General features: G+C 68.8%; 51 protein-coding genes and 1 pseudogene. 17 read left to right on the top strand and 35 right to left on the bottom strand.

The genetic code is table 11. From position 1 onward, the window contains the following. Positions 1 to 415: 415 nt before the first annotated feature. Together nagB and GX543_RS05890 are read right to left on the bottom strand one after the other, a co-directional pair. Complete coding sequence (gene nagB, locus GX543_RS05895) at positions 416 to 1,165, bottom strand: glucosamine-6-phosphate deaminase (RefSeq protein WP_290850510.1); 750 nt, start codon at positions 1,163 to 1,165, stop codon at positions 416 to 418. Positions 1,166 to 1,249: 84 nt separating this feature from the next. Next, a complete protein-coding gene (locus GX543_RS05890; protein WP_290850509.1) occupies positions 1,250 to 4,585 on the bottom strand; it encodes an error-prone DNA polymerase in 3,336 nt (1,111 codons plus the stop codon). A gap of 150 nt (positions 4,586 to 4,735) precedes the next feature. Between GX543_RS05890 and GX543_RS05885 the strand changes: the two genes are divergently transcribed. Together GX543_RS05885 and GX543_RS05880 are read left to right on the top strand one after the other, a co-directional pair. Next, positions 4,736 to 6,655 carry an SDR family oxidoreductase gene (locus GX543_RS05885; RefSeq protein ID WP_290850507.1) on the top strand — a complete coding sequence of 640 codons (1,920 nt, stop codon included), beginning with the start codon at positions 4,736 to 4,738 and terminating at the stop codon, positions 6,653 to 6,655. A gap of 26 nt (positions 6,656 to 6,681) precedes the next feature. Further along, positions 6,682 to 7,755, top strand: a complete 1,074-nt coding sequence (locus tag GX543_RS05880; protein WP_290850506.1) for an alanine racemase — start codon at positions 6,682 to 6,684, stop codon at positions 7,753 to 7,755. A 34-nt stretch (positions 7,756 to 7,789) separates the two neighbouring features. On the opposite strand, the gene GX543_RS05875 is transcribed toward GX543_RS05880, so the two are convergent. Together GX543_RS05875 and GX543_RS05870 are read right to left on the bottom strand one after the other, a co-directional pair. After that, positions 7,790 to 9,370 carry a DNA polymerase Y family protein gene (locus GX543_RS05875; RefSeq protein ID WP_290850504.1) on the bottom strand — a complete coding sequence of 527 codons (1,581 nt, stop codon included), beginning with the start codon at positions 9,368 to 9,370 and terminating at the stop codon, positions 7,790 to 7,792. 30 nt (positions 9,371 to 9,400) lie between these two features. Beyond that, positions 9,401 to 10,168, bottom strand: coding sequence for a hypothetical protein (locus tag GX543_RS05870; RefSeq protein ID WP_290850503.1), 768 nt, complete (start codon positions 10,166 to 10,168; stop codon positions 9,401 to 9,403). 220 nt (positions 10,169 to 10,388) lie between these two features. On the opposite strand from GX543_RS05870, the gene GX543_RS05865 reads away from it, so the two are divergent. Continuing rightward, positions 10,389 to 10,898, top strand: a complete 510-nt coding sequence (locus tag GX543_RS05865; protein WP_290850502.1) for a hypothetical protein — start codon at positions 10,389 to 10,391, stop codon at positions 10,896 to 10,898. A gap of 11 nt (positions 10,899 to 10,909) precedes the next feature. On the opposite strand, the gene GX543_RS05860 is transcribed toward GX543_RS05865, so the two are convergent. Then, positions 10,910 to 11,860 carry a sam dependent methyltransferase gene (locus tag GX543_RS05860; RefSeq protein ID WP_290850501.1) on the bottom strand — a complete coding sequence of 317 codons (951 nt, stop codon included), beginning with the start codon at positions 11,858 to 11,860 and terminating at the stop codon, positions 10,910 to 10,912. A 94-nt stretch (positions 11,861 to 11,954) separates the two neighbouring features. Here GX543_RS05860 and GX543_RS05855 point away from each other — a divergent pair, with 94 nt between their 5' ends. Beyond that, positions 11,955 to 13,220 (top strand): serine/threonine-protein kinase, encoded by a 1,266-nt coding sequence (locus GX543_RS05855; RefSeq protein WP_290850500.1) that lies wholly within the window; start codon positions 11,955 to 11,957, stop codon positions 13,218 to 13,220. Between the two features lie 73 nt (positions 13,221 to 13,293). Further along, positions 13,294 to 13,785, top strand: coding sequence for a DUF6194 family protein (locus GX543_RS05850; protein ID WP_290850497.1), 492 nt, complete (start codon positions 13,294 to 13,296; stop codon positions 13,783 to 13,785). Here the strand turns inward: GX543_RS05850 and GX543_RS05845 are convergent. Further along, positions 13,766 to 14,422 (bottom strand): response regulator transcription factor, encoded by a 657-nt coding sequence (locus GX543_RS05845; RefSeq protein ID WP_290850495.1) that lies wholly within the window; start codon positions 14,420 to 14,422, stop codon positions 13,766 to 13,768. The genes GX543_RS05850 and GX543_RS05845 overlap by 20 nt on opposite strands. After that, positions 14,419 to 15,723, bottom strand: a complete 1,305-nt coding sequence (locus tag GX543_RS05840; protein WP_290850494.1) for an ATP-binding protein — start codon at positions 15,721 to 15,723, stop codon at positions 14,419 to 14,421. Before GX543_RS05840 ends, GX543_RS05845 begins: the two co-directional genes overlap by 4 nt. Positions 15,724 to 15,822: 99 nt before the next feature. Between GX543_RS05840 and GX543_RS05835 the strand changes: the two genes are divergently transcribed. After that, positions 15,823 to 17,079 carry a PspC domain-containing protein gene (locus GX543_RS05835; protein WP_290850492.1) on the top strand — a complete coding sequence of 419 codons (1,257 nt, stop codon included), beginning with the start codon at positions 15,823 to 15,825 and terminating at the stop codon, positions 17,077 to 17,079. Next, entirely contained in the window at positions 17,076 to 17,300 is a 225-nt protein-coding gene (locus GX543_RS05830) for a hypothetical protein (RefSeq protein ID WP_290850489.1), read from the top strand. Before GX543_RS05835 ends, GX543_RS05830 begins: the two co-directional genes overlap by 4 nt. Before the next feature lie 7 nt (positions 17,301 to 17,307). Here GX543_RS05830 and guaA read toward each other — a convergent pair whose 3' ends face one another. The 4 genes and pseudogenes from guaA to GX543_RS05815 all read right to left on the bottom strand — a co-directional run bounded on the left by guaA (position 17,308) and on the right by GX543_RS05815 (position 20,527). Then, a complete protein-coding gene (guaA, locus tag GX543_RS05825) occupies positions 17,308 to 18,891 on the bottom strand; it encodes a glutamine-hydrolyzing GMP synthase (RefSeq protein WP_290850488.1) in 1,584 nt (527 codons plus the stop codon). After that, on the bottom strand, positions 18,888 to 19,046 hold the full coding sequence (locus GX543_RS18785) for a hypothetical protein (protein ID WP_366929054.1): 159 nt from the start codon (positions 19,044 to 19,046) through the stop codon (positions 18,888 to 18,890). Before GX543_RS18785 ends, guaA begins: the two co-directional genes overlap by 4 nt. A 107-nt stretch (positions 19,047 to 19,153) precedes the next feature. Continuing rightward, positions 19,154 to 19,573: pseudogene (locus GX543_RS18780) on the bottom strand (DUF3159 domain-containing protein); the annotation flags it as partial. Next, complete coding sequence (locus GX543_RS05815) at positions 19,574 to 20,527, bottom strand: TauD/TfdA family dioxygenase (RefSeq protein ID WP_290850484.1); 954 nt, start codon at positions 20,525 to 20,527, stop codon at positions 19,574 to 19,576. A gap of 74 nt (positions 20,528 to 20,601) precedes the next feature. On the opposite strand from GX543_RS05815, the gene GX543_RS05810 reads away from it, so the two are divergent. The 7 genes from GX543_RS05810 (at position 20,602) to epsC (ending at position 27,246) form a co-directional block, all read left to right on the top strand. Next, positions 20,602 to 21,189: a helix-turn-helix domain-containing protein gene (locus GX543_RS05810; protein ID WP_290850483.1), complete on the top strand. Its 588-nt coding sequence runs from the start codon at positions 20,602 to 20,604 to the stop codon at positions 21,187 to 21,189. 68 nt (positions 21,190 to 21,257) lie between these two features. Then, positions 21,258 to 23,411 (top strand): FAD-dependent oxidoreductase, encoded by a 2,154-nt coding sequence (locus GX543_RS05805; RefSeq protein WP_290850482.1) that lies wholly within the window; start codon positions 21,258 to 21,260, stop codon positions 23,409 to 23,411. A 104-nt stretch (positions 23,412 to 23,515) separates the two neighbouring features. Next, the gene (locus GX543_RS05800) at positions 23,516 to 24,139 is read left to right on the top strand and encodes a biotin transporter BioY (RefSeq protein WP_290850480.1); all 624 of its coding nucleotides are present in this window, start codon (positions 23,516 to 23,518) and stop codon (positions 24,137 to 24,139) included. Further along, complete coding sequence (locus GX543_RS05795) at positions 24,136 to 24,831, top strand: ABC transporter ATP-binding protein (protein WP_290850479.1); 696 nt, start codon at positions 24,136 to 24,138, stop codon at positions 24,829 to 24,831. The genes GX543_RS05800 and GX543_RS05795 overlap by 4 nt, the downstream gene beginning before the upstream one ends. Next, complete coding sequence (locus tag GX543_RS05790) at positions 24,828 to 25,424, top strand: energy-coupling factor transporter transmembrane protein EcfT (RefSeq protein WP_290850477.1); 597 nt, start codon at positions 24,828 to 24,830, stop codon at positions 25,422 to 25,424. The genes GX543_RS05795 and GX543_RS05790 overlap by 4 nt, the downstream gene beginning before the upstream one ends. A 272-nt stretch (positions 25,425 to 25,696) precedes the next feature. Beyond that, complete coding sequence (gene cysK, locus GX543_RS05785) at positions 25,697 to 26,635, top strand: cysteine synthase A (RefSeq protein ID WP_290850476.1); 939 nt, start codon at positions 25,697 to 25,699, stop codon at positions 26,633 to 26,635. After that, a complete protein-coding gene (gene epsC / locus GX543_RS05780) occupies positions 26,635 to 27,246 on the top strand; it encodes a serine O-acetyltransferase EpsC (protein WP_290850474.1) in 612 nt (203 codons plus the stop codon). The genes cysK and epsC overlap by 1 nt, the downstream gene beginning before the upstream one ends. Positions 27,247 to 27,332: 86 nt before the next feature. Here epsC and GX543_RS05775 read toward each other — a convergent pair whose 3' ends face one another. The 5 genes from GX543_RS05775 to guaB form a co-directional block, all read right to left on the bottom strand. Further along, a complete protein-coding gene (locus GX543_RS05775) occupies positions 27,333 to 29,078 on the bottom strand; it encodes a GMC family oxidoreductase (protein ID WP_290850473.1) in 1,746 nt (581 codons plus the stop codon). A 49-nt stretch (positions 29,079 to 29,127) separates the two neighbouring features. Further along, positions 29,128 to 29,673 carry a TetR family transcriptional regulator gene (locus GX543_RS05770; protein WP_290850471.1) on the bottom strand — a complete coding sequence of 182 codons (546 nt, stop codon included), beginning with the start codon at positions 29,671 to 29,673 and terminating at the stop codon, positions 29,128 to 29,130. Then, positions 29,670 to 30,890: a cytochrome P450 gene (locus GX543_RS05765; RefSeq protein WP_290850469.1), complete on the bottom strand. Its 1,221-nt coding sequence runs from the start codon at positions 30,888 to 30,890 to the stop codon at positions 29,670 to 29,672. Before GX543_RS05765 ends, GX543_RS05770 begins: the two co-directional genes overlap by 4 nt. Positions 30,891 to 31,017: 127 nt before the next feature. Beyond that, on the bottom strand, positions 31,018 to 32,184 hold the full coding sequence (locus GX543_RS05760; RefSeq protein ID WP_290850515.1) for a GuaB3 family IMP dehydrogenase-related protein: 1,167 nt from the start codon (positions 32,182 to 32,184) through the stop codon (positions 31,018 to 31,020). A 65-nt stretch (positions 32,185 to 32,249) separates the two neighbouring features. Continuing rightward, complete coding sequence (gene guaB, locus GX543_RS05755) at positions 32,250 to 33,761, bottom strand: IMP dehydrogenase (RefSeq protein ID WP_290850468.1); 1,512 nt, start codon at positions 33,759 to 33,761, stop codon at positions 32,250 to 32,252. Between the two features lie 65 nt (positions 33,762 to 33,826). Between guaB and GX543_RS05750 the strand changes: the two genes are divergently transcribed. After that, the gene (locus tag GX543_RS05750; protein WP_290850466.1) at positions 33,827 to 34,213 is read left to right on the top strand and encodes a DUF5319 domain-containing protein; all 387 of its coding nucleotides are present in this window, start codon (positions 33,827 to 33,829) and stop codon (positions 34,211 to 34,213) included. Between the two features lie 69 nt (positions 34,214 to 34,282). On the opposite strand, the gene GX543_RS05745 is transcribed toward GX543_RS05750, so the two are convergent. The 3 genes from GX543_RS05745 to GX543_RS05735 form a co-directional block, all read right to left on the bottom strand. After that, on the bottom strand, positions 34,283 to 35,125 hold the full coding sequence (locus GX543_RS05745) for an anti-sigma-D factor RsdA (protein WP_290850465.1): 843 nt from the start codon (positions 35,123 to 35,125) through the stop codon (positions 34,283 to 34,285). Further along, entirely contained in the window at positions 35,122 to 35,697 is a 576-nt protein-coding gene (locus GX543_RS05740; protein ID WP_290850513.1) for a sigma-70 family RNA polymerase sigma factor, read from the bottom strand. Before GX543_RS05740 ends, GX543_RS05745 begins: the two co-directional genes overlap by 4 nt. Before the next feature lie 83 nt (positions 35,698 to 35,780). After that, the gene (locus tag GX543_RS05735) at positions 35,781 to 36,581 is read right to left on the bottom strand and encodes a hypothetical protein (protein WP_290850464.1); all 801 of its coding nucleotides are present in this window, start codon (positions 36,579 to 36,581) and stop codon (positions 35,781 to 35,783) included. Between the two features lie 556 nt (positions 36,582 to 37,137). On the opposite strand from GX543_RS05735, the gene GX543_RS05730 reads away from it, so the two are divergent. After that, the gene (locus GX543_RS05730; RefSeq protein WP_290850512.1) at positions 37,138 to 37,377 is read left to right on the top strand and encodes a WhiB family transcriptional regulator; all 240 of its coding nucleotides are present in this window, start codon (positions 37,138 to 37,140) and stop codon (positions 37,375 to 37,377) included. Between the two features lie 101 nt (positions 37,378 to 37,478). Here the strand turns inward: GX543_RS05730 and groES are convergent, their stop codons facing one another. From groES to rplM, 16 genes are all read right to left on the bottom strand, one after another. Next, the gene (gene groES, locus GX543_RS05725) at positions 37,479 to 37,775 is read right to left on the bottom strand and encodes a co-chaperone GroES (RefSeq protein WP_290850511.1); all 297 of its coding nucleotides are present in this window, start codon (positions 37,773 to 37,775) and stop codon (positions 37,479 to 37,481) included. Between the two features lie 163 nt (positions 37,776 to 37,938). Then, positions 37,939 to 38,967: a tRNA (adenosine(37)-N6)-threonylcarbamoyltransferase complex transferase subunit TsaD gene (tsaD, locus tag GX543_RS05720; protein ID WP_290850462.1), complete on the bottom strand. Its 1,029-nt coding sequence runs from the start codon at positions 38,965 to 38,967 to the stop codon at positions 37,939 to 37,941. Then, positions 38,964 to 39,479 carry a ribosomal protein S18-alanine N-acetyltransferase gene (rimI, locus tag GX543_RS05715; RefSeq protein ID WP_290850460.1) on the bottom strand — a complete coding sequence of 172 codons (516 nt, stop codon included), beginning with the start codon at positions 39,477 to 39,479 and terminating at the stop codon, positions 38,964 to 38,966. Before rimI ends, tsaD begins: the two co-directional genes overlap by 4 nt. Next, on the bottom strand, positions 39,472 to 40,194 hold the full coding sequence (tsaB, locus tag GX543_RS05710) for a tRNA (adenosine(37)-N6)-threonylcarbamoyltransferase complex dimerization subunit type 1 TsaB (RefSeq protein WP_290850459.1): 723 nt from the start codon (positions 40,192 to 40,194) through the stop codon (positions 39,472 to 39,474). Before tsaB ends, rimI begins: the two co-directional genes overlap by 8 nt. Continuing rightward, positions 40,191 to 40,655, bottom strand: coding sequence for a tRNA (adenosine(37)-N6)-threonylcarbamoyltransferase complex ATPase subunit type 1 TsaE (gene tsaE, locus GX543_RS05705; protein WP_290850458.1), 465 nt, complete (start codon positions 40,653 to 40,655; stop codon positions 40,191 to 40,193). Before tsaE ends, tsaB begins: the two co-directional genes overlap by 4 nt. Beyond that, positions 40,648 to 41,886, bottom strand: coding sequence for an alpha/beta hydrolase (locus tag GX543_RS05700; RefSeq protein WP_290850456.1), 1,239 nt, complete (start codon positions 41,884 to 41,886; stop codon positions 40,648 to 40,650). The genes tsaE and GX543_RS05700 overlap by 8 nt, the downstream gene beginning before the upstream one ends. Positions 41,887 to 41,888: 2 nt before the next feature. Continuing rightward, complete coding sequence (alr, locus tag GX543_RS05695; RefSeq protein ID WP_290850454.1) at positions 41,889 to 43,040, bottom strand: alanine racemase; 1,152 nt, start codon at positions 43,038 to 43,040, stop codon at positions 41,889 to 41,891. 5 nt (positions 43,041 to 43,045) lie between these two features. Next, positions 43,046 to 44,473, bottom strand: coding sequence for an NAD(P)H-hydrate dehydratase (locus tag GX543_RS05690; protein ID WP_290850452.1), 1,428 nt, complete (start codon positions 44,471 to 44,473; stop codon positions 43,046 to 43,048). A gap of 22 nt (positions 44,474 to 44,495) precedes the next feature. Then, positions 44,496 to 46,358 (bottom strand): glutamine--fructose-6-phosphate transaminase (isomerizing), encoded by a 1,863-nt coding sequence (glmS, locus tag GX543_RS05685; RefSeq protein WP_290850450.1) that lies wholly within the window; start codon positions 46,356 to 46,358, stop codon positions 44,496 to 44,498. Positions 46,359 to 46,374: 16 nt separating this feature from the next. Next, positions 46,375 to 47,277: an alpha/beta hydrolase gene (locus GX543_RS05680; protein ID WP_290850449.1), complete on the bottom strand. Its 903-nt coding sequence runs from the start codon at positions 47,275 to 47,277 to the stop codon at positions 46,375 to 46,377. A gap of 24 nt (positions 47,278 to 47,301) precedes the next feature. Continuing rightward, on the bottom strand, positions 47,302 to 47,544 hold the full coding sequence (locus GX543_RS05675; protein ID WP_290850447.1) for a hypothetical protein: 243 nt from the start codon (positions 47,542 to 47,544) through the stop codon (positions 47,302 to 47,304). Continuing rightward, a complete protein-coding gene (locus GX543_RS05670) occupies positions 47,541 to 48,233 on the bottom strand; it encodes a hypothetical protein (protein ID WP_290850445.1) in 693 nt (230 codons plus the stop codon). The genes GX543_RS05675 and GX543_RS05670 overlap by 4 nt, the downstream gene beginning before the upstream one ends. Further along, on the bottom strand, positions 48,230 to 48,586 hold the full coding sequence (locus GX543_RS05665) for a hypothetical protein (protein ID WP_290850444.1): 357 nt from the start codon (positions 48,584 to 48,586) through the stop codon (positions 48,230 to 48,232). Before GX543_RS05665 ends, GX543_RS05670 begins: the two co-directional genes overlap by 4 nt. 96 nt (positions 48,587 to 48,682) lie before the next feature. Beyond that, complete coding sequence (gene glmM, locus GX543_RS05660) at positions 48,683 to 50,014, bottom strand: phosphoglucosamine mutase (protein WP_290850443.1); 1,332 nt, start codon at positions 50,012 to 50,014, stop codon at positions 48,683 to 48,685. Further along, a complete protein-coding gene (rpsI, locus tag GX543_RS05655) occupies positions 50,015 to 50,542 on the bottom strand; it encodes a 30S ribosomal protein S9 (protein ID WP_290850441.1) in 528 nt (175 codons plus the stop codon). After that, the gene (rplM, locus tag GX543_RS05650) at positions 50,539 to 50,982 is read right to left on the bottom strand and encodes a 50S ribosomal protein L13 (RefSeq protein WP_290850439.1); all 444 of its coding nucleotides are present in this window, start codon (positions 50,980 to 50,982) and stop codon (positions 50,539 to 50,541) included. Before rplM ends, rpsI begins: the two co-directional genes overlap by 4 nt. A gap of 187 nt (positions 50,983 to 51,169) precedes the next feature. Between rplM and GX543_RS05645 the strand changes: the two genes are divergently transcribed. Beyond that, positions 51,170 to 51,718 (top strand): YceI family protein, encoded by a 549-nt coding sequence (locus tag GX543_RS05645; protein WP_290850437.1) that lies wholly within the window; start codon positions 51,170 to 51,172, stop codon positions 51,716 to 51,718. Positions 51,719 to 51,749 lie beyond the last annotated feature (31 nt).

Below are 51,749 nucleotides of genomic sequence, written 5' to 3'. Positions count from 1 at the left end.
CGCTCACTCGCCGACTCGACCAACAGGGGAAGGCGCCTTCAGCGTCGCTCACTCGCCGGCTCGCCCCACGCTGATCGAGTGCCGCTGCGAGCGAAGCACGCATCGGGTTATCGAGATCACCCCCTGCGCGCCGTCGCTCCGGTCTCGATTTTGGGCGGGCTCGCTCCGCTCACTCGCCGACTCGACCAACAAGGGGGAGGCGCACCCGCGGCTTCACGCACTCGCGCCCGACGCTGATCGAGTGCCGCTGCGAGCGAAGCACGCAACGGCGTATCGAGATCGCCTCCTGCGCGCCGTCGCTCCGGTCTCGATTTTGGGCGGGTTCGCTACGCTCACTCGCCGACTCGACCAACAGGGGGGCCGACTCGACCAACAGGAAAGGCGCGTCGCTGCCGCTACGGCGAAGCCCGTCGGCCTACGGCTTGTTCTCGTAGACGTACTTGTAATAGTCGGCGTCTTTGAGTTGGCTCGCCGCAGCATGGTCTACGACCACCGTCGCGTGCGGGTGCCACTGGAGGATCGACGCCGGGCAGGACGCCGACAACGGGCCTTCCACCGCTGCGGCGATCGCCGCAGCCTTTCCCTCTCCGGTCGCGACCAACGCGAGCCGCTTTGCGTCGCAGATGGTTCCGAGTCCCTGCGTGATCACGTGGCGCGGGACCTCGTCGAAGGAGTCGAAGAAGCGCGCATTGTCTTCGCGGGTCTTCTTCGTGAGCGTCTTGATGCGCGTGCGGGAGGTCAGCGACGACGACGGCTCGTTGAAACCGATGTGACCGTTGCTGCCGATGCCCAGGATCTGGACATCGACCGGACCGACGGTACCGATCAGGTGGTCGTAAGCTTGGGCGGCGGCTTTGCTGTCGGGCGCCATGCCGTCGGGCGAATGGACGTCGCCGATGTCGATGTGATCGGTGAAGTTGTCGCGGATGAAGCGCGCGTACGACTCCGGATGGGTGGTCGGGAGCCCGACATACTCGTCGAGCAGCACAGCATTGACGCCGACGAAGGAGAGTCCGTCCTCGTTGTGTCGGCGAATCAGTTCGGTGTACGTGCCCAACGGCGACGAGCCGGTCGCCAGACCGATCGTCGACGCACCGCCTGTCACCGCGTCGGCGATGATGTCGGCCATCACCTGTTCCGGGTGATCAACGATCACGACCTCCATGCGCTCCCCTGCTCCTTCTGGCGTTGTCGAGGAATTCCGTACCCGCGACCCTATCCCGAAAATCTACGCGGTTCGCGGGACTGATCAGCACCAGTCCCGCGACCTGGTTCCGACCTTCAGGTCGAGCTTCTGCAACCGGTCGGCGACCACCGTCACCGCCCCCTCAGCGTTCTGCACCTTGCCTCGAATCAGCAGCGCCGACGACGTCTGCGCCAGCTTCCGATAGCGCGCCCACAACCCCACCGAACACACCACGTTCACCATGCCCGTCTCGTCTTCGAGGTTGACGAAAGTGACGCCCGACGCGGTCGCCGGCCGCTGCCGATGCGTCACCGCTCCCCCGACCAGCACCCGGGTTCCGTCGGCCACCGACAGCAGTCGGTCGGCGGGCACCACGCCCATCGCGTCGAGTCGGGGCCGGAGATATTCGGTGGGATACGACCGCGGCGAGATCCCCGTCGACAGCGCATCGACGGCCGTCAGTTCCACCTCGGACATGCCGGGCAGGGTCGGCGCACCGCGCGGAGCGGTGATCGCCAAATGCTCCTCACGCAGCCCGGCCGTGACTCCGGTCTCCCACAGTGCGGTCCGACGATCCAATCCGAGACTCTCGAAAGCGCCCGCGGTGGCCAACGCCTCCAACTGGCCGGTGGTCGCTTCGACGCGCCGCGACAGATCGGCGACAGAGGTGAAGGGCCCACCTGATCGTCGCGCCTCCACAATCCGCTCAGCGGTCTCGGACGAGAGCCCGCGGACCGCACCCAGACCGATCCGGACGTCGAGCCCGTCGTTCTCCAATCCCGCGTGCGAGAGCGAGAAGTTGACGTCTGGACGGTGCACTTGGACCCCGTGCCGTCGGGCGTCGGCCACCAGCGACTGCGGCGAGTAGAAGCCCATCGGCTGCGCCCGCAGCAGGCCTGCGCAGAACGCCGCCGGATGATGCAGCTTGAACCACGCCGAGTAGAACACGAGCGACGCGAAACTCTGCGAATGGCTCTCGGGGAAGCCGAAATTGGCGAAGGCCGCCAGCTTCTCGTAGATGCGGTCGGCGAGCGGGCCGGTGATGTCGTTGGTCTCCCGCATCCCGTCGTAGAACCGCTTCTTGAGCCGTTCCATCTTCTCCGGCGACCGTTTGGAGCCCATGGCCCGACGCAGTTGGTCGGCTTCTCCGCCGTTGAAGCCCGCGACGTCACGCGCCAGGTTCATCAGTTGCTCCTGGAACAGCGGAATGCCGAGGGTGCGACCGAGGGCCGCCTCCATCGCCGGATGCTCGCACGCCGACGACTCGAGACCGTTGCGGCGGCGGATGTAAGGGTGCACCGAGCCGCCCTGGATGGGTCCCGGTCGGATCAGCGCGACCTCGACGACGAGGTCGTAGAAGTTGCGCGGTTTCAGTCGCGGCAGCGTGGCCATCTGCGCCCGCGACTCCACCTGGAAGACGCCGACCGAGTCCGCGCGACAGAGCATGTCGTAGACAGCGGTCTCGGTGAGGTCGAGGGTGGCGAGATCGACGTGGACGCCCTTGTGCTCGGCGACGAAATCGATCATGTAGTGCAGCGCTGAGAGCATGCCGAGGCCGAGAAGGTCGAACTTCACCAGGCCGACGGCGGCGCAGTCGTCCTTGTCCCACTGGAGCACGCTGCGGCCCGGCATCCGCGCCCATTCCGTGGGGCAGACGTCGGCAATCGGCCGGTCGCAGATCACCATGCCGCCCGAGTGGATGCCGAGATGCCTCGGCAGCGAGGAGATCTGGGCGGCGAGGTCGCGGACGTCGTCGGGTGCCGAGTCGGGGACCTTGCTCCACGCGTCCTGCTGTCCGGGGGCGTAGCCGAGAGCGCGCGCCATGTCGCGCACCGCAGACCGCCCGCGATAGGTGATCACGTTGGCCACCTGTGCGCTGTGGCTGCGGCCGTGCTTGGCGTAGACGTGTTGGATGGCCTCTTCGCGGCGGTCGGACTCGATGTCGACGTCGATGTCGGGCGGGCCGTCGCGCTCGGGCGAGAGAAAGCGTTCGAAGAGCAGGTGGTTGGCCACCGGATCGACGTTGGTGATGCCGAGGGCGTAACAGACCGCGGAGTTGGCCGCGCTGCCGCGCCCCTGGCACAGGATGTCGTTGTTCTTGCAGAACGTGACGATGTCGTGGACCACGAGGAAGTACCCGGGAAAGGTCAGCGTCTCGATGATCGCCAACTCGTGGTCGATCTGCCGGTACGCATCCGGTCGCTGCTCGCGGGTTCCGTAGCGTCCGAGCGCGCCCTGCTCGGTGAGCTGGCGCAACCAGGTGGCCTCGGTGTGACCGGCAGGCACGTCGAAGGGCGGCAGGTTCGGCGCGATCAACCCCAGCGAGAACGCGCACTCCTCGGCGAAGGCGACGGCGTTGTCGATCGCTTCGCGATGGGCGGGCATCAGCCTCAGCATCTCGTCGCCGGTGCGCAGGTGTGCGCCGCCGACCCCCGGCAGCCAGCCGTCGATGGTCGTCATGTCGGTGCGCGCCCGGACCGCGGCCATGGCGGTGGCCAGCCTGCCGTTCTCCGGACCGGCGAAATGCGCACCCGTCGTGGCGACCGTGCGGACCCGGTGCGTCGCCGCCAGCGATGCCAGGATCGCATTGCGTTCGTCGTCGTCGGACCCCGATCCCGGCGTCAGTTCGACGGCGACGTTCCCGGCCCCGAAGCGCTCGATCATCTCGCCGAGCGCGACGTCGGCCGCGCTGGCGCCCCCGCGGTCGAGGGCGCGGCGCACTGCCCCTTTGCGGCAGCCGGTCAGGATCAACCAGTGGCCGGCGGAGGCATGTTCGGTGATCGCGTCGGCGTCGTACCGCAGCAGTCCTTTCTCTCCGCCGCTCATGTGGGCGTCGGCGATCACTCGCGAGAGCCTGCGATAGCCCTCGGCGCGACGAGCCAGGACCAGCAGATGCTCTCCGGGCGGATCGACCGCACCGGCCCGGGCGCTGTCGCGCTGCAACGACAGTTCCGCGCCGAAGATCGTCGGCATGCCGAACTCGCGTGCCGCCTCCGCGAAGCGCACGACGCCGTAGAAGCCGTCGTGGTCGGTCAGGGCCAGTCCCCTCAGTCCCAGCCGCTGCCCTTCCTCGACCATCGCCTCGGGCATCGACGCCCCGTCGAGGAAGCTGTAGGCACTGTGCGCGTGCAGCTCGGCGTACGGCACCGTCGATGCGCCGAAGTCGATGTCGGCGGCCTCGTATGCGCCGCGCTTACGCGACCACGCGGGAGAATCGCCGCCATCCCCTTCGACCTCTGTTCTGCCACCCCCGGCACCCCAACCTCCAGCACCCCCACTCCCAGCACCATTGAACGTCGGCGGGAAGGTCTCCCCTGGTCGGTCGCCGCGAGCCGGCGCCCGTCCCGACAGCACCCGTTCCATCTCCGACCAGGTCGGAGGACCGTTGTTCCAGCCCATCCCCTAATTCTAGAACATATGTTCGACTAGTTCGAGCCGTGGTTTTCCGGACCTCCGCGAGGACGAATCCCGTGCCGACCCGCAGCGCCGACACCGCGCCCCATCTGGAAACACTTCAAGTCTGAACGTATCTGTGAGATTCTTAACCATGTGACGAGCTACTTCGTAACCGGCGGAAGCGGATTCATCGGCCGCCGGGTGGTGCAACGACTACTGGCCCATGACGCCACGGCGCGGGTCCATGTCCTGGTGCGCCCCGGCACGCTTCCGCGATTCGCCACCGCAATGGAGGCCATCGACGGCGGCGACCGCGTGATCACCGTCGTCGGCGACGTCACCCAAGACGGCCTCGGACTGCGCGGCACCGAACTCGGTCCAATCGATCACGTCATCCACCTCGCCGCGCTGCACGACATCGCCGCACCCGAAGAGTCTCAGCACGCAGTCACCGTCGACGGCACTCGTCGAGTCGCTGAGTTCGCGGTCGCGCACCGAGCGATGCTGCACCACGTCTCGTCGATCGCCGTGGCAGGCAACCACGACGGCGAGTTCACCGAGAACGACTTCGATCTGGGCCAGGGCTTCCCGACGGGTTGCCATCGCACCAAGTTCGACGCCGAGCGGATCGTCCGCGGGACCGAAGGCCTGAGCTGGCGCATCTACCGACCGTCCGCGGTGGTCGGCGACTCGGTGACCGGTGTGACCTCCAAGGCCGACGGCCCCTACTACTTCTTCACGCACCTCACGTCGCTGCAACAGGTACCGTCGTTCCTGCCGGTCCCGATTCCCGACATCGGTCACCTCAATCTGGTTCCGGTGGACTTCGTCGCCGACGCGATCGTCGCCCTAGTCGATTCCCAGCCCGGGCACAGCGGCCTGGTGTTCCATCTGGCCGATCCCCAGACACGCAGCAGCACCGACCTCTTGAACGCACTCTCGCCGGCCTTCAACGGCCCCCGCGGCTTCACCGCGGTGCCGTCGATCATCACGCGCCCGATCCTCGCGCTCAGCGGCCGCGGCCCCTTGCGATCGGGACGCAATCTGATGGCCGAGCAAGCGGGGATTCCGTCCGCAGTGCTCGACGCCGCCTCTCTTCCCGTGGTGTTCCGCAGCGATGCGACCATCGCCACGCTCGCCGACCTCGGCGTTCTTCTCCCCGATCTGTTCGAGTACGCCCCGCGTCTGTGGGACTACTGGTACGAGGAACTCGCGCCGTGCAGGCACCGTCGCGACGACCCCCGCGGCCCGCTGGTCGGCAAGAACATCCTGCTCACCGGTGCTTCCTCCGGGATCGGCCGGGCCACCGCGCGTATGTGCGTCCGTCGCGGCGCCAATGTCTTCCTGGTCGCTCGCGATGCCGACCGTCTCGTCGAAACGGCCGCCGAACTGGACGCCGAGGTCCCCAAGCCGGGACTCCCGCTGGGGCGCGCCTACGCCTACCCCGCCGACATCACCGACGAGTCTGCGGTGCAGACCGTCGTGAAGTCGATCCTGACCGAGCACGACCACGTCGACATCCTGGTCAACAACGCGGGTCGGTCCATCCGTCGTGCCTCCGCCAACTCGGTCGCCCGCTCGCACGACTACCACCGCATGATGGCCGTCAACTACTTCGGTGCGGTCTACCTGACTCTCGCCCTGCTGCCGCACATGACCGAGCGTCAGTCCGGACACATCGTCAACGTCTCCTCGATCGAGGTGTTGAGCCGTGCACCGCGCTTCGGCGCCTACGCCGCGTCGAAAGCCGCACTCGAGGCGTTCAGTGACGCGACGGGCGCCGAGACGCTCTCCGATCACGTCACGTTCAGCAACATCCGGATCCCGCTGACGCGCACCCGGATGATCGTGCCGACCAACGCCTACGACGCGGTCCGCGGCATCTGGAGCGTCGACAAGGCTGCGCACCGCGTGCTGCGCGCGATGATCGAGCGCCCGAAACGGGTCAACACCCTGCTCGGCGACCTCGTCGACCTGGGCCATCACGCCGCGCCTCGCCTCACCAACCGACTGCTGCACCAGGACTTCCTGATGAACGAGGAATCAGCCGCCGCGCTGGGCCACACCGGCTGACGCGTCGCTTCGTGCGACGATCGGGTATGCGCCTCTCCCCGGAGACCCCCTATCTGTTCGTCGACACCGATCGTCTCGACCGGAATCTGCGGTCGATGGCGCAGTGGGCGACCGAGCACCACGTTCTGCTGCGCCCGCACGCCAAGACCCACAAGTGCGCGCAGATCGCACAGCGACAGCTCGATGCCGGGGCGGTGGGACTGTCGGTCGCGACCATCGGCGAAGGCGAAGCGTTTGCCGATGCCGGCGTCGACGACCTGTTCATCGCGTATCCGCTCTGGTTGTCGGAGGGCAAGGCGCGACGGCTCCGCGCGCTCGCCGGCCGCGTAACGCTGGCGGTGGGAGTCGATTCCGCCGACGGCGCGCGCCGCTTGGCCGCAGGCCTGGCCGGCGCTCCGGTGCGGGTGCTGGTGGAGGTCGACTCCGGCATGCACCGCAGTGGCGTCTCTGCCGACGGGGCAGCGGAGGTGGCAACAGTCGCTCGCGACGTCGGCCTGGACGTGGTCGGGGTCTTCACCTTTCCCGGCCACGGCTACGGACCGGGCACCGCCCGCACCGATGCCGCCGGTCAGGAGGCCGCCGCGCTGGCCGCGGCCACGGCGGCCCTGCGTGAACGCGGGTTCACTGTCTCCGTGGTCAGCGGCGGCTCCACGCCGACGGTGCGCCTCGCCGATCCCGGCGTCGTCACCGAGCTACGGCCGGGCGTCTATCCGTTCAACGACGCTCAGCAGTTGGAACTCGGCAGCGCCACCGTCGACGATCTCGCACTGTTCGCGATCGCGACCGTGGTCAGCAGATCCGGCGATCGAATCGTGCTCGACGCGGGCAGCAAGATCCTCGGCGCCGATCGACCGGGATGGACCACCGGGTTCGGTCGCCTGCCCGACCATCTCGACGCCCGCATCGTCTCGCTGTCCGAACATCACGCGGTGGTCGAGTTCCCCGCGGGCGCGACCGTTCCCGACCTCGGCGACCTGGTGCGCGCGGTGCCCAATCACGTCTGCACCGCGGTGAACCTCGTCGACGAACTGTTCGCCGGATCGGCGCACAGCGATGTGCTCGAGGTCTGGCCGGTGATCGCGCGCGGCGCGAACTCCTGAGCTGCCCCTTGCGAGTTCCGACACCGCCACCGGCTCACTCGTAGATGCCCTCGACCGTCCAGTTCGATTCCCGGTAGCAGAGCAGCAGAGCGCGCGAATCGTCTAAGAGCACCTGTGCGCGGGCTGCTCCGGCGCCGAACGGCCACGGCCCCGCCCACCAGCGCACCCGACACACCCTGGGGCCCAGCTTCACCGTTGTCGGCTCCGCACTGAAGGCGCCGCGCGCGGTGACCGAGACCAGACGATCGTCGGCCCCCAGCACTTCCGCTCCGGTCTGCGTCAGCAGCGTCGGCGAGGGCCTGGCCAACCGGTCCGGCCAGGCTGCTGCGGGGTCACGCGGCGGTCTGGCGGCATCGCCGAAGGCCACCAACGCCACCTGCTCGGCCGGTCCTCGACCGCCGCTGCCCACCGGGACACGCACAGCCTCCCCGCCCAGCAGTCCCTGCACGCGGACCAGCGCACGGCGCGCGCTGTCACCGAGTCCACCCCCGACGTCGGCGGGCAGGCCCGCCCCGGACAGGGCGTGCTGCAGAGCCCCGGGATCGACCACCTCCACCGGCTCCAACGACAACCGCACGATCGGCGAGTCGGGTGCCTCCCCTCCACTGCCCGCCCGTCCTGTCAGCCACCCTTCCAACTGCCAGCGGACGCGGTCGGCCGTGGCTTCCGGCGTCAGCGGCTCGGCGCACCGCCACGTCCGCGAATGACGCTGCCCGCGTTCGGTGATCGCATGGACCGTGAGCCGGGTGCAGGCCAGTGCCGCCGACGCGAGACGCTCGTGCAGTTCCTGCGCCAACCGTCTCCCCAGAAAGGCCGCGGCGTCGATCCGATCGACCGGCGGATCGCACTCGTGCTCCACCTGCAGGTCCGTCGGAATCGGCGCCCGACTGGGACGACGCCCCGGCAGTCCTCGAGCCAGCCGATGCGCCGTGATCGCATCGGCCGAGAACCGCGCCGCGACGTCGGCGGGATCGAGGTCGGCGAACGCGCCCAGCGTTCGGATGCCCAATCGCCACAGCAGATCCACCAGGTCGTCGCGACCCGGGCCGCTCAACGCCGACTCCACCCGGAGATCGGCCACCGGACGCCGAGACAGGTACTGGGCATCGGATCCCGGCGGTACGGTCTGCCCCGACCGCGCCGCCAGAACAGCAGTGAACAACTCGTCGGCGACTCCCGCGCGTGCCGTCACCCCACCCGGGACCGAAGCGCCCGCCACGACATCCACCAGCCGCTCCGACAACGCGACCTCGCCGCCGAAGAAGCGCGCGGCTCGATCTGCTGCCACCACCAGCAGCCCCGGTCGCAGCACCTCGGTCATCGGAACCGTGGAGGTCACCGCTGCGACCACCGGCTCGAACAACCGTCCGTCTCGTGACTCGTCGGCGTCGTAGACGGCTAACCGCGGACACAACGACTGCGCCTGCCGTTTCCGCATGCCGCGTCGTACCCCGTCGGCTCGCGCCGTGTGCGAGCAGGCCTCCACTCGGCCCGCGCGCAACACCGCAGCGGGTTCGGTCGTCGGCCTTCCCGCCGCCGCAGCCGCTGCCGCCGTGGGCCAGTCCGGACACCACAGCGCCAGCACTCGTCGGCCCTCGGCCATCCCTTCCCCCATCAATTCACCCCCGCTCAATTCGCCCCCCCATCAATTCGCCACCGCCAACGCCGGACGGTCCGTACTGCCCGCGACACGAACCGCTGCCGGCCTCGCCAGATGCATCGCTCCGCCTTCGCCCAGACTCGGCACCATCAGATCGAACTCCTCGCTCACCGGACGTGCGCCAGGCGCCGCGACCTGGACCTCCACCCGAAAGCCGCCGATCCGGCCGTATCCGCTTCGCCGCAACGGCAGGTGGCGGTACTCGCGGACTTCGCCACGCACTCGCGTGGCCGAGTTCGGCCACTCGCCGAGCACCATCAACGTCGACGACTGCTTCCGTGCCCGTCCGCCCAGCACCCGCGCTCTGGCCGGCGTCACCGACATTCCCGTGGCCCCGAGCCGGTCTTCGAAGCCCAGCACCACCAGATCGATTCCGTCCAGCAGCACCCCGGCCACTTCCAAGCGGTCGCTCCCCGGCTCCTCCACCACTGCTATTCGACTCAGATCGGCACCCATCTCGACGGCGGCCGCCAAGTTGAGCCGAGGCAGTCCCACCAAAGCCACCGTCGATCCGGTCCTGCTCGCCTCGGCGATGATCGACATCGGAATCACCGATGCTCCCGCCACTGCGGCCACACCACCCCGCGGCAATCCCCGTCTCGGGAACAGCGGTGCCAGCGCTTCCGGAACCGCGACCACTCCCGACGACATCACTCCGGACGCCTTCCCCGACAGGGCTCCCGTCTCCCCCGACAATCGGCTCAGTCGCCGCCGAAGATCCTCGATCTCGTCGGCCTTCTCCACTGCACTCATGACGCTTCCCCTCGTCGTGCCAGACTCCCGTCCGGCGCCCGTCTGCCTCGCTCGGCAGCGGCAGGGAAGATGCCGCTAATCGAACTTGCGTTCGATACTAGAAGCGCCCTCTGACAATCGTCAACGGACGACTAAACACCCACCTCACAGGTGGTTTTCCACCCCCACAGCCACACTGCTAACACAGGCCGCAAAGAGCCATGCTCTACCATTCGGACCCATGCAGACCCGCGCACTTCCGTACGCCGTTCTCACGGTCGCCATCACCGCTATCGCCGTCACGGCGCTGCCGTGGTTCAACCTCCGTAACGCGGGATTCGACATCTCATGGAACGGGCTCGGGATGGCCAGCGCCGACGCCGACGGATTGGCTCCCCACGGTCGCGGGTGGCTGATCGTCGCCGCCTGCCTGATCGCAGTTCTCGCCGCCCTGACCGCCCTGATGCCCGCGCCGGCCGCCAAGCCGCTCGCTCGACTGCTGTCTGCAATCGCAGCCGTCGGCGCCATCGCCGCGGCCTTCGTTCCCATCGCCGTCTGGATCTGGCCGTCGTGGTACTTCGGCGACTTTGAGTCCGACCTCGGCTTCACCCCCGAGGACGGACTCACCGTCGACAAACTGATCTTGGGCATCCTCGCGGCGGTACTGCTGCTCCTGGCCGCCCTGTCAGCAGCCCTCTTCGTCGATCGCACCGAAGACTCGATCGCCAAGGACGCGATCGCCACCGACTGAACAAGGGCGCCTCAGAACAGGGTCAGCGCGGGGGCCGTATCAGCGGCACGCACCGCGGGCGGCACCGATGCCGTCTCACCATCGAGATTCGCGCGCTCGAGGTCGGAGCCTTCGACCCCCGCAGCGCTGTCCAATCCGTACCGCGCCACCAGCGGCGCCATGCGACCGCGCAGCGACAACGCGTAGTCGGCGGAGACGAACCCGCGTTGGCCGTAGAGCGACCGATACCTCCGCACCAGCGCCGGATGCTCATCCGCGAGCCAACCGAAGAAGTCCGCACCGTCGTCGCCGGTCAACTGCAGCGGAGACACCGACACCCGCGCGGCCCCCGCGTCGGCGAGCGTGGCGAGCAGGTCGTCGAGCTGAGAGGTCCCGTCGGCCAGCAGCGGCGGCAGCGGCGCGATCCGCACATGCGGAGCCAGTCCGGCATCGGCCAACCGCGCGATCATCTCCAACCGAGCACGCGGCGCAGCCGCCGAGGGATCGATACGCGCAGCCAACCCGGCGTCGAGGGTGGCCAACGGCACGGACACGGTGACCGGCACCGACCGTCCGATCAATCGCAGCAACGAGAGATCGCGCAACATCAGCGGAGACGCCGTGTGCAGCGCGATCGGCGTCTGCGACTCCGACAACACCGCCAACACCTGCGGCATCAGCCGATAGTGCCCCTCGATCGGCTGGTACGGATCGTCCACCACCCCGACCGCGACGGTCTCGCACCGCCACGACCGCCGTCGGACCTCCCTGCGCAGAATGGCCGCCGCATTCACCTTGACCTGAAGGACGCCGCCGGACCGCGCGAGCGTCGACGCCGCGAACGAATAGCGATGATTGCGATCGCCGGTGACGGACTCGAGCATCGTGCGCGCCAGCACTTCGTGCACTCGAACACCCGGCGCCTCGGGCATCATCGTCGATCGCACAAGGTCACCGCACACCAGTTCGGGTAGCGCCGTCATGCCATCCATCCGAACACACGTGCGATCCTTGCGTCAAGGAGCCGCCGTATCGACGGGGAACGGAGCCGTCCGCACCGACAGTTATCATCTGGGCATGACCTCCTCCGCCGCTGCGCCCGGCCCGACGTACCTGGTCGCCGGCCGCTATCGCCTGAGCCGCAAGATCGGCCACGGCGGCATGGGCGCGGTCTGGCTGGCGCACGACCAACTCCTCGACCGCGAAGTCGCCGTCAAGCAGGTCCTCGTCAGCAGCGGCATGGACGACTCGATGGCCGAGACGTCCCGCGCCCGCGCCCTCCGCGAGGGGCGACTGGCCGCCCGCCTCTCCCACCGCAACGCGATCTCGATGCACGACGTCGCCCTGCACCTGGACGAGCCGTGGTTGGTGATGGAATATCTGCCCAGTCACAGCGTCGCCGACGTGCTGCGCGACAACGGAACCATCGACCCCGTCGAAGCCGCACAGATCTGTGCGCAGGTGGCCGATGCGATCGCCGAAGCCCACGCCTCGGGAATCATCCACCGCGACATCAAGCCCGCGAACATCTTGATCGCCAACAGCGGGCGCAATGTCGGCCTGGTCAAGATCACCGACTTCGGCATCTCCCGCGCCAAGGGCGACGCCAACATCACCCAGACCGGCATCGTCACCGGGACGCCCGCTTACTTCGCTCCCGAAGTGGCGCGCGGCGAGGACCCCGGCGAGCCGTCCGACGTCTACTCGCTGGGCGCGACCCTCTACACAATGGTCGAAGGGGCGCCTCCGTTCGGCAACGAGGACAACTACATCGCCACGCTGCACCGCGCCGCCCTGGGCAAGATCAACCCGATCACGCGCGCGGGCGCACTCTCGCCGATCCTGCTGCACCTGTTGGAGCCCAGCCCGAACAATCGGCCGACGATGGCGGACGCGCGCGACCAACTCGCGCAGTTCGCTGCCGACACCCTCGGCACCACCGACAACGTGCTGACCGGACTCGTCACGACGAAGCCGCTCCACAACCGACGGGCAGACACCCTTCCGCCCGCGCCCCAGGGACCCCCGACCCCCTCGCCCAGAACGCCATCTCCCAGAACCCCCGCGCCCATGACGGCCGTGTCGATGACCGCCGCACCGGAGTCCACGCCGCCGCACCGTCCGACGCAGGTCGCCGCCAACGGCTACTACGCTCCGCGCACGACTCCCCAACCGCTCGTCCATCAGCAATCCGGACCGTCCCATCCCGTGCACTACACACCGCAGCCGCGGCACCCGGCGCCGCAACAGTCCGGCAACAACGCCGGACTCGCAGCGGCGGTGTTCGCCATCTTCGTCCTACTGACCGCCATCGCCGCGGGAATCATTATTCTGGCTCTGTAGTCAAGTTGGCCCTGTAGTTGTCCGGCCCGTAGTTCACTGGGTTCTGCGGCCAATCCCGCGGCACACTGGACCAATGCTGGAACAGTCCATGATGGAAAAGACCCTGAAACTGCTGCGCAGTTTCGACGGCGTCCTCGAAGTGGCGCCGGTCGAAGGCGACGATGTCCCGCCGATCGCGTGGGGCGACCACTTCTTCTACTACGCGCCCGACGGAATCGCCCCGCGCAGGCAGCCGTACGCCACGATCATCACGAAGAACTATCCCGACGACGTCTCGTCGGACCTCGACCGGCCGGGCCGATGGCGACTCAACATTCACGTCGGACGCGAGCTCGTCGCCGAACTCACGCCAGACGCTTCCGCTGCTGCATCCGACCCCGCAGCACCTGACCCCGCTGCATCGGACACCGCTGCATCCGACACCGTCCTCCCGCACCCGCTGTACGGGCGACAGGGCTGGATCGCCATCGTCGAGCCCGGCCCGGCGACCGCCGACCTCACCGAACGACTCCTCCGTCAGGCGCACGACGACGATCGCCGTCGCGTCACCCGATCTGGCGATTGACCGCCCAGCGGGTCAGCGCGTTGCGGTTGGACTGCTGGGTCTTGCGGAGCACGTTGGACGCGTGCGTCTCGACGGTCTTCACCGAGATGAACAACTCTTCGGCGATCTCTCGATAGGTGTATCCGCGCGCCAGCAGTCGGAGCACCTCCATCTCGCGCCGGGTGAGGGAATCGAGTTCGGGATCGAGTTGCGGCTCCGGCACCGGCGATCGCCCGGTGAAGGAGTCGAGGACGAAACCGGCGAGCCGCGGACTGAACACCGCGTCCCCTTCGGCCACCCGGCGCACGGCGTCGGCCAGTTCCGCGCCGTCGATCGTCTTGGTGACGTACCCGCGCGCACCGGCGCGGATCGTCGCGATCACGTCGGTGGCCGCGTCGGAGACGCTGAGCGCCAAGAACACCGGCGCATCGGACCCGAGCGCGTCGAGCACGCCCCGCAGCACCGCCACCCCGCCGCCCCCGGGCATGTGGACGTCGAGCAGAACCACATCGGGCCGCATCTCGACGATCCCGGCAATCGACTCCGGGACCGTTCCCGCGTCGCCGATCACGTCGAGACCTTCCGCTCCGGCGAGCTCGGCCCGGACTCCGGAACGGAACACCCCGTGGTCGTCGACCAGGAACACTCGGTAGGTCATGTCTGCTCCAGTCCCCGTTGGTGCCGGTCGGGTTGGCGTTGGTCGTGCTCGGGCTGTCGGTGGAGTTGCGCGCGCTGCTGATCCGGATCCAGTATCGACGATGCCCCACCGCTCAATGTGCGCGGCAGCCTCAACGCCACATTGGTTCCGCGCCCGGGCGCCGAGGTGATGCGCGCCGATCCGCCGGCGCGCTCCATGCGGGCGCGGATGGACTTCGAGATCCCCTGCCGATCGTCATCGATGTCGTCGACATCGAAGCCGACACCGCGATCGCGGACAAAGACCTCGACGTGTTCCTCGTCCACCTCGCAGTACACGTCGACCTTCTCCGCGCCGGAATGCTTGGCGGCATTGACCACCGCTTCGCGCGCCGACGCGACCAGCGCCTGGAGACTCTGCGCCACCTTCTCATCGCGCAGTTCCTCCGGTGTCACGTCGCCGACGGTGACGGTCTCGATCTCGAGGCCGTACGCGTCTTCGACCTCGGCCGAGACCGCGGCGACCGCGGCCGCAAGCGACTCGTTGCGCCGGGCCTGATCACCGAACAACCACTGGCGGAGTTCGCGCTCCTGCCGCCGAGCGAGTTGCGCGACCACGTCGGGTTGCGCCGCCCGCTTCTGAATCAGTGCGAGAGTCTGCAGCACCGAGTCGTGCAGGTGCGAGGCGATCTCCTCGCGTTCCTGATTCCGGATTCGCGCTGCTCGCTCCGCGTTGAGCGTCCGCCACATCCGCATCCACAGCGGGATGGTCAGCAGCACCACACCGGCCAGCGTCCCGAACACGGCGAGCAGAGTCGGATTCATCCCGGCGAGCGCCGCATCCGGCGCGGCGACCAGCACGATCAGCCCACCGATCACCAGAAACGCACCGGCCGCCAGGCGCAGCCAGGTGAGGACCCCGCTGCGCGACGACAGTCCGGTGACGTCCACTTCGCGCCACACCAGCGCGGCGCCGCCGAGGACCACGATCAGCGCGAGGAGGCTCGACGCCGGCGCGCTGGACGCGACGAACGCATTGGCGACCAGCACGATCATCCCCAGGACCAGCAACCCGTGCGCCTGTCGGCGTTCGCGAGGCGCCGCCGGTTCGACGTCCGTGCCCGTCGGGCAGAAGAACCACAGCAGACCGTAGGCAGCGACGCCGGCCCCGGCCAAGGCCGACAGCACGACGAACACGACGCGCACGCGGAAGACGTCGACGCCGAGGTGGTCGGCGATCCCGCCGCACACCCCGGCGACGACCTTGCCTCCGCTGCGCCTGCGCAGGCGGTCGATCTCCGGGATCTCGGTGGCGTGTGTCATCACCTCGATATTGGCACGAACGCCCGAGCCCGCACATCAGGGAGCATCTCAGGGTTGTACCCGATTTGCCTGCGACGGCCGAGGGACAAGATGGTCTCCATGGACACCAAGACGCTGTTCGACATGTGGAACACCAGGCCGGTCCGCCAACGCTCCGGCAAGAGCATCGCAGGCGTGTGCACCGGCATCGGCAGGCGCTACAACGTCGATCCGACACTGGTGAAGGTAGCGTTCGTGGTCGCGGCGATGTTCGGCGGCAGCGGCATCTTCCTCTACCTCGCGTGCCTCATCGCAATGCCCGGCCAGCACGCCGTCGCACCTCGCGCGCTGACGCCTGACAGTCACGGTCTCCGCGGCATGCACGAGATCCCCTGGTACTGGATCGCCGCCGCGGTGGTCTGCGTGGTGGCGCTCGGAAACATGGGATCGTCGTCGCCGTTCTGGGGAAGCAGCGGACTGCTCGGCGTGGCCCTGATGCTCGGCGGCTGGTGGCTCCTCTACATGCGCACACCGCAAGCGCCCGCGGGCACCAGCGCCGACCAACTCGGCGCACGCGGAGCAATCGAAACCATTCATCCGCCGGTGAACTCGGAGTATCCGCCGGTCGCCGTGCCGAGCGTCGGTCTGAGCAAGGCCGCCGACCTGAGCAAGCCGGTGCCGCCAACCGGCGACGCCCCTCCCGCGTGGGACCCGTTGGGAACGGCGCGGTTCGCCTGGGACCTCCCGGAGCCGACGCCGCCCCCGACGCCGCCGGCGCCCAAACCGCCCCGGTCTCGGCTGACGTCGATCTTCGCCGGCCTCGCCGTGATCGTGGCGACGGTCTCGACCGCGGCGAACGTCGTCGGTGGGGTCGAATGGTTCACCGTCGGACGCATCGCCGCACTCGCGCTGGCCGTGCTCGGGGTCGGCATGCTGATCGACTCGGTGCAACGACGTCGGGCGGGCACCCGCGCCGCGGGCCTGGTGCCGCTGGCGATGATGGTGGGCGTGGTCGCCGTGATCGCGACCCTGTTCGCCGGCGGTCGTGCCGACCTCCCCGCGGGCGGCGTCGGGGACCGCACGTGGACGCCGCGGACCTCCGAGCAACTCGGTTCCGAGTATCAGCTCTCGGTCGGCACCAGCACTCTCGATCTCCGGAACCTCGCGGGCCTCGACCGCGACCGGACCGTCGTGGTGCGCCAAGGCATCGGCGACGTCACCGTGCTGCTTCCCGACGACATCCGCGTCAAGACCGAATGCCGAATCGCCATCGGAGACCAGGTGTGCCCCGAAAGCACGGTCAACCCCGACGCCAAGACCCCGACGCTCACCGTGAAGGCCGAGCTGTCCATCGGAAACGTGGAGATGAAGAAATGACCGACGAGTTCACCACCCCGACCCAGCCGACTGTCGACGAACCAGCCGGGCACCGCTCTTTCATGATGGCGCTCTCAGCGCTCGTGACGCTCCTGGTGGCGGCGTGGTGCCTGGCCGGCGGCCCCTTCTTCGTTCAAGCAGAGGGGCTGCCGTGGGCGCTTCTCGCGGTCGGCATCGTCGTCGGCGTCGGCCTGATCGCGAGCGGCTTCCGTCGGAAGTAGACGGGCGTCACTCCCACTCGATGGTGCCCGGCGGCTTGCTGGTCACGTCGAGCACGACGCGGTTGACGTCGGGGACCTCGTTGGTGATGCGTGTGGAGATGACTTCGAGCACCTCGTAGGGCAGGCGCGTCCAGTCCGCGGTCATCGCGTCCTCGCTGGAGACCGGGCGCAGGACGATCGGGTGCCCGTAGGTGCGCCCGTCGCCCTGGACCCCGACGCTGCGGACGTCGGCGAGCAGCACCACCGGGCACTGCCAGATCTGACCGTCGAGGCCCGCCGAGGTCAACTCCTCGCGGGCGATCAGGTCGGCCTGACGCAGCAGCTCCAGACGATCCTTGGTGACCTCACCGACGATGCGAATGCCGAGCCCGGGGCCCGGGAACGGCTGCCGTGCGACGATCTCCTCGGGCAGGCCGAGTTCGCGACCGACCGCGCGGACCTCGTCCTTGAACAGCAGACGCAGCGGCTCCACCAGCGAGAACTCCAAGTCCTCCGGCAGTCCGCCGACATTGTGATGGCTCTTGATGTTGGCCGTACCGCTGCCGCCGCCGGACTCGACCACGTCCGGGTACAGCGTTCCCTGCACCAGGAAGTCGACCTTCTTGCCTGCTGCGGCCTGATCGCCGAGCACCTCGCTGACAGCGCCTTCGAACGACCGGATGAACTCGCGGCCGATGATCTTGCGCTTGGTCTCCGGGTCGGACACCCCCGCCAGGTGACCGAGGAAGATGTCCTGCGCATCGACGGTCACCAGGCGGGCGCCGGTCGCGGCGACGAAGTCGGTCTGCACCTGCTCGCGCTCACCCGCGCGCAGCAGACCGTGGTCGACGAACACACAGGTGAGGCGATCACCGATGGCCCGCTGGACCAGTGCCGCCGCCACCGCGGAGTCGACGCCGCCCGAGAGACCGCAGATCGCCAGGCCCTCGTCGCCCACCTGGGCGCGGACGTCGGCGATCAGCGATTCGGCGATGTTGGCCGCCGTCCACGTCGGCTTCAGTCCGGCGATGTCGTACAGGAAGCGCGTCAGCACCTCCTGACCGTGGGGGCTGTGCAGCACCTCCGGGTGGTACTGGACGCCTGCCATCCGACGCTCGACGCACTCGAACGCCGCGACCGGGGCGCCCGGCGTCGACGCGGTGACGGTGAAGCCCTCGGGGGCCTGCGACACGGCATCGTTGTGGCTCATCCACACCGGTTGCGTGCCGGGGAGGTCCCGATGCAGTCGACCCCCGTCGCCGACGGTCAAGGTGGTGCGACCGAACTCGCGGCCGCCGGTGTTCTCGACGACACCGCCGAGCGCCGTGGTCATCTTCTGGAAGCCATAGCAGATGCCGAAGACCGGAATCCCCAGCTCGAACAGCTTCTCGTCGATGCTCGGCGCGCCGTCGGCGTAGACCGAAGCGGGTCCGCCGGAGAGGATCAGCGCGGCCGGATTCTTGGCCGTGATCTCTTCGAGGGTCGCGTCGTGGGCCACTACCTCGGAGTAGATGCGGGCCTCGCGCACACGGCGAGCGATCAGCTGCGCGTACTGGGCTCCGAAGTCGACGACGAGTACGGGACGCGGGTGCTCAGGGGATGTTTCCGTCACGGAGAGTGAGTATATCCGTCCCGCGCGGCCCCGGACCCCGTGCCCGCCCCGAGATCGCGCCGCACCAGCCACCACGTGACGGCGAGCGCGACCACGACCGACGGCTTTCCGAGGAGGAGGGTCGCGACGCCGAGCGCGGCCACCTGATCTGCCATGTACAGCGGGCCCAGAACCGCGACGTGGAGCAGCCACTGGAGCGCCCAGGCACCGTGATCCACCGGTGCAGACGAATCCGTTCCGGAGTCTCCCCTCGGGGTTCGATGCGCAGCCGCTGGCAGATCCGCAGACTGAGCGGTCGACGGAGGACTGTCCCGATGCCGAAGACGACCGTGAGGATCGCGCACCCGACCACCTCGGTGACGAAGAAGTTGCGTCCCTCCCCGGTGCCCAAGACCAGCGCCGAGTAGCCGACGATGCCGAGGATCGAGAGAACGACGACCTTCGGGGAGTCACCGCGTCGCAGCCGCAGGACCGTCAGCGCGATCGCGACGGCCACCGCGGCCCCCACCCCCGCGGACGGTCCGGCCGCCTGGTAACCGATGAGGAACGCCGCGATCGGCGCTCCCGCGTCGACGACATGCCGCCAACCGCCTTTCGCCGCCACCTCGCGCACGGCGAGGAATGCCGATGCCGGAGCATCGGCCGGTGTCTGCCGTTCAGTCCGGCCGCCGTCGAGTGCCATTCAACGCACCGGTCGCGGGCCGATGATGGAGGCGCGCTCCATGATCCGGACGTGGGGCCAATAGTCGCTCGCCGCGTAGTGCTGCACGGCGCGGTTGTCCCAGAACGCGATGGTGTCGGGCTCCCAGTGCAGTCGAACCTGATGCTCGGGAGCGTCTGCGGTGCGGCACAGCCGGTCGATCAGTTCGCGGCCCTCATCGAGGTCGACGCCGTCGATCCGGTCCACGAAGACCCGGTTGACGTACAGGTGCCGACGGCCAGTCGCCGGGTGCGTGCACACCATCGGATGCCTCATCTCGGGATGCTTGCGCTGCATCGCGGCGCGCTGTTCGTCGTCGAGCATGCGGCCGAAGGCCCGAGTGAAATCATGGACCGCATCGAGGTGCTCGATGCGCTCACGCGTCTGCTCGTCAAGTGATTCGTACGCAGCGTACATGTCGGCGAACAGCGTGTCGCCGCCGATCGCGGGGGCCGAGATCGCGTGGAGCACCGCACCCATCGACGGGTGCTCACGCCAGGTGACGTCGTGATGCCAGGCGTTCTCGAATCCGCTGACCTGCGCGCTCTTCTCGAACCTGACGAGTTCGGGCTGCCCGATGTTCGACGGGATGAAGGGGTGCACCTCCAACTCGCCGAACCGGGCGGCGAACGCGACGTGCTGGGCGGCGCTGACCGGCTGATCCCGAAAGAAGAGCACCTTGTACTCGCTCAAGGCCCGGCGGATGTCCGCCACGACCGGCGCAGTGAGTTCCGAGGTCAGATCGACGCCGGAGATCTCGGCACCCAGGGTGGCTCCGACCTGCCGCGCGTCGAAGTGCTCCCACCGCAGTTCACCGAGGCGGTCCCGTTCGCGCGCCAAGTGCGTGAACGGACCCGACATGACCGGGTATCCGGGCAGGTTGACCGGCTTGGTGCCGAGCCCGTCGGCCGGATCCTTGTCGACCATCACCGTCATCTGAAACCTCTTCTCTCGTCCGATTGTCCGCCCTGTAGTCAGTTGACTACAGTGACGGGGATTACCGTAGTCACATGACTACAGAAGACGCAAGGGGTATCGACGAAGCCGAGGAGGACCCCTCGCCCGGCCCCCTCGGTCGTGACGCCGTGGTGGAAGCGGTCCTGATCCACGCGATCGATCTCTTCGCCGAGAAGGGCCCGGCGGCGACGTCGATCCGCATGATCGCCGACCGCGCGGGCGTCAATCACGGGCTGGTGTTCCGTCACCTCGGAGCCAAGGACGAACTCGTCACCGCAGTGCTGAACCGACTGTCTGCGGAGGCGTCGGGACCGGCACCCGACGGGGAGTTCGATTCGCTCGACGACCGCCAGCTGCGCCGCCACTGGATGGTGCTGGCCCGGTGCATCCTGGACGGCTACCCCGTCGGTGACATGCAGAACGACTTCCCGGTCATCGGCCGCATCGGAGCGGTGGCCCGCAGGCATCACGAGACCGAGGAGGAAACGGCGATGGCGACGGCGAACGTGGTCGCCCTCCAGTTGGGCTGGCAGCTCTTCGAGCCCTTCCTGCGATCGGCGACCGGGGTCGGCGACGCCCCGTACGAGCAGATTCGCGAGTCGGTCGACGCGCAGTCCCGACGAATGCTCACGGGAGGCTGACGATGGGCCGCCCACTGAACGGCCCGGAGTGAAGACAGCCCGTCCCCTGCACTCGTAGGGTGGCGGACATGCCACACCATGCCCCCGACCTGACCCCACTCCTCTCCCCCGGCCGCATCGGCCCCGTGCAGTTGGACAACCGCGTCGTCATGTCGGCGATGGACATGAACCTGTCCATCGACGGCGTGATCGAAGAGGAGGACGTCGAGCACTTCGTCTCCCGGGCCAGGGGCGGCACGGGCATGATCATCACCGGGTGCTGCTCGGTGGGCTACCCGGCGGGCAGCACCAGCACCAAGGAGCCGGGGCTCTCGTCCGACCACTTCATCCCCGGCCTCAAGGCGCTGGCGGACGGCGTCCACGCCGGCGGTTCCAAGCTGTGCGTGCAGATGGTGCACCACGGCAAGGTCGCCCGCATCGACACCGTCTCCGACCGTCCGCTTCAGGTCGCCTCCGTGCCCGAGGGCGCGTACGACATGAGCGCACTGGCCGACAACACCCCGACCGAGCTCGGCAAGATGGGCGCGGTGACCGGCGGCAAGAAGCCGACCTATCACGAGGTCACGCACGACGACATCGCCGAGATCACCGGGCAGTACGTGTCAGCGGCCCGTCGCGTGCGCGAGGCCGGAGCCGACGCCGTCGAGATCCACTGCGCACACGGCTACCTGCTCAGCGGGTTCCTGACCCGCGCCGACAACCGCCGCACCGACCGGTACGGCGGATCGCTGGAGAACCGCGCGCGGTTCGCCTGCGAGGTGATCGCCGCGGTGAAGGAAGCGGTGGGCGACGACCTCGCCGTCCTGGTCCGCGTGTCCGGCCGAGAGTTCGGCGAGGAGGGCGGTCTCTCCACGAACGAAGCCGTCCAGGCCGCCCAACTGTTCCAGGCGGCGGGCGCCGACGCGATCGACGTGACCGGCTGGGGCCGTAACCCGTTCCGCAACTTCACCGACGGCCCGCTGCCCGACCGACTCGGAGCGTTCGTCGATCTGGCAGGCGCCGTCAAGGAGGCGGTCCGGATTCCGGTGGTCACCGTCGGACGGGTGCTGCCCGAGATCGGCGCCGCGGCGATCGCCGCGGGCAAAGCCGATTTCGTCGCCATGGGGCGCCAACTCCTGGCCGACCCCGACCTGGTGAACAAGCTGCGCGCGGGCACGCCCGAGCGGGTCCGGCCGTGCATCAACTGCTATGTCTGCGTCCAGGAGAACTTCTGGGACGACGTCCCGGTCTGCGCGGTGAATCCCGCGCTCGGCAACGAGGGCGCGGCCCCGCTGACCCTTGCCAAGGCGCCGGTCTCGAAGAAGGTCGTCGTGGTGGGCGCCGGGCCGTCGGGGCTCGAAGTGGCTCGGATCGCGACCCAGCGCGGTCACCGGGTCACGGTGGTCGACAAGACCGACCGCCTCGGCGGCACGCTGTGGTTCTCCGCCTTGACCACTCCGGCGAACTATCCGCTGCTGGAGTGGCTGCGCACCGAGACCGCCCGACTGGGCGTCGACATCCGGCTGAGCACCGAGGCCACCCCGGCGCTGATCGCCGAACTGGCCCCGGACGCCGTCGTCATCGCCACCGGCGCCGTTCGCGAACGACCCGCGATCCCCGGCGGCGACCTCCCCCATGTGCACACCGGCGACACCATGCGGGCGCTGATGACCGGGGTCGGCGACACCTCCGGGCAGGCCTGGTACCTGCGCCTCGCCGGACGACTGGGCAAGCTGACCGGCCTCACCAAGACGCCCGCGCGGGTCGCCGCACTGACTCGCCGGATCCTGCCCGTCGGCAAGGACGTCGTCGTCATCGGCGGGTCGCTGGTCGGCCTGGAACTCGCCGAGTTCCTGGCCGAACGCGGCCGCAACGTCACCCTGCTGCACGACGAGCAACAGCTCGGGCTGCCGATGGCACTCCCACGCCGGTGGACCGCCGTGCGACATGCCAAGGAGGCCGGCGTCACCATTCACCGGCATGCCCGCGCGGTCCGGATCACCGAGCACGCGGTGGAGTTCGACGAGGCGGTCACCGGCAAACGCGGCGAGGTGCTCGACACCAAGCGGTCCAGCGCACCCGCGTCGATGGTCATCATGGCGGCGGGCGTCTCCCCCGCGGCGCCGCTCGCGCAGCGTTTCGGCGAGATGGTCCCGGAAGTGCACGTGGTCGGCGACGCAGGCAGCGTCGACTACATCCAGGGCGCGATCCACACCGCGTGGAAGGTCGCCTCGGCCTTGTAGGAGGGCTCGGCGCCCGCGCGCGATCGACTCCAGCGGCCCGAGGAAGGCGGCGCGCCCCGGACCGCGACTAGGAGTGTGTCCCCTTCACTGAATACCCTGTTCCCGTGACGAACTTCTCGCAGGACTCCGCGGCCGCGCCGCGCTGGTGGTCGCTGTCCATCGCCGACCTCACCCAGGCCGCCGTCTTCGCCGCTCTCATCGCGGTCCTCGGCCTCCCCGGGCAGATCAACCTGGCCGCGGGCGTGCCGATCACCCTGCAGACGCTCGGTGTGATGCTCGCCGGCGCGGTGCTCGGGCCGAAGAAGGGCTCGCTGGCGGTGGTGATCTTCATGGCGCTGGCGATGGGCCTGCCGCTCCTCGCGGGCGGTCGCACCGGATGGACGGCACTGAGTTCGCCGACCGGCGGCTACTTTCTGGGCTTCCTTCCGGGTGTCATCGTCATCGGGCTGCTGACCGCATGGATGATGCCGCGCTACAACATCATCGTCGGCATCGTGATCAACTTCGTCGGCGGCGCGCTCATCATCTACATCTGCGGCATCTCGTACCAGATGCTCCGCACCGACATCGGCCTGTGGACGCTGATCACCGGCAACGCGCCGTTCCTCATCGGTGACACCATCAAGGCCGTCATCGCCGCACTCGTGGCGGCGCCGGTCCACCGCGGGCGCCCCGGGCTCATTACCCCGCTGCGCGCCCCGTCCTCGAGCCGTCCGAGCGTCGAGTGACCGATTCGCCGACCTCGATCGTCTTCGACGGCGTCGGACACGCCTTCGGCGACCGCGTGGTGCTGCGCGAGGTCAGCCTGACCATCCCGGAGCGACGCGTCGGGATCGTCGGAGCCAACGGCAGCGGCAAGTCGACGCTGGCCCGGATGATCAACGGGCTGGTGCTCCCCGACAGCGGGACGGTGACCGTCAACGGGCTCGACGTCCGCAAAAACAAGCGCAGGGTCCGCCGCGAGGTCGGCTTCATCTTCTCCGACCCCGACCGACAGATCATCATGCCGACGGTCGCCGAGGACATCGAACTGTCGCTCTCGCGCATCGTCGCCGACAAGGCCGAACGTCGGGCGCGCGCCCACGAGGTGCTCGCCGACTTCGGTCTCGCCGGTCACGCCGACCAACCCGCGCACCAGCTCTCCGGCGGCCAGAAGCAACTCCTCGCGCTGGCCGCGGTGATGGTCGTGGGACCGAGCATTCTGGTGGCCGACGAGCCGACCACCATGCTCGATCTGCGCAACTCCCTGATGCTCCGCACCACCTTCGCGGCGTTGTCGGAGCAACTCGTGGTGCTGACCCACGACCTCGAAATGCTCGACGACTTCGAGCGCGTGCTCGTCCTCGACGACGGACGCGTGGTCGCCGACGACGAACCCGCGCCCGCGCTCGCCTACTACCGAGACCTGATGAGCCGATGATCGGCCTCTACGTCCCCGGCGACTCGCTGCTGCACCGGCTGCCCGCAGGCCTGAAGTTCCTCGCGCTGACCGCGTCGATCATCACGATCGCCCTCGTGGTCCGGACGCCGATGAGCGCCGCGATCGCCCTCGCGACCAGCGCCGCCCTGTTCGTCGTCGCCCGAGTGCACCCACGTCACGCGTGGTCGCAGATTCGCGGCGTCCTGTGGATGCTCGCCATTCTGTTCGTCTTCCAGTGGATCATCACCGACGCCGCGCGGGCCTTCGTGGTGTGCGCGATCCTGCTCGCCTCCGTGGCGCTCGCTGCGGTCGTGACGTTGACGACGCGGACCGCCGACATGCTGGACGCGATCGTCAGCGCGCTGCGTCCACTGGAACGTTTCGGCGTCCGCACCGATCTGATCGCGATGACGTTCGCACTCGCCATCCGCAGCATTCCGCTGATCGCCGAGGTCCTCGCCCAGGTGGATCAGGCACGCCGAGCACGCGGATTACGCGCCGGGCCGCGCGTGCTCCTCGCCCCGACCGTGCTCGCCGCGCTGCGGACCGCCGACGGCTTCGCCGAGACGCTCGCCGCGCGCGGCATGGACTGACGGCAGTGCGGGGAATAACCGTCGACTGCCGTCTGTTAACGTTATGAGCAGGCGAATCAGACGACTCAAGGAGGCTGCGGTGGAACCGTTCCCGCACCTGTCGCGCGCCCTTTTCGCACATTCGGTGTACTTCCTCACCGATCACTGTCAGTAGACCCGTCGGACGTCGTCGTCGCACTGGTCTGTCCAGTCGTCGTCGGCATCTGCATTCCAGGCAAACCCGCAACGGGTCTACTTCTGGCCCCGGTGCATTCGATTCGCAAAGGACCCCCATGTCTCCCACCATCTTCGACGACGCCACCGCCCTGATGGGCCGTACGCCGCTGGTTCGCCTCAACCGAATCACCGACGGCGCCGAGGCCACCGTGCTCGCCAAGCTCGAGTACTACAACCCGACCAACTCGGTGAAGGATCGCATCGGCGTCGCGATCGTCGACGCCGCCGAGGCCTCGGGCGACCTCCCCAAGGGCGGCACCATCATCGAGGCCACCAGCGGCAACACCGGCATCGCGCTCGCGATGGTCGGCGCGGCCCGCGGCTACAACGTCGTCCTGACCATGCCGGAGTCGATGTCGAAGGAGCGCCGCGCGCTGCTCCGCGCATTCGGCGCCGAGCTGGTGCTGACCCCGGCGGGCGAGGGCATGGCCGGCGCGGTCAATGCCGCCGAGAAGATCGCCTCGGAGCGTCGCGGCGCCGTGCTCGCTCGTCAGTTCGCCAACGAGGCCAACGCCGAGATCCACCGTCGCACCACCGCCGAGGAGATCTGGGCCGACACCGACGGCGGCGTCGACGCGGTGGTCGCGGGCATCGGCACCGGCGGCACCATCACCGGCATCGGCCAGGTCCTCAAGGAGCGCAAGCCCGAGGTCAAGATCTTCGCCGTGGAACCCGAGGAATCGGCCATCCTCAACGGCGGCGCCCCCGGCCCGCACAAGATCCAGGGCCTCGGCGCCAACTTCGTCCCCGAGGTCCTCGACACCACGGTGTACAACGAGGTCGTCGACATCAACGCCGAGACCGCGCTGAAGTGGGCGCGCCGCGCCGCCACCGAGGAGGGCCTGCTGGTCGGCATCTCGTCGGGCGCCGCCCTGGCCGCCGCGGTGGAGATCGCCAAGCGTCCGGAGCTCAAGGGCAAGACCATCGTCGTGGTGCTTCCGGACTTCGGCGAGCGCTACCTGTCGACGCCGCTGTTCGAGGGACTGGTGGACTGATGTCTGTCGGGAGTGAGTCGCGAACCGAGCGAAGGTCGGATTCGCTCCTGCGCACGCTGCGCGAAGACCTGCGTGCCGCGCAAGATCGGGACCCGGCGGCACGCTCGATGGTCGAGGTCGCGCTGGCCTACCCGGGCGTGCACGCCCTCTGGATCCATCGTGTCTCGCATCGGCTGTGGACCAGCGGCGGCGTCGCCCGGATGCCCGCCCGGCTGCTGTCGCAGTTCGCGCGGTTTCTCACCGGTATCGAGATCCATCCCGGAGCGAAGATCGGTCGTCGGATGTTCATCGACCACGGGATGGGCGTGGTGATCGGTGAGACCGCGGAGATCGGCGAGGACGTGCTGATGTTCCACGGATCCACCCTGGGCGGCGTCAGCATGTCGAAGGGCAAGCGTCACCCGACCGTCGGCGATCGCGTTCTGATCGGCGCGGGCGCCAAGGTCCTCGGTCCCATCACGCTCGGCGACGACGCCAAGATCGGCGCCAACGCCGTGGTGGTCCACGACGTGCCCGCCGGGTTCGTCGCCGTCGGGACGGCCGCTGCCCCGCGACCCACGCATGCGCCGCCCGCCTACGATCCCTACGCGGATCCGGCGCTCTACATCTGAGTCGAGAGAATACTTCCGCCGTTGATCGTTACCCGGAGCGGGTAACGATCAACGGCGGAAGTGTTTTCAGACGTGGTTGCGCGAACTCAGGCGGTCTCGTCGACCTTCGTGTTCACCGGCGTGATCGACAGGCGGAGGGCGCCGGGAGCGCTGGCAGGCACCACCGGTGCGTTCGGCGCCACCGGATCGATCCGCTGGTAGGCCGCACCCTGCGCGGGACGCTGGTCGTCCTCGCCGCGATTGGGCCACAGGGCGACGGCGCGCTCGGCCTGCGCGCAGATCGACAGCGACGGGTTCACACCGAGGTTCGCGGTGATCGCCGCGCCGTCGGTCACGTGCAACGTCGGGTAGTTCCACACGCGATGGTAGGGATCGATGACGCCGGTCTTCGGGTCGTCGGAGATCACGCAGCCGCCGAGGTAGTGCGCGGTGAGCGGCATGTTGATGATGTCGCCCCACGTGCCGCCTGCGATGCCGCCGGGCAGCTTGTCGGCCACGCGTCGGGTGGCCTCGTTGCCCTTCGGAATCCAGGTCGGGTTCGGCTCGCCGTGGCCCTGCTTGCTGGTGACGTACTTGAACGGGCCGCGCTTGCGGACGAACGTGGTGAGCGAATTGTTGCTGGTCTGCATCACCAGCGCGATCACCGTGCGCTGGCTCCACTTACGCACGTACAGCAGGCGGACCAGCAGCAGCGGGTTCTTGACGACCTGCTTCAGGAACTGGCCGAACCGGTTGGCGACGCTGCCGCCGTCGGTCAGCGCGGTCTGCAGGTATGCGATCGCGTTGGAGCCCTTGCCGTAGCGGACCGGCTCCACGTGCGTGTTGCTCTCCGGGTAGAACGATGACGTGATCGCCACGCCCTCGGAGTAGTCGCTGGTCGGGTCGTACTTGCCCGCCATGGCGCCGAGGATCGACTCCGAGTTGGTACGGGTCAGGACGCCCAGCGAATCCGACAGCTTCGGCAGCGTGGAGCCCTTGGCCGCGTGCATGAGCTTCTGCGTGTTGAACGTGCCCGCCGCCATGATCACCTGGCCGGCGCGGAAACTGCGACGACGCGCACCGAACGGGCCCCACGACGACGAGCCGTGCGTCGACACGGTCCAGCTGCCGTCGGCGTTCTCCACCAGACCGTCGACGGTGGTGCGGTCGATGATCGTGGCACCGTTGCGCTCGGCCAGTCCGAGGTAGTTCTTCATCAGGGTGTTCTTGGCGCCGACGCGGCACCCGGTCATGCAGGCGCCGCATTCGGTGCACGCGGTGCGCTCGGGACCGGCTCCACCGAAGTACGGGTCGGCGACGGTCTGCCCCGGGGTGCCCTCGCCGCCGGTCTTCTCACCGAAGAACACGCCGACCGGGGTGGGCCCGAAGGTCTCGCCGACGCCCATCTCCTCGGCGACCTCCTTCATCACCCGGTCGGAGTTGGTGAACGACGGGTTGGTGACGACGCCGAGCATGCGTCGCGCCTGCTCGTAGTGCGGCGTCAGCTCCGCTTCCCAGTCGGTGATGTGATTCCACTGCGGGTCGGTGAAGAACGGCGTGCTCGGCTTGTAGAGCGTGTTGGCGTAGTTCAGGGAACCGCCGCCCACACCGGCGCCCGCGAGGATCATCACGTCTTTCAGCAGGTGCATGCGCTGGATGCCGTACAACCCGAACTTCGGCGCCCACAACCACTTGTGGAGCCGCCAGCTGGTCTTGGCGAACTGGTCGTCCTCGAAGCGTCGACCGGCCTCGATCACACCGACCCGGTAGCCCTTCTCAACGAGGCGGAGGGCACTCACACTTCCGCCGAAACCAGAGCCGATGATGAGGACGTCGAAGTCAGTCTGCGCCATAGCAAAACATACTAATGAGTATTGTTGCGATCCGGATAGTAAGCAGAACCTAAGTCGACGGCTGGTCATGGACGTCGCGGAGCACGCTCGGCGTGACGAACCGGGCGATCAGCGCGCGCTCGGAATCCTCCGAGCCACCCGGGACCACCAGCAGCGAGACGATGACTCGAACCACCCAGGCCATCGCGTCACCCGGAGCGATCGCGGCGATGGCCTCCGACGACAACGCCAACTCGGAGGTGGCGCCCGCACCGCTGGGCGCGAACCACGCGCGCAGCGCCGGATCGGCGCGGACCTCGCGCAAAGCGAGCACAATCGACTCGGTCAATTTGGCCTCGCGGCCCTCCACCGTTCGCAGCGCCGCGCGCACGTCGACGCTGATGCGCTTGGCGACGATCGCGATGTACGCCAACTGCAGCGATCGGCGGCTGTCGAAGTAGCGGTAGAGCGTGGCTCGCGAGCATCCCGCGGCCGCCGCGATGTCGCTCATCGCGGCGTCGGCGCCCTGGACCGCGAAGACCTCGCCGGCCACCTCCAGGATGCGGTCGCGCACCCCGGACCTGCCTGCTTCACGGATTCCGCGCTGTGCGGTCATGCCGTGAAGGGTACCGAAACCGGACGACGCACGTAGTTGCCGGTGGCCCACTCGATGTCGTCGACGTCGACGGTGAAGTCGGGGCACCGCACGAGGAGTTCCTCGAGTGCCACGCGGGCCTGCATGCGTGCGGCCGCCGCACCGAGGCAGTGGTGGGAGCCGTGACTGAAAGTGAGGATGTTCGACGGGTCGCGACGAACGTCCAGTTCCCCGGCCGTCGGCGAGTAGACCGACTCGTCGCGATTGGCCGAGGCGTAACAGAGCAGCACCTTGCGGCCCGCGGGAACAACGACGCCCTCGATCTCGACGTCGACCGTCGCGGTGCGACATAGCCCCTGAACCGGCGAGGTGAGCCGCAAGAGCTCGTTGACTGCCGTCGCCAGCAGTTCCGGTTCGCGCTGCAGGATCTCGCGCTGGTCAGGCCGTTCGGTGAGCAGCGCCACCGAGCCGCCGAGCATGCCGGTCGTGGTGTCGTTGCCTCCGGCGACCATGGTGAACGCAAAAGCCAGCACCGACAGGACTCCGCCCAGGTCCATGTCGTCGGCGACCCCTGCCGCCACCAGGTGCGAGACCGTGTCGTCACCGGGATGGCGTCGGCGGAACTCGATGAGGTCGGAGAAGTAGGCCATCAGCCCCATGACCGCCTCCGAGGCGGTCTGCGCGGCAGCGCCCATGTCGCCGCCGGGGTTGGCGGCGACGATCGCGTCGGTCCACGCGTCGAACTGTCCGCGGTCGGACTCCGGCACCCCGAGGTAGTGGGCCACCACCATGCTGGGCAGCGGCTTGAACAGTTCGACCCCGATGTCGCCGCTCCCCCGCGACGCGAGGTCGTCGAGGCGGTCGGCGACGAACGCGCGGACCAGCGGCTCCAGGGTCGTCACCTGCCGCGGCGTGAAGCCGCGAGCCACCAGTCGCCGAAAGTCGGTATGCCGCGGCGGGTCCTGCATCACCATCGGCGGATTGTCCTGCAGACCGATCTTCTCCAGTTCCCCGTAGGTCACGGTGAGGCCCTGCGCCGACGAGAACGTCTCCCAGTCGCGCGCCGCCGCCATCACGTCGGCATGCCGGGTGAGCACGTAGAAGTCATCGTCCGGCCGCCCCTCCGGAACCACTCGGTGAACCGGATCGTGTTCGCGGAGCGCCGCATACATCGCGAACGGATCCCGCCAGGTAGCTCCGGATCGAAGCGTGTAGCCCATAGACACATCGATGCTCATGTCTCGACAGTGTGACATTTTCCAATAACTGTCAAGCACCCGCGAATGCCCGAAGGGCCCGGTGAATCACCGGGCCCTTCGGGTGTCTGTGGTTGTTCGTACTTGCTCGGGGTGACTTGGCCGGCGCTCACGCGCGGATCGACAGGCCGACCTTCTGGAACTCCTTGAGGTCGGAGTATCCGGCCTTGGCCATCGAGCGACGCAGGCCGCCGACCAGGTTCAGCAGGCCGTCCGGATCGTCCGAGGGGCCGTTGAGGACGGTCTCGAGCGCGGGACGCCCTTCATCGAGTGCCACCTGCAGCATCGCGCCGCGCGGGGTGTCCGGGTGGGCGGCCGCCGACGGCCAGTACCAGCCGTGGCCGGGCGAGGTGTCGGCAGCTGCCAGCGGGGTGCCCAGGACTGCCGCGTCGGCACCGCAGGCGATCGCCTTGGCGAGGTCGCCCGACGTGTGGATGTCGCCGTCGGCGATCACGTGGACGTAGCGTCCGCCGGTCTCGTCGAGGTATTCGCGGCGGGCCGCAGCGGCATCGGCGATGGCGGTCGCCATCGGCACGCCGATGCCCAGGACCTCACCGGTAGTCGTGGAGCCCTCGGTGGAGCCGTAGCCGACGATCACACCGGCCGCACCGGTGCGCATGAGGTGCAGCGCGGTGCGGTGGTCGTGCACGCCGCCCGCGATCACCGGGATGTCGAGGTCGGAGATGAAGGTCTTGAGGTTGAGTGGTTCGGCGACGAGACCGTCTTCCGCACCGCGATCCACCAACACCACGTGCTCGGCAGAGATGATCGTGCCGTGGACCACCAGCAGTTCGGCTCCGGCCTTGATCAGTTCCGGGGTCAGCTCCGGTGCGTGCTGCGGGCTCACCCGCACCGCGGTGGTGACCCCGGCGGCACGGATCGTCGCCACGGCCTGACCGAGCAGGTCCATGTTGATCGGCGCGCGGTGCAGCTCCTGCAGGCGACGAATGGCCGCCGACGGGTCGGGGTTGTTCTCGGCGATCTCCGCGAGCTCGGCGAGCTTCTCCTCCACCTTCTCGTGGCGCGCCCACAGGCCCTCGCCGTTCAGGACGCCCAGCGCACCGGCCTTGCCGAGCGCGATCACCGACTCGGGCGAACCCAGAGCGTCGGTCGGGTGGTTGAGGATCGGAGAGTCGAACCGGTAGGCGTCGATCTGCCACGAGGTCGACACGTCCTTCGAGGACCGCGTCCGTCGGGACGGGACGATCGAGATGTCTTCCAGTTCGTACGTCCGGCGAGCTGTTCGGCCCATGCCGAATTCGACGAGGTCACGCACCATTGCGCCTTTCTAATGAACACGAGGGGCGAGCGAGGACTCAGCGTTGTGCGCTGAAACTCCGCTCAGCGAGCATAGTAGTTGGGTGCCTCAGCGGTGAGGGTGATGTCGTGCGGGTGCGATTCCTTCAGACCCGCGGCGGTGATCTGAACGAACTGCGCGTTCTGCAGTTCCTCGATGGTCTGCGCGCCGGTGTAGCCCATGGCCGCGCGCAGGCCGCCGGTGAGCTGATGAATCACCTGGGACAGCGGGCCGCGGAACGGGACGCGCCCCTCGATGCCCTCGGGCACCAGCTTGTCCTCGGCCAACACGTCGTCTTGGAAGTAGCGGTCCTTGGAGTACGACTTGCCCTGGCCTCGGCCCTGCATCGCCCCGAGCGAGCCCATTCCGCGGTAGCTCTTGAACTGCTTGCCGTTCACCAGGATCAACTCGCCGGGCGACTCCGCGGTGCCTGCGAGCAGCGAGCCGAGCATGGCGGTCGACGCACCGGCGGCCAGCGCCTTGGCGACGTCGCCCGAGTACTGCAGGCCGCCGTCGGCGATGACCGGGACCCCTGCGGCCTTGGCTGCCGCGACCGCTTCGAGGATCGCGGTGATCTGCGGTGCGCCGACACCGGCCACGACGCGGGTGGTGCAGATGGAACCCGGTCCCACACCGACCTTCACGCCGTCCACGCCCGCGTCGATCAGCGCCTGAGCGCCTCCGCGGGTCGCCACGTTGCCGCCGATCAACTGCACCCGGTGGCCGATCTCGGCCTTGAGCTTGGCGATCATCTCGAGAACGCCGCGCGAGTGTCCGTGCGCGCTGTCGACGACCAGGACGTCGACGCCGGCCTCGGCCAGCGCCAGTGCGCGGGTCCATGCCTCGTCGCCCGCACCGACTGCGGCACCGACCAGCAGGCGACCGTCGGCGTCCTTGGTGGCGTACGGGTGCTGTTCGGTCTTGACGAAGTCCTTGACCGTGATGAGCCCGGTGAGCTTGCCGTTGCCGTCGACGATCGGCAGCTTCTCGATCTTGTGTCGACGCAGCAGACCGAGCGCGGCCTCGGCCGAGACGCCCTCGGCCGCGGTGATGAGCGGCGCCACGGTCATGACCTCGGAGACCGGGCGGGAGTCGTCCACCTCGAACTGCATGTCGCGGTTGGTGATGATGCCGACCAGGTCGCCGGCCTCGTCGACCACCGGCAGGCCCGAGATGCGGTAGCGCGCGCAGATCGCGTCGACCTCGGCGAGCGTTGCCGAAGGCAGGCAGGTGACGGGATCGGTGACCATGCCGGCCTCAGAGCGCTTCACCGTGTCGACCGCCGCCGCCTGCGCCTCGATCGACAGATTGCGGTGCAGGACGCCCATGCCGCCCGCGCGTGCCATGGCGATGGCCATGCGCGACTCGGTCACGGTGTCCATCGCCGAACTGACCAACGGAACCCGCAGAGTGATGTCCCGAGTCAGCTTGGACGAGGTGTCCACGGCATTCGGGACGACGTCTGACGCCGCGGGAAGCAGCAGAACGTCATCGAAGGTGAGGCCGAGCATTGCGACCTTGTTTGGATCATCTCCACCAGTGCGAACCTGCGTCATCTGTCTATCGTATCGACTGCGCGACGACTAAGCCCTTGAGGCCGGTATCCGCTACGGTGGAGAGCGTGCATGACCCTTTCGCTGGACTCCCTCCGGATCCGTTCGCCGACGACCCGAACGACCCAGCGTCAGCGCTGGAATCCCTCGACCCGGGAATCCCGCTTGACGAGGCAGAACGTACCGCCGTGGAGGAGGATCTAGCAGACCTCGACGTCTACGAACGACTGCTCGCTCCGCGCGGGGTTCGCGGACTGGTGGTGATGTGCGAGGACTGTCACGAAGATCACTACCACGACTGGGACATGCTGCGATCCAACCTTCGTCAGCTGCTCGTCGACGGCTCCGTGAGCCCTCACGAGCCGGCGATCGATCCGCATCCCGACGACTACGTCACGTGGGACTACTGCCGCGGCTACGCCGACGCCTCACTGCGGTACCACGAGCGCTACTGAGGTAGCGCCAGACACCACGACAGAGGCTCCGCGATCAGACGATCGCGGAGCCTCTGTTGTTGTGCCGTGTCAGCGAACGGTGGTCGACGCCGCCGCCGACGTGGAGGTCACCGTTTCCGCCGACGAGGTGGTCGTCGTGGGGCGCGGCTTCTCGGTGGTGGTCGACGGCTTCGTCGGCACCTCGGTGGTGGAGGTGGGCGGCTTGGGTGGCGTGGTCGGCGACGTGGTCGACGAGCTCGACGGCACCTTCATGACGGTCGGATCCGGCGTCTGCGCAGGCAGCGTCGGCAGTGGCGGCAAGTTCGGCAGCGACGGCAGCTTCGGAATCAGCTGCCCCGGATTCTGCTCCTTGACCTCGTTGATCAACTCGCGAAGGTCGTCGACCTCACCCTTGTTGCGGATCGGGCCGATCTCCTTCTCCGCCTCACTGATCAGCTTGCGAGCGGTGACCGTGTCGCCGGCGGCGAGGGCACGCTTGGCGGCGGCGATGTTCTCCTCGACATTGACGCGAGCCTGGGTCTGCTCGGCCTCCTCGGAGAAGACCACCTGCTTGACGCCCCACAGCGGATCACCCGGCTGCGAGCCTTCCGACAGGACGAGCAGTCCGGCGCCGGCGATGGCGAGGATCGCTGCCGCACCGGAGACGATGCGCAGCCGCCGCGACAATCCGCCACGACGTTCACGCTCGCTGACGCGCGCGATCGCAGCCTCGACATCGGCGACGGTCGGAGTGGTCGGGATCGCTCCAGCGAGCGACTCCGATCGCCATTGTGCGATCAGTCCGGCCAACTCGTACTCGGCGCTGTCGGCGACTTCCGCGGCACGTCCGGCCGCCAAGTCGTCGATAAATGCGTCGTCGCGGCGTACCGCGCCAACGTCGATGGGATCGGTGGACGCACCGTCTTCGCTCATCGACGTTCACCTCCTGCGATCACGGTCTTCTTCAGCTTGGTCAGGGCACGGTGCTGAGCGACGCGAACTGCTCCGGGACTGCTGCCGACGATGTCGGCGGTCTCTTCCGCGGAGAGACCGACCACCAGACGCAGCACGAGGATCTCGCGCTGCTTCTCCGGCAGAGTGCCGAGCAGGTCCCGCATCTGACGCGAAGCGTCGGATGCCAAGGCGGCCTGCTCAGGCCCGTTCGCAAAGTCGAGGGAATCCGGGACCTCGTCAACGGGGTCCGACTTCACTCGAGCGGCCGAACGCATCGCGTCGGCCACCTTGTGCGAGGCGATACCATAGACGAACGCCATAAAGGGACGCCCCTGGTCTTCGTACCGGGGCAGAGCCGTCATAACCGCCATCAACACCTCCTGAGCAACGTCGTCTGCGGAGAACAGATGTCGTTCTCCAGCACCGATTCGTCCTCGGCAGTAGCGCAGGACTGGCTCCCTGACACTTTCGAGAACTGAGGTCAGCGCCGAACGGTCGCCAGCAGCAGCTGCACGGACCGCTTGGCTCAACGCCTCACCTGTAAGATTCATCGTTTCTTCAGTGCCCAAGTGTTACCGAACCGAGTTAGAACTGACCTCAACGTGTCGCACGCCTCCCTGTGATCAGCCATCGGTCAAGGGTACCGAGGCGGGTCGGACGGTCCGGCCAGGGGCGCGAACGCCATGCCCCGCGTCACAAGGACTGCCTGCAGACCGGCAGCGGGTCGCGACGCCGTCACCCCGGGTCGCAGGCCCTCCACCATGGTCTGGGCCGCCCACTCGAGAGGCAGCAGTCCCTCGCCGCGACAGGTCGCCGCAATCCGCTCGGCGGAGTCGGCAGCGACCGCACTCTCGCCGGCTGCCGCATGCGACGCGGCGGCGATCAAGTCGGTCTTGACGCGATGCCGCAGTGACGGCGCATCGGCGGCCAGCTCGACGGCTCGCGCGGCGAACTCCGCCGCCCTCGGGTCGCCCGAGTACAGAGCCAACTCGGCGCGCACCCACGCGATGCGCAGCCGCGGGCGTCCGTCGCACACCCAGCCGACTTCGCCCCAATCGACTTCACCCCCGCCGACTTCGGCCCCCGCGTCCACTGTGACGTCGCCGCCCGCACCGATCTCGACACCGGCCCGCTCGAGCAGTCGCGACGACGCGCCGAAATCACCGATTCCGAGACTGTCGGCGGCGAGCCCGACCAGTGCGTCGACGCGCGCAGCACGGGTCCAGACCGACGCTGCCTGTTCCCCGGCGAACGCGATCCGCGCCGCGCGGCCGTCGTCCGCGCGCGCGACGGCGTGCCGACCGGCCTGCCGCGTCAATGACGCCCGAGTGGCGAACGCGAGCGAGCACACCGCCGCATCGGCGCCGGGATCACCGATCACCTCGTCGAGGACCGCGCGCGCAGCGGCCGCCCGACCCCGTGCACCGAGGTCCACTGCGTGCGCCCAGGTATCAGCACCCGCGGGAAGCGACCCTGCAGGAAGCGAGATGGCCGGCGCTACCCCGAATGCGGCCTGCCATTGACGTCGCATCGTGCAACACACCTCCCGAATCCCCTGCTCTCACGGCGGAGAAACATTTCATTTCGACTAACAAACGATGAGCACAAGGGTCATTAATTGCCGCGCACGACAACTGACGTTCTCCCGAACTTAACCTTAATGCGGTCGCCATCCATGATGACACCGATGGGCGCCCATCACCCATTCGGACGAATCGCACCTCGCGCACCCACATCCGCGCTGGTCATCGCCCATCGCGAGCGTCACAGTTCGCTGCCTGCGCAGAATGAAGGTGGTCTCGATCACGAAACCCGGTGTTAACCCAATTCCTCGCGCGCACCGGAAATCGGCGGAAATGCTGGTTTGACTCTGTTTTCTGCGCCCGCCTACCGTGAGCAGCGTAGGTATAAACGCCTCTCATTCAGGAGCCAGATTGACCACCACAATCGACCGACTGCCCGGCCCGAATTCCGATTTCTGGAATTGGCAGATGGAAGGCAAGTGCCGAGGCCTCGAGTCCTCCGTATTCTTTCATCCGGAAGGCGAGCGCGGTCGGGCCCGTATGCAGCGCGAGCGTCAGGCGAAGCAGGTCTGCGCGGCGTGCCCGGTCCTCATGCAGTGCCGCTCGCACGCACTCGCGGTCGACGAGCCCTACGGCATCTGGGGCGGCCTCACCGAGTCCGAGCGAAACCTCCTGCGTCGTCGCGGCTCACGCCCCCTGGCGAGCTGACGGACCAGCGAGGCCTTCGCCAGAACCCACAGCGATCCGTAGGAACAGAAAACAGCCCCGGTTGAGTTCTCAACCGGGGCTGCTTCGCGTCTTGGGCTGTCTCAGCCGACCACTGCGAGGATGTCGCGTGCCGACAGGATCAGGTACTCCTGGCCTGCGTACTTGACCTCGGTGCCGCCGTACTTGCTGTAGATGACGACGTCGCCTTCCTTGACGTCGACCGGGATACGGTTGCCCTGGTCGGTCACGCGGCCTTCGCCGACTGCGATGACCTTGCCCTCCTGGGGCTTCTCCTTGGCAGTGTCGGGGATGACCAGGCCGGAAGCGGTGGTGGTCTCAGCCTCGACGGCCTGCACGAGGATCTTGTCCTCAAGCGGCTTGATGTTCACGCTCGCCACGATGTCAGTCCTTCTCTTCATGTAACTGATTAAAAGTTCGCGGCCCCGGTCACCTCGCCACGTCGTCGCGGGTGCCGCGGCGCTGTATTCGGAGCCAACTAGCACTCTACCCATGAGAGTGCCAGCACTCAAGGGATGGGGGTGCGAATCGGACGGTGATCGCTCAGAGCTTACTGATCTGCACACTCATTCCGGGGTCGGTCGCGACCGTGAGCGGGGACGGCGGAGCGCCGCCGTCGATGACGTGCGCCCCCAGCGCTGCGACCATCACGCCGTTGTCGGTGCACAACCGCGGCTTCGGCACCCGCAGGTCGATGCCCGCGGCCGTCGTGCGTTCCACCGCCAGCGAGCGGATCCGCGAGTTGGCGGTCGCGCCGCCGCCGAGCACCAGGGTGTCGACGTCGCGTTCCCGGCAGGCCCGCAGCGCCTTCGCCGTCAACACATCCGCGACCGCCTCCTGGAATGACGCCGCGACGTCGGGCACCGAGACACTCTGCCCGGCGCGAACCCGCTGCTCCACGTAGCGCGCCACGGCGGTCTTCAACCCGCTGAACGAGAAGTCGAACGGCGCGTCGCGGGGACCGGTCATCCCGCGCGGGAAGGGAATGGCCGCCGGGTCGCCGTCGCGTGCGGCCTCGTCGAGCGCCGGGCCGCCCGGATACCCGAGGTCCAGGAGTCGCGCCACCTTGTCGAAGGCCTCGCCCGCGGCGTCGTCGACGGTAGTTCCCATCTCGACGATCGGCCGCGAGAGATCCTGCACGCCGAGCAGATGGGTGTGTCCGCCCGACACCAGGAGCGCGACGGCGGGCGGCATCGGTCCGTGTTCGAGGGTGTCGACGGCGATGTGACCGCCGAGGTGATTCACCGCGTACAGCGGCACGTCCCAGGCCAAGGCGTAGGCCTTCGCTGCGGCGACCCCCACCAGCAGCGCGCCGGCCAGGCCCGGACCGATGGTGACGGCGATCGCGTCGGGGCGGTCGATGCCCGCGGCCTCACGGGCGCGTGCCATCGTCGGGACCATGGCCTGCAGATGCGCCCGCGACGCGACCTCCGGCACCACGCCGCCGTAGCGGGCGTGCTCGTCGACGCTCGAAGCCACTTCGTCGGCCAGCAGCGTGGCCTTCTCGCCGTCCCAGTCGACGATGCCGACGCCGGTCTCGTCGCAGGAGCTCTCGATGCCCATCACGATCATGAGTGCTCGTGCCCTTCCGGCCGGTCCGTGCGCGCGGCGCGCACCATGGTGTACGCGTCCGCTCCGGACGGTTGATAGTAGTTGCGTCGAGTTCCGGCGATCTCGAAGCCGTTGCGCTCGTACAGCGCGATGGCCGGATCGTTGTCGGTGCGCACCTCCAGGAATACCGGCGCGTCCACCGAGTCGGCAACCTCGAGCATCTTCGTCAGCAGCGCGCGACCGTATCCGCTCCCCCGGCCGGCCTTGTCGACGGCGATCGTATGGACCTCGCACTCGTGTGCACCGGCCCGGCCGAGGACGCTGATCCCCGCGTAACCGATCACCGGTCCGCCCGCGGCCTGCCGGGCCGCGAAGTAGCTGTTGTGCGGCGCCCGGATCTCGGAGACGAACGCACTCAGCGGCCACGGCGAATCGCCTGCGAACAGTTCCGCTTCGATCTCCGCGCAGCGCACCAGGTCGTCGGGCCTCAGCGCGTCGACGAACGGCAGGATCGCCCCTGCGGGGTCAGTCATTCGTCGCCGCCGGCAGCAGCGATTTGCGCTTCTGATCCTTGAGTTCCACGGCGTCGGGACGACGCAGGTACAGCGGCGCCAGGGGTTCGGTCGGCGCCGAGGAGAGGATCTCGGGCGCGGCCACCGACACCAGCGACGCCGCTGTCGGGGTCACGAGCTCGCTCCCGACGAACCCGAAACGCTCGGTGAAGCGCGTCTCGCCGACGACACCGGTCAGGTCGACGCCCGACAGCTCGGCGACGAGAGCGTCCGGCGCCGACACGTCCGGGCCCGCCGTCCGACGACCGCCGTCGTAGACCGCCCAGTACACCTCGCGGCGTCGCGCATCGGTCAGGACCAGGCGCGCGCCGGGTTCGTCCGTCGGTACCGCGGCGTCGATCGCGTCGAGCGTGCAGACCCCGTAGGCCGGGATGCCGAGGGCGTCGGCATAGGCAGATCCGGTGGCCATGCCGACCCGCAGGCCGGTGAACGGGCCGGGGCCGCAGCCAACGACGACCGCGTCCAGTTCGGTACCCGTGATGCCGGCCTCGGCCAGAGCGTCGCGCATCAGGGCGGTGAGGACCTCGGCGTGGCGTCGCTGGTCGGTGACGATGCGCTCGGCCAGGCTCGTCGTGTCTCCGCCACCGGTCAGTTCCACCACCCCGGTCACGACCGCGGAGGTCGCGGTATCGATCGCCAGGACACGCCGCGTTCGCGACGGAGTCTGTTCGCTCATCGGTTCACCCACTCCCAGGTCGCATGTCGGGTCTCGCTGTCGTCGTCACGGCGCATCCGGACCATCAGGTATCGATCGACGAGGCGCTCCACCACACCCTCTCCCCATTCCACCACTACGACGCTGTCGTCGAGATCGGTGTCGAGGTCCAGGGCGTCGAGATCGTCGAGTCCGCCGAGGCGGTAGGCGTCCACGTGCACCAGGCCGGGGCCGCCGTCGGGTCCGGGCGCGTGCTGCCGCGCAATGATGAAGGTGGGCGACGACACGCGCCCCGTGACGCCGAGTCCGGCCGCGATGCCGCGGGTCATCGCGGTCTTGCCCGCACCGAGCGGGCCGTCGAGGATCACCAGATCGCCGGGCCCGAGTTCGGCAGCCAGTTCGGTGCCGAGGGCTTCGGTGTCGGCGACCTCGGGGAGCTCACGCGAACCGGAGCCGCCTCGCCCGGGGGATGCCTCAGCCATGGGATTCCTCCACCACACCGGTGCCGTCGTCGACACCGTGGACCGCCTTGCGCGCCTTCCCGCCGCTGCGACGACCGCGCCAGGGCATCTTGGGGCGCCCCAGAGCGAGGCGCGAACGCGAGACGAGATCGTCCACCGCGTCGTTGACCGCGTCCGGGTCCTCCATCGGCAGCATGTGGCCGCAGCCCTCGGCGATCACCAATCGCGAGTCGTCGCCCAGCTGGGCGTACATGTTCAGCGAGTTGTGCAGCGGGGTGAGTCGATCCTCGTCGCCGCACAGCACCACGGTCGGCACCTGGGCGATCACCGGCAGCGCGGTGGCCTCGTCGTGGCTCGACAGCACCCGCAGAAAGTTCACCATGGTGGCGATCGGGGTGTTCTGAATCATTTTCTCGACGGCCCGACCCGCCGCCGGGCTGTAGTAGTCCTTGCCGAAGCTGGCGGCCACGAGCACCGGCTCCACGGCGCGTCTGGTGATGCCTCGCCCTGCCTGAACCGCCTTCGGGATGTACTTCACCGAGATCTGCAGCGCGTCGACGATCGGGTTGTTGAGCCCCTCGCCGAGACCAGCCTCGGTGATGCCGCGCGCGGCGGTCGACACCAGCGCGACGCCCGCGATGCGACCACTGTGCGAGAACAGCTTCGCGTGTCGGCGCGCGAGCGACATGACCGACATCCCGCCCATCGAATGCCCGACCAGGACCACCGGGCCGGTGGGCGCCATGGTGCGAATCACCGCCGCGAGATCGTCGCCGAGCTGCGCCATGGTGCAGCTCTCGTCGGGTGCGGCGTCGCTGGCCCCGTGGCCGCGCTGATCGTAGAAGACCATCTTGATGTTCCGGTCGGCCCAGCGCTTGGCGAGCTCGAACCGCTGAAAGTGCCACGACGCCATCCGCAAGGTGAATCCGTGCACGAAGATCACGGTGAGCTCGGGCGTCGCCGTCCGACCCCACTGGGTGGTGCTCGACGCCGGTTCGCCGGTGACGACCGTGCGGACGGCGAGCGAGATGCCGTCGTCAGCGGTGACCGTCGCGACCTCGTCGCGGTAGATCGCGGTGAAGTCGGCGCCCGAGTTGGGGTCGGCGCGCTTGCGTGACTTGCGCTGCTTGCGCCGACCCGCGGTGACCGCTCCCAGCGATCCGACCTGACCGAGGCCGGAACGCCACGCGGGCACGCGCTTACCGTTCGCCGCTTGCTGCCGGTCCGATCGCCGACCGTTCTGTTTCGCCATCTTCACTCCCCCGCTGGATCATTGACGTACCGGCGGACCGCGCGCGATCCCACCCGCGAGATGATCTCGTAGTCGATGGTGCCGACCCCGTCCGCCCAGTCCTTCGCCGTCGGCACCGGAACGCCCGCAGCCGCCGACTGCGGACCGAACAGGATCGCCCGGTCGCCCTCGGCGACCCCACCGCCGTCCGGTCCGAGGTCGATCACCAACTGGTCCATGCAGATTCGACCGACGTTCGGAAACAGGCGACCGTTCACGTGCACGCCGAGCCTGCCGGACAGCGCACGCGGCACGCCGTCGGCGTAACCTGCGGGCACCACCCCGAGGTACGTGTCCTCGGCGGCGGCCCAGGTGTGGTTGTACGAGACGCCCTGGCCGGCCGGGATCCGCTTGATCAGGGAGATGCGACTCTCGAGGGTCATCGCCGGGATCAGGCCGAAGTCGCCGAGGTCGGGCACCGGCGAGTATCCGTACACCGACAGCCCGGGCCGAACCGCGTCGCGCGCCAAGTCGGGACGCGTCAGTGCCGCGGGCGAGTTCGCGATGTGCACCAGGTCGGGGGCCATGCCGCTGCGCTTGAGATCGGCGACGGCGTCGTCGAGCCGCTGCGCCTGCAAGCTGTTGAGCGGGTGGTCGGGCACGTCACCGAAGGCCAGGTGGCACATGGCGCCCGACAGCCGGACGGCCCCCTCGGAGGAGGCGGCGGCGAGATCGTCGACGCATTGTGCCCACTCGTCGGCGCTGATGCCGCTGCGTGCCAGACCGGTGTCGACCTTCACCGAGACCGTCGCCGTGCGGCCGACACTCCGCGCGGCGGCGACCACCGCCGCCAGCTGCCGCGGCGAGGAGACGGCGATGTCGATGTCGTCGGTCACCGCGCCCGCGAAGTCGGCCTGGTCGGTGTGCAGCCAGGCGATGAGGTGCCCGTCGATGCCCGACGCGCGCAGTTCCCTTGCTTCGCGGATCTGGGCGAGGCCGAGCGCGATCGCTCCCGCGGCGAGCGTTGCGCGAGCGACCGGTGCCGCGCCGTGCGCGTATCCGTCGGCTTTGACCACCGCGATCACATCGGCTCCGGAGCGGTCGCGCAAGACGCCGACGTTGTGGGCAATGGCCCCGAGATCGACTGTGGCGTAAAGGTTGGCGTGCGAATCCATCGCTTCTATTCTCGCAAATCCAAAAGTTCGCGCAGCGCGGGAGCGACGGCATCGCGCAGAACCGACGCTCCGATCGGTGCTCCACCGCTCGCCAGCCGCGCCGCGCGAGCGTGGACGCGGGCGGCGCTGACGCCTGCGAGGCGAGCGGGCAGGCCCGCTGCGAGGAGTGCTCCCGCGATGCCGGTGAGGATGTCGCCGGCTCCGGCGGTCGCGGCCCACGAGGACGCCGCATCGGTGCCGCTGACCTGTCCGTCCGGGTCGGCGACCAGGGTGATTCGCCCCTTGAGCAGGACCGTTACGTCCAGACGAGCTGCGAGCTCGCGCACGGCGCTCAGGCGGTCGGGATCCGGGGCCTGCCCGGCGAGTCGTGCGAACTCCCCGGCGTGCGGGGTCAGCAGGGTCGGTGCGGTACGACCGGCGAGCAGTTCGGGATGCTGAGCCAGCACGGTGATGCCGTCGGCGTCGATGAGGGTCGGCAGGTTGGCGGCCAGCACATCGGCCAGGATCGCGTGGGCCTGCTCACCCGTCCCGAATCCGGGGCCCACCGCCCATGCCTGGACGCGTCCGGCGGTACCGATCGTCGGCGCGGCGACCACCTCGGGACACACCGCGAGCACCTGGTCCGTCGCCGGTCCCACATAGCGGGTCATCCCCGACGTCGCGGCGACCGCCGCCGACGTCGCGAGCACCGCCGCACCGGGATAGTGCGCGGAGCCGGCGACGATGCCGACCACGCCCTGCGTGTACTTGTCGTCGTGCGGTCCGGGGATCGGCCAGGCTCGCGCCACCTCGGCGTCGGTCGGGCAGGTCAGCGCGGCAGGCGGCAGATCGAGTCCGATGTCGGCCACCACCACGTCACCGCAGGCCGGTGCCGCCACCAGGTGCGCGATGCGCGGGGCGCCGAAAGTGACGCTGACATCGGCGCGGACCGACGGGTGGTGCACCGTTCCGGTGTCCGGATCGACGCCCGACGGCAGGTCGACGGCAATCACCGTCGTTCCACGGTCGGCGAGGTCGGCGAAGACCTGCGCGGCCACCGGACGCAGCGGTCCTCTGCCACCCAGGCCGACCACGGCGTCGACTGCGACGTCGACGCGCTCGGGCACACGGTCCGTGACCCGACCGCCGGCCTGTCGCAAGGCGCGCAGGCCCTCGATGTGCGCCCGGTCGGGATCCAGCAGGATCGCGTGCACGCGGACGCCGCGCTTGGCGAGAATCGCACCGGCGTAGAGGGCGTCGCCGCCGTTGTTCCCCGCTCCGACCACCAGCAGCACCGTGCGACCGTAGACGCCTCCGGTCCGGCGACGAACAGCCGTCAGGACAGTGCCCGCGACGGCGGTCGCCGCCCGCGCCATGAGCAAACCGCCCGTCAGCAGTTCTCCGGTCGCCTCCTCGGCGGCGCGGATCTGTGCGGCGGTGTAGTAACCGATCATGGTTCGGCCCTCTTCTTCGCCGCTATTCGACGGTGACGGACTTGGCGAGGTTGCGAGGCTTGTCGACGTCGTAGCCGCGCGACTGCGCGACGGTGGCGGCGAACACCTGCAGCGGCACCGTCGAGACCAGGGGCTGCAGCAGCGTCGGGGTGCTCGGGATCGGGATCAGGTGATCGGCCACCGCAGCCGCGGCGGCGTCGTCGGCCTCCGCCAAGACGATCGTCGTGGCCCCGCGGGCCTGGATCTCGCGGATGTTGCTGACCATCTTGGAGTGCAGCAGCGCCCGACCGGTCGGCGACGGCATCACGATGATCACCGGCAGACCGTCTTCGATGAGGGCGATCGGACCGTGCTTGAGCTCACCGGCGGCAAACCCCTCGGCATGGATGTACGCGAGTTCCTTGAGCTTCAGGGCGCCCTCCAGCGCCACCGGGTAGCCGACGTGGCGGCCCAGGAACAGCACGGTGTCCGACGACGCGTAGCTGCGCGCCAGCTCACGCACCGGTTCCATCTGCTCGAGCACCTTCTCCACGGCCTGCGGGATCCGCTCGAGCTCTTCGAACTCGCGGATCACCTCGTCCTGGTACTTGGTGCCCATCGCCTGCGCGAGCGCGAGGCCCACCATGTAGGCGGCGGCGATCTGTGCCAGGAAGCACTTGGTGGACGCGACGCCGATCTCCGGGCCGGCGTGCGTGTAGAGCACTGCGTCGGATTCGCGCGGAATCTGCGCTCCGTTGGTGTTGCAGATCGCGAGGACGCGCGCCTTCTGGTCCTTGGCGTGGCGCACCGCCTCCAGGGTGTCTGCGGTCTCGCCGGACTGGCTGATGGCCACCACCAGCGTCGACCGGTCGAGCACCGGGTCGCGGTAGCGGAACTCACTGGCCAGCTCCACCTCGACGGGCAGTCGGGTCCAGTGCTCGATCGCGTACTTGGCGATCATGCCCGCGTGGTACGCGGTGCCGCAGGCCACTACGAAGACCTTGTCGACGTCACGCAGATCCTGGTCGGAGAGGCGCTGCTCGTCGAGCACGATGCGCCCGTCCTGCAGGTGCCCGAGGAGGGTGTCCGACAGCGCGGCGGGCTGCTCGGCGATCTCCTTGAGCATGAAGTAGTCGTAACCGCCCTTCTCGGCGGCGGCGAGATCCCAGTCGATGTGGAACGGCTTGCCGCCGGTCGCGTTGCCGTCGAAGTCGGTGACCGTGTAGCTGTCGGCGGTGATGACCACGACCTCGTCCTGGCCCAGTTCCACGGCGTCGCGGGTGTGCTCGATGAAGGCCGTGACGTCGGACGCGACGAACATCTCACCGTCACCGACGCCGACCACCAGCGGGGTCGACCGGCGTGCGGCGACGATCGTGTCGGGGTGGTCGGCGTGCGTGAAGACCAGGGTGAACGCGCCTTCCAGTCGCCGCAGGGTGGCGTAGGCCGAGGCCACGAAGTCGCCAGCGTGCCGGCCGGAGGCGTACTCGTGCTCCATCAGGTGCACGGCGGTCTCGGTGTCGGTGTCCGACGAGAACTCGATGCCGGAGCTCTCCAGGCCGGCACGGAGCGGCGCGTAGTTCTCGATGATGCCGTTGTGCACCACCGCGATCTTGCGGTCGGAGCTGACGTGCGGGTGCGCGTTGCGGTCGGTGGGCTGCCCGTGGGTGGCCCAGCGGGTGTGGCCCATTCCGGTGCTGCCCAGCAGGCTGTCGCGGCCCACTTCGGCGATCTGCTTGTCGAGGTTCTCGAGCCTGCCGGCCTTCTTCTCCACGGCCAGCGTCCCCTTGCCGTCGAGGATCGCCACGCCCGCGGAGTCGTAGCCGCGGTATTCCATCCGGCGCAGGGCGTCGACGACGATGTCGAGCGCGTCGCGCTTGCCCACATATCCCACGATTCCACACATGGGACCAAGAATAGCGTCAGGCGGAGCGTGCCTTGGAGCCGAGCAACTGCGAGACGTTGTCGAGCTCGGGACGCTCGGCGTTCGGCACGTCGACGGCCAGGACCTCGCCCATCGTCTGGTCCGGATCCGAGAAAGCCGCGTACTTCTCGTCGCCGGTCAATCGGTGCAGGAAGAAGCCCGTCAGCTGGGCGCGAACCGCAGCGTGGACCGACTTGTCGGCACCGTTGACGCCGATCAGCGACCGCACGGACGGAGTCTCGATCAGGTCCCGATCCGAGGCTCCCGCCAGTGTGCGCAACGCCACATCGCCGCCGAGGTTCTCGGCGAGGTCGAGCGCATTGCCCGTCATCGACGACAGGTGCGCGGCACCGGCGACCACCAGCGCCGGCGCGGTGACACTCGACGCCGCGAGCGACAGGTCGGCGGTGGTCGGAGCGGGGAACACGGCCGCGAGGGCCTTCACGTCCACGGGCGGTCGCCCCAGGAGGATCGCGTCCGACGCCGCCCGGACCGCTGCCGCGGCACCGAAACCGTGGCCCGCCACACCGATTCGCGTCGGATCAACCGAGATGGCTCCGGTACCGAGGCGCACGCTGCTGACGACCGTCGCGGCCGCCCGCAGATCAGTGCCGAACTCGATGTCCGACGGGAACGGCCCCCGGCTGCCGTCGGGCGCCGCGACGACGATGCCCCACGACGCGAGGTGGAACAGCAGGTCGCGGTAGCGCGCACTGCCGACCAGCCAGCCGTGACCGAAGACGACGGCGGGCAGACCGCGGCCCGTCCGCGGCGCGAAGACCTGACCGGACATGCCGACGATCCCGAGATCGCCGCGGTCGACCTTCTCCGGTCCGCGGCGGGCGAGCTCTTTCATCAGCTTGTCGGGCGGCGGCGCCACGACCTTCTTGTTCCCGAACACGAGTCCACCCTATGACATGCGTCGTCACCGCCGGCGTACTCCCGGCCGCGCCGCGTCGAGCCCGGCGGGCAGGAGCAACTGCGGCACCACGCCGTCGGCCGCGTCGGCGTCGGCGATCAGCCGGGCCCGGAGCCTCCGTACCGCGGGCGGCTCTCGGCGCGCGGTACGGACCGCGGCGGTGCGGTCGCGGTAACGCCGATCAGCGGCATCGAATCCGGCCGCGGTGTGGGCGGCGATCGCGTCCAGCCGGATCACGGCGGCCGTCATTGCAGGTCCGCCAGGATCAGTTCGCCCGCCGAGCCCGCGTCGGCGGAACCGGCGCCGACCGACCATGCCGTCGCCACCTCGGCGGCGACGCCTGCGATCGCATCGCCCGCCAGGACGCCCGCGGACTCGGCGTAGTCGAGCCGCGCCTGGACCTCGCCCCGCAACGAATGCGGACTCAGCGCACCGGAGTTCAGCGCGGCAGGCAGGGCCTCGAGGTCGTAGCCCGCCAATCGCGGCCTGCTCACCGTCGCGAGGACACCCCGGTGTCTACCGAGGACCTCCCGGAGGATCGCGTCGGCCTGCGCCGTCGCCTCCGCGCCCGCATCGAGGCGCGCGCGCAGCCCGGCCAACTCGTCTCCGACCACCCGCAGGGCCCCGCCCGCGGCACGACCGGCCCGGCCCGACCACTCCGCGACGGACGTCTCCCCCACCCCATCGACGTCTGCGGCCTGCGCCAACGACTCCGCGAGCCGAGTGAGCCGCAGGGCGTCGCTCGAGAAGTGCGCGTGCCGGAACTCGTCGACGCGGCGATGCGGCCGTCGGACCGTTTCGTCGTCGATGCTCGTGAGTCCGAGTTCCCGGCAGACCGCGATGAGCGCGACGAACCCCTCCGCGGACGACGGTCCCCGCGGGGACTGGTTCTCCGGCGGACGCACCTCGGCTGTCTCGGCCGCGGGCAGCAGAGTCATCGGTCCGCCCCGGCGATGGAGTGCACCGCGACACCCTCCGACTCGGCGAACGCGCGATTCGCGCGGCCCAGGTCGGCGGCGACGGCGTCCACGGCGATGCCACAACTGCGGAAACGAGCGGCGAGCTCACGCAACTGCTCCGCGGTCGCTACGGCCGAGCGGTGGACCGGACCGTCGTCGGCCCACCGACACAGATCGTCGCTCGCCAACTGCACCGCGCACGCGTCGACCGCCCGCACGATGCCCTCCTGCATCCGAGTCAGCTGCGCCAACCCGCCGAGGTCGACGCTGAGCCCGTGTTCGCCACCGATGTCCATATCTGTTGGACGCAGCGATCGCGCGTTCGGTTCCACGACACGCCGACCGCAAGGCCCGGATGCCAAGAAAGTCCCCGTCGGAGGGATCCGACGGGGACTTTGTCTGGTGAAACGAAAGCGAATGCGGGAGCGTCAGACGCCCGCGACCACCGCCGCCACGCGCTCGGCGATACCGCGCGCGGATTCGGGAGTCTGTGCTTCGACCATCACGCGGACCAACTGCTCGGTCCCGGACGGGCGCAGCAGGATCCGGCCCTGACCGTCTAGCTCGGCCTCCGCCTCGGCGACGGCGACAAGGACGGCCTCGGCCGTCGCCACCGCGTGCTTGTCGGAGACCGGAACGTTGATGAGCTCCTGCGGGAGCACCGTCATGACACTCGTGAGATCAGCCAGCCGCTGACCGGTCTTCGCCACCCGTGCGGCCAGCAGCAGGCCGGTGAGGACGCCGTCGCCGGTGGTGCCGACCGACGGGACCACGATGTGACCCGACTGCTCACCGCCCAGCGCGTAACCGCCCGCCCGCAGCTCTTCAAGCACGTAGCGGTCGCCCACCCCGGTCACCTTGAGTTCGATGCCCGCGGCCTTCATCGCCAGGTGCAGACCCAGGTTGCTCATGACGGTCGCGACCAGCACCGAGTCCACCAGATCGCCGGCCTCGTGCATAGCCAGGGCGAGCACGGCCATGATCATGTCGCCGTCGACGACGGCTCCGGTGGAGTCGACGGCCAGGCAGCGATCGGCGTCGCCGTCGTGGGCCAGGCCCAGGTCGGCGCCGTGCTCGAGGACGGCCGCCTGCAGCTTGTCCATGTGGGTGGACCCGCAGTCGTCGTTGATGTTCAGCCCGTCGGGCTCGGAGTGGATCGCGATGACCTTGGCGCCCGCGGCCTCATAGGCGCGCGGCCCGACGTGCGACGCCGCTCCGTGCGCGCAGTCGACCACCAGGGTCAAGCCGTCGAGCGGCTGCGGCACCGCCTGAGCAAGATGCGCCAGGTAGCGATCGGCGGCATCGGTGGCGTCGACGATCCGGCCGACGGCTGCACCGATCGGCCGCACCTGGTCGTCCTCCATCGCCGCTTCGATCGCGTCTTCCACGCTGTCGGGCAGCTTGTGGCCCCCGGCGGCGAAGAACTTGATGCCGTTGTCGGGCATCGGGTTGTGCGACGCGGAGATCATCACGCCGAAGTCGGCGCGATAGTCGGCGGTCAGGAACGCCACGGCCGGCGTGGGCACCACGCCGACGCGGATGGCGTCAGCACCCGCTGCGGCCAGTCCCGCGCAGAGCGCGGCTTCGAGGAACTCTCCGGACGCACGCGGATCGCGTCCGACCACCACCCGGGGGCGGTTGGTTTCTGCATTTGCACCGAGAACGCAAACGGCGGCCGAGGCCAGGCCCAACGCCAACTCGGGAGTGAGCTGATCGTTGGCCCGGCCGCGGACGCCGTCGGTGCCGAAAAGGCGAGCCACTTAGCGCTTGCTGTACTGCGAAGCCTTGCGGGCCTTCTTCAGGCCGTACTTCTTACGCTCGACAGCACGCGCATCGCGGGTGAGGAAGCCGGCCTTCTTGAGAGCCGGACGATCCTCGGGGCTGACCTCGATGAGGCCGCGAGCGATGGCCAGACGCAGCGCGCCTGCCTGGCCCGAGGGGCCGCCACCGACGAGGCGAGCGTGGATGTCGAAGGCGTCGGTGCGCTCGACGGTCACCAGCGGAGCCTTGATCAGCTGCTGGTGCACCTTGTTCGGGAAGTAGTCCTCGAGAGTGCGGCCGTTGAGGGTGAACTCACCGGTGCCGGGGACGAGGCGCACGCGGACGACGGCCTCCTTGCGGCGGCCGATGGCGTTGACCGGTGCGTCGAGGACGACGGGACCGCGGGTCACGACGTCGGCTTCGACGACCTCGACCGACTCGGTGGTGTAGCTGCCGTCTTCGCTCAGCGACTCTTCTTCGATGATCTCGACATCAACGTCGACGTCGTTCACGTTGTTCTCGGTCACTGGGCCACCTGCTTGATCTCGTAGTTGACCGGCTTCTGCGCGGCGTGCGGATGGTCGGAGCCCGCGTAGACCTTGAGCTTGCCACCGATGGCATCGCCCAGCTTGTTCTTGGGGAGCATGCCCTTGACGGCGCTCTCGATGACCCGCTCGGGCTTGGTGGCCAGGAGCTCACCGATCGACTGGGACTTCAGGCCGCCCGGGTGGCCGGAGTGGCGGTACAGACGCTTGTCGGTCAGCTTGTTGCCGCTGACGGCGACCTTCTCCGCATTGATGATGATGACGTAGTCGCCGCCGTCGATGTGCGGGGCGAAGGTCGGCTTGCCCTTGCCGCGGAGCAGGTTCGCGCTCGCAACGGCGAGGCGGCCGAGCACCACGTCGGTGGCGTCGATGATGTACCACTCGCGGGTAACGTCACCGGCCTTCGGGGTGTAGGTAGGCACAGTAGTCCTCACTAGTTCGTGTGTTGCTGGTCAAAAGCGCACCCGCGGAGTGCTCTCCCGGCGACCAGTGGGGACCCGGGAGCTCCGTTGTTGCAGGGCACCGGCGATCCAGACTACGCGGGCAGGGATCGCCAGGTCAAAACGAGCCTGGGCGACACCGGGGTCCGGTGGTCGTAGGGTGAGCGGCATGACTCGACAGGTAGAGCTCGGCCCGGACACGGGCGCCCTCACGGTCCGGACCGACGTCACCGGCAAGGCCGCTCGCACCGGACACCGCCTCGTGCTCGGCTTCGACCGGTGGCGCGCCACCGTGTCCTTGCGCGACGAGGCGCCCGTCGCCGTCGACCTGAACGTCGAGGTCGACTCGCTCCAGGTGCGTTCCGGCGAAGGCGGGCTGACCCCGATGACCGCTCCGGAACGCGGCGTCGCCCGCCTCAACGCGCTGAAGTCGTTGAAGGCCGCGAAGTTCGGACAGGTCACTTTCGTCGCCGACGCGGTGACTCCGACCGACGCGGGATACCGGCTGAGCGGGCAGCTGACGATCTGCGGCACCACCAAGCCGCACACCGTCGAGGTGACCTCCGACGGCGCGTCCGTGCAGGGCGAGTCGGTCGTCACCCAGACCGACTTCGGGGTGAAACCGTACTCGTTGATGATGGGCGCGTTGAAGGTGGCCGACGACGTGATCGTGGCGCTGGAGACCCGAGTTCCCGACGCCTCCGGCGGGTCCGAGTAACGTCGCATTCGGGAGTTTCCGGCGCTGCACT

The sequence above is a fragment of the Gordonia sp. (in: high G+C Gram-positive bacteria) genome, from assembly GCF_012515855.1.
Lineage (GTDB): Bacteria > Actinomycetota > Actinomycetes > Mycobacteriales > Mycobacteriaceae > Gordonia.
This window is presented reverse-complemented; position numbering and strand designations above follow the sequence as displayed.

Excerpts from the sequence above, each read along its gene's own strand:
- nagB (WP_290850510.1), bottom strand. The coding sequence starts at position 1,165 with ATGGAGGTCGTGATCGTTGATCACCCGGAACAGGTGATGGCCGACATC.
- GX543_RS05890 (WP_290850509.1), bottom strand. The coding sequence starts at position 4,585 with ATGGGCTGGAACAACGGTCCTCCGACCTGGTCGGAGATGGAACGGGTG.
- GX543_RS05880 (WP_290850506.1), top strand. The coding sequence starts at position 6,682 with ATGCGCCTCTCCCCGGAGACCCCCTATCTGTTCGTCGACACCGATCGT.
- GX543_RS05875 (WP_290850504.1), bottom strand. The coding sequence starts at position 9,370 with ATGGGGGAAGGGATGGCCGAGGGCCGACGAGTGCTGGCGCTGTGGTGT.
- GX543_RS05870 (WP_290850503.1), bottom strand. The coding sequence starts at position 10,168 with ATGAGTGCAGTGGAGAAGGCCGACGAGATCGAGGATCTTCGGCGGCGA.
- GX543_RS05865 (WP_290850502.1), top strand. The coding sequence starts at position 10,389 with ATGCAGACCCGCGCACTTCCGTACGCCGTTCTCACGGTCGCCATCACC.
- GX543_RS05860 (WP_290850501.1), bottom strand. The coding sequence starts at position 11,860 with ATGACGGCGCTACCCGAACTGGTGTGCGGTGACCTTGTGCGATCGACG.
- GX543_RS05855 (WP_290850500.1), top strand. The coding sequence starts at position 11,955 with ATGACCTCCTCCGCCGCTGCGCCCGGCCCGACGTACCTGGTCGCCGGC.
- GX543_RS05850 (WP_290850497.1), top strand. The coding sequence starts at position 13,294 with ATGCTGGAACAGTCCATGATGGAAAAGACCCTGAAACTGCTGCGCAGT.
- GX543_RS05845 (WP_290850495.1), bottom strand. The coding sequence starts at position 14,422 with ATGACCTACCGAGTGTTCCTGGTCGACGACCACGGGGTGTTCCGTTCC.
- GX543_RS05840 (WP_290850494.1), bottom strand. The coding sequence starts at position 15,723 with ATGACACACGCCACCGAGATCCCGGAGATCGACCGCCTGCGCAGGCGC.
- GX543_RS05835 (WP_290850492.1), top strand. The coding sequence starts at position 15,823 with ATGGACACCAAGACGCTGTTCGACATGTGGAACACCAGGCCGGTCCGC.
- GX543_RS05830 (WP_290850489.1), top strand. The coding sequence starts at position 17,076 with ATGACCGACGAGTTCACCACCCCGACCCAGCCGACTGTCGACGAACCA.
- GX543_RS18785 (WP_366929054.1), bottom strand. The coding sequence starts at position 19,046 with ATGGCAGATCAGGTGGCCGCGCTCGGCGTCGCGACCCTCCTCCTCGGA.
- GX543_RS05815 (WP_290850484.1), bottom strand. The coding sequence starts at position 20,527 with ATGACGGTGATGGTCGACAAGGATCCGGCCGACGGGCTCGGCACCAAG.
- GX543_RS05810 (WP_290850483.1), top strand. The coding sequence starts at position 20,602 with ATGACTACAGAAGACGCAAGGGGTATCGACGAAGCCGAGGAGGACCCC.
- GX543_RS05805 (WP_290850482.1), top strand. The coding sequence starts at position 21,258 with ATGCCACACCATGCCCCCGACCTGACCCCACTCCTCTCCCCCGGCCGC.
- GX543_RS05790 (WP_290850477.1), top strand. The coding sequence starts at position 24,828 with ATGATCGGCCTCTACGTCCCCGGCGACTCGCTGCTGCACCGGCTGCCC.
- cysK (WP_290850476.1), top strand. The coding sequence starts at position 25,697 with ATGTCTCCCACCATCTTCGACGACGCCACCGCCCTGATGGGCCGTACG.
- epsC (WP_290850474.1), top strand. The coding sequence starts at position 26,635 with ATGTCTGTCGGGAGTGAGTCGCGAACCGAGCGAAGGTCGGATTCGCTC.
- GX543_RS05775 (WP_290850473.1), bottom strand. The coding sequence starts at position 29,078 with ATGGCGCAGACTGACTTCGACGTCCTCATCATCGGCTCTGGTTTCGGC.
- GX543_RS05770 (WP_290850471.1), bottom strand. The coding sequence starts at position 29,673 with ATGACCGCACAGCGCGGAATCCGTGAAGCAGGCAGGTCCGGGGTGCGC.
- GX543_RS05765 (WP_290850469.1), bottom strand. The coding sequence starts at position 30,890 with ATGAGCATCGATGTGTCTATGGGCTACACGCTTCGATCCGGAGCTACC.
- guaB (WP_290850468.1), bottom strand. The coding sequence starts at position 33,761 with ATGACGCAGGTTCGCACTGGTGGAGATGATCCAAACAAGGTCGCAATG.
- GX543_RS05745 (WP_290850465.1), bottom strand. The coding sequence starts at position 35,125 with ATGAGCGAAGACGGTGCGTCCACCGATCCCATCGACGTTGGCGCGGTA.
- GX543_RS05740 (WP_290850513.1), bottom strand. The coding sequence starts at position 35,697 with ATGAATCTTACAGGTGAGGCGTTGAGCCAAGCGGTCCGTGCAGCTGCT.
- GX543_RS05730 (WP_290850512.1), top strand. The coding sequence starts at position 37,138 with ATGGAAGGCAAGTGCCGAGGCCTCGAGTCCTCCGTATTCTTTCATCCG.
- tsaD (WP_290850462.1), bottom strand. The coding sequence starts at position 38,967 with ATGATCGTGATGGGCATCGAGAGCTCCTGCGACGAGACCGGCGTCGGC.
- rimI (WP_290850460.1), bottom strand. The coding sequence starts at position 39,479 with ATGACTGACCCCGCAGGGGCGATCCTGCCGTTCGTCGACGCGCTGAGG.
- tsaB (WP_290850459.1), bottom strand. The coding sequence starts at position 40,194 with ATGAGCGAACAGACTCCGTCGCGAACGCGGCGTGTCCTGGCGATCGAT.
- tsaE (WP_290850458.1), bottom strand. The coding sequence starts at position 40,655 with ATGGCTGAGGCATCCCCCGGGCGAGGCGGCTCCGGTTCGCGTGAGCTC.
- GX543_RS05700 (WP_290850456.1), bottom strand. The coding sequence starts at position 41,886 with ATGGCGAAACAGAACGGTCGGCGATCGGACCGGCAGCAAGCGGCGAAC.
- alr (WP_290850454.1), bottom strand. The coding sequence starts at position 43,040 with ATGGATTCGCACGCCAACCTTTACGCCACAGTCGATCTCGGGGCCATT.
- GX543_RS05690 (WP_290850452.1), bottom strand. The coding sequence starts at position 44,473 with ATGATCGGTTACTACACCGCCGCACAGATCCGCGCCGCCGAGGAGGCG.
- glmS (WP_290850450.1), bottom strand. The coding sequence starts at position 46,358 with ATGTGTGGAATCGTGGGATATGTGGGCAAGCGCGACGCGCTCGACATC.
- GX543_RS05675 (WP_290850447.1), bottom strand. The coding sequence starts at position 47,544 with ATGACGGCCGCCGTGATCCGGCTGGACGCGATCGCCGCCCACACCGCG.
- GX543_RS05670 (WP_290850445.1), bottom strand. The coding sequence starts at position 48,233 with ATGACTCTGCTGCCCGCGGCCGAGACAGCCGAGGTGCGTCCGCCGGAG.
- GX543_RS05645 (WP_290850437.1), top strand. The coding sequence starts at position 51,170 with ATGACTCGACAGGTAGAGCTCGGCCCGGACACGGGCGCCCTCACGGTC.